Source organism: Paraburkholderia solisilvae (assembly GCF_902859875.1).
Lineage (GTDB): Bacteria > Pseudomonadota > Gammaproteobacteria > Burkholderiales > Burkholderiaceae > Paraburkholderia > Paraburkholderia solisilvae.
The window spans coordinates 1-57,529 of record NZ_CADIKF010000041.1; the positions used below are offsets into that span (position 1 = coordinate 1).

52 protein-coding genes and 2 pseudogenes (1 of these 54 cut by a window edge) are annotated in these 57,529 nt (G+C 61.5%); 24 read left to right on the plus strand and 30 right to left on the minus strand.

The window, feature by feature from the left end:
- Nucleotides 1-251: 251 nt before the first annotated feature.
- The gene (locus HV675_RS22615) at nt 252-1,211 is read right to left on the minus strand and encodes a helix-turn-helix domain-containing protein (protein ID WP_246270479.1); all 960 of its coding nucleotides are present in this window, start codon (nt 1,209-1,211) and stop codon (nt 252-254) included.
- Between the two features lie 153 nt (nt 1,212-1,364).
- A complete protein-coding gene (locus HV675_RS22620) occupies nt 1,365-1,742 on the minus strand; it encodes a GFA family protein (protein WP_175113364.1) in 378 nt (125 codons plus the stop codon).
- Nucleotides 1,743-2,561: 819 nt separating this feature from the next.
- On the opposite strand from HV675_RS22620, the pseudogene HV675_RS22625 reads away from it, so the two are divergent.
- A pseudogene (locus tag HV675_RS22625) lies at nt 2,562-3,731 on the plus strand (glycosyltransferase family 4 protein); the annotation flags it as partial.
- Between the two features lie 194 nt (nt 3,732-3,925).
- On the opposite strand, the gene cls reads toward HV675_RS22625, so the two are convergent.
- Nucleotides 3,926-5,197, minus strand: a complete 1,272-nt coding sequence (gene cls, locus HV675_RS22630; protein WP_175113368.1) for a cardiolipin synthase — start codon at nt 5,195-5,197, stop codon at nt 3,926-3,928.
- Between the two features lie 313 nt (nt 5,198-5,510).
- Here cls and HV675_RS22635 point away from each other — a divergent pair, with 313 nt between their 5' ends.
- The 3 genes from HV675_RS22635 to infA all read left to right on the plus strand — a co-directional run bounded on the left by HV675_RS22635 (nt 5,511) and on the right by infA (nt 6,511).
- Nucleotides 5,511-5,714: a cold-shock protein gene (locus HV675_RS22635; RefSeq protein WP_010109085.1), complete on the plus strand. Its 204-nt coding sequence runs from the start codon at nt 5,511-5,513 to the stop codon at nt 5,712-5,714.
- Nucleotides 5,715-5,860: 146 nt separating this feature from the next.
- Nucleotides 5,861-6,076 (plus strand): hypothetical protein, encoded by a 216-nt coding sequence (locus tag HV675_RS22640; RefSeq protein WP_175113361.1) that lies wholly within the window; start codon nt 5,861-5,863, stop codon nt 6,074-6,076.
- A 168-nt stretch (nt 6,077-6,244) separates the two neighbouring features.
- Nucleotides 6,245-6,511, plus strand: coding sequence for a translation initiation factor IF-1 (infA, locus tag HV675_RS22645; protein ID WP_175113370.1), 267 nt, complete (start codon nt 6,245-6,247; stop codon nt 6,509-6,511).
- Between the two features lie 326 nt (nt 6,512-6,837).
- Here the strand turns inward: infA and HV675_RS22650 are convergent, their stop codons facing one another.
- The 5 genes from HV675_RS22650 to HV675_RS22670 form a co-directional block, all read right to left on the minus strand.
- Complete coding sequence (locus HV675_RS22650; RefSeq protein ID WP_175113372.1) at nt 6,838-7,713, minus strand: PhzF family phenazine biosynthesis protein; 876 nt, start codon at nt 7,711-7,713, stop codon at nt 6,838-6,840.
- A gap of 57 nt (nt 7,714-7,770) precedes the next feature.
- Entirely contained in the window at nt 7,771-8,241 is a 471-nt protein-coding gene (locus HV675_RS22655) for a YaiI/YqxD family protein (protein WP_175113468.1), read from the minus strand.
- Between the two features lie 144 nt (nt 8,242-8,385).
- Nucleotides 8,386-8,865 (minus strand): VOC family protein, encoded by a 480-nt coding sequence (locus HV675_RS22660; protein ID WP_175113374.1) that lies wholly within the window; start codon nt 8,863-8,865, stop codon nt 8,386-8,388.
- Between the two features lie 321 nt (nt 8,866-9,186).
- A complete protein-coding gene (locus tag HV675_RS22665) occupies nt 9,187-9,834 on the minus strand; it encodes a cysteine hydrolase family protein (RefSeq protein ID WP_175113375.1) in 648 nt (215 codons plus the stop codon).
- A gap of 151 nt (nt 9,835-9,985) precedes the next feature.
- Nucleotides 9,986-11,083: a zinc-binding dehydrogenase gene (locus HV675_RS22670; RefSeq protein WP_217478219.1), complete on the minus strand. Its 1,098-nt coding sequence runs from the start codon at nt 11,081-11,083 to the stop codon at nt 9,986-9,988.
- Nucleotides 11,084-11,214: 131 nt separating this feature from the next.
- Between HV675_RS22670 and HV675_RS22675 the strand changes: the two genes are divergently transcribed.
- The 4 genes from HV675_RS22675 (at nt 11,215) to HV675_RS22690 (ending at nt 18,180) form a co-directional block, all read left to right on the plus strand.
- The gene (locus tag HV675_RS22675; RefSeq protein ID WP_175113471.1) at nt 11,215-12,162 is read left to right on the plus strand and encodes a LysR family transcriptional regulator; all 948 of its coding nucleotides are present in this window, start codon (nt 11,215-11,217) and stop codon (nt 12,160-12,162) included.
- A gap of 210 nt (nt 12,163-12,372) precedes the next feature.
- Nucleotides 12,373-13,566 carry an efflux RND transporter periplasmic adaptor subunit gene (locus HV675_RS22680; protein WP_377700737.1) on the plus strand — a complete coding sequence of 398 codons (1,194 nt, stop codon included), beginning with the start codon at nt 12,373-12,375 and terminating at the stop codon, nt 13,564-13,566.
- An 11-nt stretch (nt 13,567-13,577) separates the two neighbouring features.
- Nucleotides 13,578-16,757: an efflux RND transporter permease subunit gene (locus tag HV675_RS22685; RefSeq protein WP_175113474.1), complete on the plus strand. Its 3,180-nt coding sequence runs from the start codon at nt 13,578-13,580 to the stop codon at nt 16,755-16,757.
- Nucleotides 16,750-18,180 (plus strand): efflux transporter outer membrane subunit, encoded by a 1,431-nt coding sequence (locus tag HV675_RS22690; protein WP_175113377.1) that lies wholly within the window; start codon nt 16,750-16,752, stop codon nt 18,178-18,180. The genes HV675_RS22685 and HV675_RS22690 overlap by 8 nt, the downstream gene beginning before the upstream one ends.
- A gap of 174 nt (nt 18,181-18,354) precedes the next feature.
- On the opposite strand, the gene HV675_RS22695 is transcribed toward HV675_RS22690, so the two are convergent.
- Nucleotides 18,355-19,254 carry a LysR family transcriptional regulator gene (locus HV675_RS22695; protein WP_175113378.1) on the minus strand — a complete coding sequence of 300 codons (900 nt, stop codon included), beginning with the start codon at nt 19,252-19,254 and terminating at the stop codon, nt 18,355-18,357.
- 129 nt (nt 19,255-19,383) lie between these two features.
- Here HV675_RS22695 and HV675_RS22700 point away from each other — a divergent pair, with 129 nt between their 5' ends.
- The 3 genes from HV675_RS22700 to HV675_RS22710 all read left to right on the plus strand — a co-directional run bounded on the left by HV675_RS22700 (nt 19,384) and on the right by HV675_RS22710 (nt 22,190).
- Entirely contained in the window at nt 19,384-20,130 is a 747-nt protein-coding gene (locus tag HV675_RS22700; RefSeq protein WP_175113379.1) for an SDR family NAD(P)-dependent oxidoreductase, read from the plus strand.
- 234 nt (nt 20,131-20,364) lie between these two features.
- Nucleotides 20,365-20,577, plus strand: coding sequence for a hypothetical protein (locus HV675_RS22705; RefSeq protein ID WP_175113381.1), 213 nt, complete (start codon nt 20,365-20,367; stop codon nt 20,575-20,577).
- Between the two features lie 35 nt (nt 20,578-20,612).
- Complete coding sequence (locus HV675_RS22710; RefSeq protein WP_175113383.1) at nt 20,613-22,190, plus strand: phytoene desaturase family protein; 1,578 nt, start codon at nt 20,613-20,615, stop codon at nt 22,188-22,190.
- A 103-nt stretch (nt 22,191-22,293) separates the two neighbouring features.
- On the opposite strand, the gene HV675_RS22715 is transcribed toward HV675_RS22710, so the two are convergent.
- Together HV675_RS22715 and HV675_RS22720 are read right to left on the minus strand one after the other, a co-directional pair.
- Entirely contained in the window at nt 22,294-22,779 is a 486-nt protein-coding gene (locus HV675_RS22715) for an RNA polymerase sigma factor (protein ID WP_175113385.1), read from the minus strand.
- Between the two features lie 113 nt (nt 22,780-22,892).
- Entirely contained in the window at nt 22,893-23,813 is a 921-nt protein-coding gene (locus HV675_RS22720; protein WP_175113387.1) for a LysR family transcriptional regulator, read from the minus strand.
- 167 nt (nt 23,814-23,980) lie between these two features.
- On the opposite strand from HV675_RS22720, the gene HV675_RS22725 reads away from it, so the two are divergent.
- Nucleotides 23,981-24,178, plus strand: coding sequence for a hypothetical protein (locus tag HV675_RS22725; RefSeq protein WP_175113389.1), 198 nt, complete (start codon nt 23,981-23,983; stop codon nt 24,176-24,178).
- A 644-nt stretch (nt 24,179-24,822) separates the two neighbouring features.
- Here the strand turns inward: HV675_RS22725 and HV675_RS22730 are convergent.
- Nucleotides 24,823-25,578 (minus strand): SDR family oxidoreductase, encoded by a 756-nt coding sequence (locus HV675_RS22730; RefSeq protein ID WP_175113391.1) that lies wholly within the window; start codon nt 25,576-25,578, stop codon nt 24,823-24,825.
- 401 nt (nt 25,579-25,979) lie between these two features.
- Between HV675_RS22730 and HV675_RS22735 the strand changes: the two genes are divergently transcribed.
- From HV675_RS22735 to HV675_RS22750, 4 genes are read left to right on the plus strand one after another with little or no spacing between them, the layout of a single operon-like run.
- Nucleotides 25,980-26,312: an ArsR/SmtB family transcription factor gene (locus HV675_RS22735; protein WP_175113393.1), complete on the plus strand. Its 333-nt coding sequence runs from the start codon at nt 25,980-25,982 to the stop codon at nt 26,310-26,312.
- Between the two features lie 49 nt (nt 26,313-26,361).
- Nucleotides 26,362-26,883: an arsenate reductase ArsC gene (locus HV675_RS22740; RefSeq protein WP_175113395.1), complete on the plus strand. Its 522-nt coding sequence runs from the start codon at nt 26,362-26,364 to the stop codon at nt 26,881-26,883.
- Nucleotides 26,870-27,946 (plus strand): ACR3 family arsenite efflux transporter, encoded by a 1,077-nt coding sequence (arsB, locus tag HV675_RS22745; protein ID WP_246270480.1) that lies wholly within the window; start codon nt 26,870-26,872, stop codon nt 27,944-27,946. Before HV675_RS22740 ends, arsB begins: the two co-directional genes overlap by 14 nt.
- A 31-nt stretch (nt 27,947-27,977) precedes the next feature.
- Entirely contained in the window at nt 27,978-29,216 is a 1,239-nt protein-coding gene (locus tag HV675_RS22750) for an MFS transporter (protein ID WP_175113399.1), read from the plus strand.
- A 43-nt stretch (nt 29,217-29,259) separates the two neighbouring features.
- On the opposite strand, the gene HV675_RS22755 is transcribed toward HV675_RS22750, so the two are convergent.
- Nucleotides 29,260-32,178: an autotransporter family protein gene (locus HV675_RS22755; protein WP_175113401.1), complete on the minus strand. Its 2,919-nt coding sequence runs from the start codon at nt 32,176-32,178 to the stop codon at nt 29,260-29,262.
- A gap of 550 nt (nt 32,179-32,728) precedes the next feature.
- Here HV675_RS22755 and HV675_RS22760 point away from each other — a divergent pair.
- Both HV675_RS22760 and HV675_RS22765 read left to right on the plus strand, forming a co-directional pair.
- Entirely contained in the window at nt 32,729-33,925 is a 1,197-nt protein-coding gene (locus HV675_RS22760) for a cytochrome P450 (protein WP_175113403.1), read from the plus strand.
- Between the two features lie 114 nt (nt 33,926-34,039).
- Nucleotides 34,040-34,975 (plus strand): glycoside hydrolase family 16 protein, encoded by a 936-nt coding sequence (locus HV675_RS22765; protein ID WP_175113404.1) that lies wholly within the window; start codon nt 34,040-34,042, stop codon nt 34,973-34,975.
- 12 nt (nt 34,976-34,987) lie between these two features.
- Here the strand turns inward: HV675_RS22765 and HV675_RS22770 are convergent, their stop codons facing one another.
- A complete protein-coding gene (locus tag HV675_RS22770; RefSeq protein WP_175113405.1) occupies nt 34,988-35,950 on the minus strand; it encodes a GlxA family transcriptional regulator in 963 nt (320 codons plus the stop codon).
- A gap of 199 nt (nt 35,951-36,149) precedes the next feature.
- Here HV675_RS22770 and HV675_RS22775 point away from each other — a divergent pair, with 199 nt between their 5' ends.
- From HV675_RS22775 to HV675_RS22785, 3 genes are all read left to right on the plus strand, one after another.
- A complete protein-coding gene (locus HV675_RS22775; protein WP_175113407.1) occupies nt 36,150-36,557 on the plus strand; it encodes an MAPEG family protein in 408 nt (135 codons plus the stop codon).
- Between the two features lie 44 nt (nt 36,558-36,601).
- Nucleotides 36,602-37,540 carry a PLP-dependent cysteine synthase family protein gene (locus HV675_RS22780; RefSeq protein ID WP_175113409.1) on the plus strand — a complete coding sequence of 313 codons (939 nt, stop codon included), beginning with the start codon at nt 36,602-36,604 and terminating at the stop codon, nt 37,538-37,540.
- Nucleotides 37,541-37,608: 68 nt separating this feature from the next.
- Nucleotides 37,609-37,923, plus strand: coding sequence for a helix-turn-helix domain-containing protein (locus HV675_RS22785; protein WP_175113411.1), 315 nt, complete (start codon nt 37,609-37,611; stop codon nt 37,921-37,923).
- An 80-nt stretch (nt 37,924-38,003) separates the two neighbouring features.
- On the opposite strand, the pseudogene HV675_RS32615 reads toward HV675_RS22785, so the two are convergent.
- The 5 genes and pseudogenes from HV675_RS32615 to HV675_RS22805 all read right to left on the minus strand — a co-directional run.
- Nucleotides 38,004-38,150, minus strand: a pseudogene (locus HV675_RS32615) (epoxide hydrolase); the annotation flags it as partial.
- A 28-nt stretch (nt 38,151-38,178) separates the two neighbouring features.
- A complete protein-coding gene (locus HV675_RS22790; protein ID WP_175113412.1) occupies nt 38,179-38,982 on the minus strand; it encodes a lipid II flippase Amj family protein in 804 nt (267 codons plus the stop codon).
- A 172-nt stretch (nt 38,983-39,154) separates the two neighbouring features.
- On the minus strand, nt 39,155-40,636 hold the full coding sequence (locus tag HV675_RS22795; protein WP_175113415.1) for a carboxypeptidase M32: 1,482 nt from the start codon (nt 40,634-40,636) through the stop codon (nt 39,155-39,157).
- A gap of 330 nt (nt 40,637-40,966) precedes the next feature.
- Nucleotides 40,967-42,010 carry an alpha/beta fold hydrolase gene (locus HV675_RS22800; RefSeq protein WP_175113417.1) on the minus strand — a complete coding sequence of 348 codons (1,044 nt, stop codon included), beginning with the start codon at nt 42,008-42,010 and terminating at the stop codon, nt 40,967-40,969.
- 126 nt (nt 42,011-42,136) lie between these two features.
- Nucleotides 42,137-42,556, minus strand: coding sequence for a CrcB family protein (locus tag HV675_RS22805; protein ID WP_175113419.1), 420 nt, complete (start codon nt 42,554-42,556; stop codon nt 42,137-42,139).
- Nucleotides 42,557-42,790: 234 nt separating this feature from the next.
- Between HV675_RS22805 and HV675_RS22810 the strand changes: the two genes are divergently transcribed.
- A complete protein-coding gene (locus tag HV675_RS22810; RefSeq protein ID WP_175113423.1) occupies nt 42,791-43,369 on the plus strand; it encodes a TetR/AcrR family transcriptional regulator in 579 nt (192 codons plus the stop codon).
- 27 nt (nt 43,370-43,396) lie between these two features.
- On the opposite strand, the gene HV675_RS22815 is transcribed toward HV675_RS22810, so the two are convergent.
- Nucleotides 43,397-44,980 (minus strand): DHA2 family efflux MFS transporter permease subunit, encoded by a 1,584-nt coding sequence (locus HV675_RS22815; RefSeq protein WP_175113426.1) that lies wholly within the window; start codon nt 44,978-44,980, stop codon nt 43,397-43,399.
- Between the two features lie 324 nt (nt 44,981-45,304).
- On the opposite strand from HV675_RS22815, the gene HV675_RS22820 reads away from it, so the two are divergent.
- A complete protein-coding gene (locus tag HV675_RS22820) occupies nt 45,305-46,699 on the plus strand; it encodes an amidase (RefSeq protein WP_246270483.1) in 1,395 nt (464 codons plus the stop codon).
- A gap of 75 nt (nt 46,700-46,774) precedes the next feature.
- On the opposite strand, the gene HV675_RS22825 is transcribed toward HV675_RS22820, so the two are convergent.
- From HV675_RS22825 to HV675_RS22840, 4 genes are all read right to left on the minus strand, one after another.
- Complete coding sequence (locus tag HV675_RS22825; RefSeq protein ID WP_175113430.1) at nt 46,775-47,581, minus strand: hypothetical protein; 807 nt, start codon at nt 47,579-47,581, stop codon at nt 46,775-46,777.
- A 404-nt stretch (nt 47,582-47,985) separates the two neighbouring features.
- Complete coding sequence (locus tag HV675_RS22830) at nt 47,986-49,368, minus strand: DUF6513 domain-containing protein (protein WP_175113432.1); 1,383 nt, start codon at nt 49,366-49,368, stop codon at nt 47,986-47,988.
- A complete protein-coding gene (locus HV675_RS22835) occupies nt 49,347-49,946 on the minus strand; it encodes a flavoprotein (RefSeq protein WP_175113434.1) in 600 nt (199 codons plus the stop codon). The genes HV675_RS22830 and HV675_RS22835 overlap by 22 nt, the downstream gene beginning before the upstream one ends.
- Before the next feature lie 90 nt (nt 49,947-50,036).
- Nucleotides 50,037-52,115, minus strand: a complete 2,079-nt coding sequence (locus HV675_RS22840; protein ID WP_175113436.1) for a sigma-54-dependent Fis family transcriptional regulator — start codon at nt 52,113-52,115, stop codon at nt 50,037-50,039.
- A gap of 418 nt (nt 52,116-52,533) precedes the next feature.
- On the opposite strand from HV675_RS22840, the gene HV675_RS22845 reads away from it, so the two are divergent.
- The gene (locus tag HV675_RS22845; protein ID WP_246270484.1) at nt 52,534-53,001 is read left to right on the plus strand and encodes a dihydroneopterin aldolase; all 468 of its coding nucleotides are present in this window, start codon (nt 52,534-52,536) and stop codon (nt 52,999-53,001) included.
- Between the two features lie 14 nt (nt 53,002-53,015).
- Here the strand turns inward: HV675_RS22845 and HV675_RS22850 are convergent, their stop codons facing one another.
- From HV675_RS22850 to HV675_RS22875, 6 genes are all read right to left on the minus strand, one after another.
- The gene (locus tag HV675_RS22850; RefSeq protein WP_175113440.1) at nt 53,016-53,444 is read right to left on the minus strand and encodes a hypothetical protein; all 429 of its coding nucleotides are present in this window, start codon (nt 53,442-53,444) and stop codon (nt 53,016-53,018) included.
- 109 nt (nt 53,445-53,553) lie between these two features.
- Nucleotides 53,554-54,063, minus strand: coding sequence for a formaldehyde-activating enzyme (gene fae, locus HV675_RS22855; protein ID WP_175113442.1), 510 nt, complete (start codon nt 54,061-54,063; stop codon nt 53,554-53,556).
- A 120-nt stretch (nt 54,064-54,183) separates the two neighbouring features.
- Nucleotides 54,184-55,089 (minus strand): triphosphoribosyl-dephospho-CoA synthase, encoded by a 906-nt coding sequence (locus HV675_RS22860; RefSeq protein ID WP_175113445.1) that lies wholly within the window; start codon nt 55,087-55,089, stop codon nt 54,184-54,186.
- Nucleotides 55,076-56,104, minus strand: coding sequence for an ATP-grasp domain-containing protein (locus HV675_RS22865; protein WP_175113447.1), 1,029 nt, complete (start codon nt 56,102-56,104; stop codon nt 55,076-55,078). The genes HV675_RS22860 and HV675_RS22865 overlap by 14 nt, the downstream gene beginning before the upstream one ends.
- On the minus strand, nt 56,101-57,189 hold the full coding sequence (gene mch / locus HV675_RS22870; protein ID WP_175113449.1) for a methenyltetrahydromethanopterin cyclohydrolase: 1,089 nt from the start codon (nt 57,187-57,189) through the stop codon (nt 56,101-56,103). The genes HV675_RS22865 and mch overlap by 4 nt, the downstream gene beginning before the upstream one ends.
- A protein-coding gene (locus HV675_RS22875; protein ID WP_175113451.1) for an ATP-grasp domain-containing protein crosses the window boundary here: on the minus strand, nt 57,164-57,529 show its end. The gene runs 885 nt beyond the window's last position; only the last 366 of its 1,251 coding nucleotides appear in the window; the start codon falls outside the window, past its right edge — the gene reads right to left on this strand; it ends in the stop codon at nt 57,164-57,166. Before HV675_RS22875 ends, mch begins: the two co-directional genes overlap by 26 nt.

Genomic DNA, 57,529 nt, shown 5'->3' on the forward strand with positions numbered 1-57,529 from the left:
TGCTGTAATGCTGGCCCGGATCGGCCCCACAGGCGCCGAGGACCAGCAGAAGCGAGAGCGCGCCGCCGAGCCCGAGCGCGCGCAGAACGCGCGAGGCGTGCCGCGGCTCGTCCGGTGTAGCGTCAACCGGCGCAGACGCCGGTACATAAGCAGGATGTCCGATGTGAGTCATGTGTTTCGTAGCTGAACGACTGAACGCCGGCAGAGGTAATCCGCCGGATGAGCCACCTGTGGGGGAGGTCAATGACCGGTCAGGATGCAGCCTGGGCCTGGCGATTCTGTAAGCGATATTCGGTTGGCGAAACGAGCAGCCGTTTGCGGAAAATCTTCGCTAACCGGTCGCCGTTGGCCATGCCGTTGCGCCGTGCGATCTTGTCGACTGGCAGGTCGGTTTCGATCAGCAGGCGGCACACCATGTCGAGGCGTGCACGTAACAGATATTCGGACGGCGTAATGCCGATTTCATCTTTAAAGCGACGCAGATAGTTGCGCTCGCTCATCGCCGCGACCTGCGCGGCATCGGCCACCGAGATGGGCCGTTCGCAGTTGTCCTTGAGCCAGCGCGCGGACGCACGGACCTTGTCCTGCACACTGGTCGCGCCTGCTTCGGCCAGCATCAGGGCGAGCTTGGCGCCGGCGCCCGGCAGCAGCCGTTCGCCGACTTCGCGCGCGATGTCATGGCCGAGGTCGCACTTGACGAGCATCAACGCGCTCGCCATCGACGAAAAGCACTCTTCATCGCTGTCGGCTTCGCCGACGCCGCCGAAGCCGGACCGGTCGAATTCGCCCATCAGGCCCGACGAAGCGATGGCCGGGCGCGTCATCGACGTGCCGCGCAGCGGACCGTCGGCGTAGCCGAAGCGCATCCGGCCCAGCAACGTTTCTTCGAGCGCCGCATATTGCGGGCCCTTGCCGCCGCCGATGAACAGCGCGTCGAAGTTCTGGTACTGGCGCGCATCGAAGCGCTCGGTCCAGAGATGCACCGACGATGAGCACGCCACGCTGCCGCCGGTGGACGACAACATCTTGATCGTGTAGATCCAGTTCACCGCGCTTCCCGCGACGGCCAGCTGGTTCGCCTTGTTGAATACCTCGGCGATGATGCTGGCGCGCAGCAGCGAAAAACCTTCGAACAGGACGATACCGATCTGGCGTGCGGGACCCCGCGTCGCCGTCCACGAGTCGAGGCTATGGGCAGAGATCGTTTCCACTTCGTTTACGAGGCGGCGAACGATGCGGTCTGACTGGTCAAGGTGTGCAACATACGGCATTTGTTTCCTCAGAAACGTTGCCCCGAAATGTCGTCAGTTTTTTATTGTTGATTGTGCTGCCTGATACATGGCGAATTCGCCGCGGCACTCAACTTATTGATTAAGTGCCTTTGATTGTTCCTTGCTCGCGCTGCCGTAGGGCGCGGGTGTCAACTGCGCAGGATCGATGTCGTCAATACAACGCGCGTTGACGGCGACCATTTCCGCGCCATCGGGCATCTCGCTGTAAAAGTACGTCTCGACGCCGCAGACCGGGCAGACCTGGTGCTTGATCGCCCGCTTGTTGAACAGGTAGGCCTGGGCGCCGTCGCCGACAGCCAATTGAAAGCGCTCCGGCGGCGCGAACCAGAATATCCGGCCGCGCTTCCTGCAGTCCGAGCAGTTGCACGAGATCGTATGGTCCAGATCGAGATCTATGGTGAAGCGTACGGCGCCACAGTCGCAGCCGCCCGCGTAGTGTTGCCATGCCATTTCTCTCTCTCCCTCATTCGCGCAAACGCTCCCCAGGTCATAGGCGGTGCGGTGGCCGGCGGATGTCGCCGCAACCTCGGCCTCGACGCTTCTACAAAACAAAACAGGGCGCCGCCCATCTTGCGGCGCGCATTGCATGCTGCTATGTCGACCTCGTGGCCGCGTTATGCAAGGCGGTGCGTGCTCGCCGCATAAGGCTTCTAAGCCATAAGGAGTATCGGGAATAACTAATTGCACACGCAACAACACGCGAATTTACGCAATCAATTCCGAACCAAAATTTGCCACACCGAAGCCTCGCATGCCGTTCCAAATAAAAAAATCGATAATAAATCGTTAATATTTGCGTAGGAAATATTCAAAAATTTAACTTTCCCATATAGTTGCCATACTTTAGATTGAGCAACGTTACGTTGATGTGTCAATGAGTCACGTCGACGGCGAGGCCGCTTGCCGCATGTCGCGCCAACGGCTTCCTGTCAGCTTGCGATCGACGGCTGCAGACGGTCATCCCCGTGCTCAGGGCGGCGTGCCGAACAACTTGAGGTGAACGACTGCGCATGGATAAGGGCATTCCGAGGAAGGTGTTAGTCAGCGGGCGGACTGATGACGCTTACATTCTTGTCCAGCGATTCTTGACAACACTGCGCAACTTGCGTGCCTGCTCGCCGTGCCGCGACTGTCCAGCTTGCTGACGACGCCTTCGATGGCGGTCGCCGCGCTGGTGACCGGACTCGGCATACCCAATTCGGAGAAGGGTGCATGAGCGATGGGCGCATCGACACGGCCGCCTGGCGCGTGTCGCCGGGGCGCGGTGCGCGCGCGGCCATTCGCGCTGGCAAGACGGTGCGCGTCGCGATCGTTCACGACTGGCTCGTGACCTATGCGGGCGCCGAACGCGTGCTCGAGCAGATCGTCGCGTGCTTTCCGGACGCGGACCTGTTCGCGCTCGTCGATTTTCTCGAGGACCGTTCTTTCATTCGCGGCAAACCGGTGAAGACGACCTTTATCCAAAAGTTGCCACGCGCGCGTACGAAATACCGGGCCTATCTGCCGCTGATGCCGTTCGCGATCGAGCAGTTCGATCTGTCTGCCTACGACGTCGTGATCTCGAGCAGCATCGCAGTCGCGAAGGGCGTGCTGACCGGGCCGGACCAGGTGCACATCAGCTATGTGCATTCGCCGATCCGCGCCGCGTGGGACCTGCAGCACCCGCATCTGAACGAATCGAGGCGCAAGAGCGGACTCAAGTCCGCATTCGCGCGGCTCGTGCTGCACTATCTCCGTACCTGGGATATTCCCACCGTCAACTCGGTCGACTCATTCGTCGCCAACTCGACATCGACTGCGCGGCGCATCTGGAAGGCGTATCAGCGCGACGCGGCCGTTATTTTTCCGCCAGTCGATGTCGAAGGCTTCGCGCTGCATACGGAGAAAGACGATTTCTATCTGGCCGCATCGCGGCTTGTGCCGGAGCAGAAGCTCGACCTGATCGTCGACGCGTTTGCGAAGATGCCCGGGCGGCGTCTTGTTGTGATTGGCGACGGCCCGGAGCTGCGCAAGGTGCGCGCGAAGGCGACGCCGAACGTCGAGCTGATGGGGGACCAGCGCTTCCCGGTGCTGCTCGACCGGATGCGGCGCGCGAAGGCGTTCGTATTTGCCGCCCATGAGGACTTCGGCAGTTCCGTGGTCGAAGCGCAGGCGTGCGGCACGCCGGTCATCGCGTTCGGCAAGGGCGGTGCGCTCGAGACGGTACGCGATCTGTCCGATGCGCGCCCGAGCGGAATAGTATTCGGCGAGCAGACGGTGGAAGCGATTATGGCAGCCGTTGAAGATTTTGCCGCGCATGCGCAGTGCTTTACGCCCGCCGATTGCCGCGCGAATGCCGAGCGTTTCTCGGCTGCGCTGTTTCGCACGCGTTTCTTCGCACACGTGCGCGCGAGGGTTCCGGCGCTGCGAGATTCGACGCTGCCGCCGGTCGGAACGCCGCTGGCGGATGCGGCGGCGGCCTCGAAGTCCACATTGGGCTCCTGACCGGAAACCGGTGAACGTGAATTCGCCGTGTCATTCGTTTTTATTCGATCGTTATTCTTTATTTTTTATCTGCGCGGTATTCAGATACCGCTCGGCCGGCAATCCGGAATTCGATAACCCGAAGCGGAAATTGTCCGTTCGCTCGAACGTCAGAGTTGCGAATCGAGCAGCGCGACAGCGTGTTCAAGCAGTTTTTCGACGAGCGGACGGCGGCGCCAGTCGTCAAGCGTAATGCGTTTCGCGTTGCCAACGTCGCCGTCGAAAATCGCTGTCTGCCGGCGCGCAAAGTCGCGGTCGTAGATGTTGAGGTTGGCCTCGTCGTTGAGCTTGAACGAGCGGTTGTCGAAGTTCGTCGAGCCGACCGACACCAGATACTCGTCTACGATCATCAGCTTGCAGTGAAACATGGTCGGCTGATACTCGTGCATCTCGACACCCGCCGCGAGCAGGTCGCCCCAGCACGCCCGCGACGCCTCCCGCACCGTGTGGGTGTCGATGCGCTTGCCGGGCGTGATGACGCGCACCTTGACGCCGCGCTTCGCGGCCTCGACGAGCGCGTTGATGGTCAGCTTGTCCGGCACGAAGTACGCGCTCGACAAATGGATGGATTGCGTCGCGGCGGTGACCGCCATCAGGTACATCAGCTGCATGTCGTCGCTGCCGCCTGAAGGCGAGCTGCTGAACATGTGCGCAAAGCCGTCGCCCGCGGCGTCGATTTCCGGAAAGTATGGCGCGCCGTGCAGCACATTTCCGGTCGCCTTGACCCAGTTGTCCATGAAGACCGCCTGCATGTGCCCGACCACGGGGCCTTCGACGCGAAAATGCATGTCGCGCCAATGCTTCTCGTCCTGCGCGTGCCCGGTCCATTCGTCGGCGATGCCCACGCCGCCTGTGAAGCCGATATGTCCGTCGATCACGAGCAGCTTGCGGTGCGTGCGGTCATTCATGCGGCCGAGACCCGTCCAGTGCGGCTTGTGATACTGGATGACTTCCGCGCCGGCGTCGCGCAGCATCTTCAGATAGCGCTTGTCCATCTTCGACGAGCCGACCCAGTCGAGCAGCACATGCACCGCGATACCCGCACGCGCCTTTTCGGACAGCGCCCGCGCGATGTCTTCGCCGACCGTGCCGGACCAGTAAATGAAGGTTTCGAAGGTGATCGTATGCTGTGCCGAGCGGATGCCGTCCAGCATCGACGGAAAGATCTCGTCGCCGTTCACGAGCGCGTCGAAGCGGTTGCCCCCGATGACCGGCGGCCCGAGCAGCAGCCCCATCGAGCGGGTGAACTGCGGATTGCCGCTTCCATACAGCCGTTCGATCTTGTGCTCGATCTTCTTTTCGCCGCTCGTCAGGTTCGCGATGACCAGCACGATGACGAGCGTTACCACGACCGTCAGGATAATCAGAGCAATCGTCGGCATGCGCGCGGGCCTCGCGTAGCGGACATACATCCGGATACGATAGTGTACGGGTGTTCAGGACGGCGGACGGATTAAAGCCTGTTTCGGCGCTGTGCCGGCAGCCAGCCTTGCCGGGACGGGCCTTGCTCAACCGAAATAGCTTGACTGGACTGTGGGCAACGCGTACTGTGGACAGTTGAAGTCTTCAAGAAGCGCGATTGCTCATCATTGTCCGTCCCCCGCGGTATTCGTTGTCCTCTCCCTCCTTGATGCTTTTTTTCTCGCACCCGCATCCGGGCGCGAACACTCAACCGTTTTAAAAAAGGGAATTCTCATGGATACCGGTACCGTCAAGTGGTTCAACGACAGCAAAGGTTTTGGTTTCATCACGCCTGACAAGGGCGGCGACGACCTGTTCGCTCACTTCTCCGAAATTCGCGGCGATGGTTTCAAGACCCTCGCGGAAAATCAAAAAGTCAGCTACGAAACGAAGCGCGGCCCCAAGGGCCTGCAAGCATCGAACATCACGCCGCTGTAAGCCGTGTTAGCGTCGGGTCCCGTTCGCGGGACCCGACGCTGTACCGTGCAGCACTTGCCTCGGTTGCGCTCCCCGTTGGTCCGCCGTTGGTTCAGTTGGTTCTCCGGTGGGTCCATCGCGGTGGCTGTTTCGCTTCCGGACGTCCGGTGCTCATCTACGCGAACGTCCAGTCACACGATCCATCTATCGCGTTTTTCACGCGCGCGATGCACAAGGAGGCCGCCATGGCCAAGGGTCAATTGCGCAGCAACAAGGAAGCGAAGAAACCCAAGCAGGCGAAGGCAAAGCCGACTCCCGGCGTAGCCTTGAACTGGGCGTCACCGAAGGCGCCGCTACCTGCCAAATCGGGCGAAAAGAAGTAAACCCCCGAGACCTGATAGCGAACCGGGCGAATTGCCCGAATCGTGCAGACGACGCGCGCGTCACTTTTTTGTCGCGCGTTCGACATTGGGTCGTGATGCCAGCCTAACCCTTGCAGAGATCGGCATCCCGGTTTCTGGCGAGGTCAATCATTTTGTGGAGGAACCGGTTTGGCAAAAGAAGAATTGCTGGAATTAGACGGCGTTGTGGACGAGGTGCTGCCGGACAGCCGTTACCGCGTCACTTTGGAAAACGGCGCAGTCGTCGGTGCGTACGCATCGGGCCGCATGCGCAAGAACCATATTCGCATTCTCGCGGGCGACCGCGTCACGCTGGAGTTGTCGGTCTACGATTTGACGAAAGGCCGCATCAACTTCCGGCACAAGGACGAGCGCGCACCGGCGCGTCCTGCCCGAAATGGATTTACCCGCCGCTGACCTGCAGGAAAAGGGATCCGGCCGAGCGGCCAGATTCCCGATTGTGGGTTTCCGATAGCGGGTTCCCGATAGCGGGATGAGTTTTCCACAGCGGGCAAGCATCAACACGACGTATATGGACCACGAATCATCGCTCCGGGCCAACGACGCAACTGTCGGTGCGCCTCGCGCGAGGGTCCGTTGCCTGTGCACGGGCCGATGCCCGAAAGCCAGGTAAAGGGGCGAAAACTGCGGGGGCGAAAACTGCGGGGGCGAAAACTGCGGGGGCGAAAACTGCGGGAGCGAAAACTGCGGGAGCGAACTGCGGGCGCGAGCCGCGTGGCCCGTTAGAGCCTCAGCGAGCCCTCGGCGCAAGTGACGCAGGAACCGCCGACGCGTACATTCCCGCTCGCATCCACGTTCACCTTGATTCGTCCATCCCTACCGACACGGCGTCCCTGCGTCGCCACATAGTTTCCGCCGCCAACTGGCATCAGCCCGCGTTCCCACTGGAACGCCGCGATGCTGCCATTGCCGCTTCCACAGACGGGATCTTCGTCCACGCCGGATGACGGTGCGAAGCTACGCACCTCGATCGCCGCATCCGCGCGCTCGTGAGTACCGAAGACGGTCAGCCCCGTGACGCCGAGCCGGCGCTCGAAGGCCGCCAACCTCGCGAGGTCCGGCCGCAGATCGAGTACGGACGCCGCATCGTTCATCTGCGCGATGACCCAGATGACGCCGACATTCACGATGGCGGGCGCGGTCTTGATGTCGACTTTGCAGCCGAGAATGAGCTCGAGATCCGCAATATCCGCCGCGTGCAGCGGTTCGATTCTGGCGGGAGGGAGCCTGAAGGCCAGTTGTCGCTCGCCGCTGTGCTCTTCGATGGTCAACTCAACGAGGCCGACGCCGCATTGTTGAATCAATTGCCCGCCGGGCCGAGCCGTTACACGACCTGCTTCCAGAATGGCATGAGCACTGCCGAGTGTCGGATGCCCGGCAAAGGGGATCTCATTGCGTGGAGTGAAGATCCGCAACCCGTAGTCAGCCTCGTCTACAGTCGGCGGAAGGACGAATGTCGTTTCGGATAGATTGGTCCAGCGCGCGATGGCTTGCATTTCGTCCGTGGATAGACCCTGTGCGTCGAGCACCACGGCTACTGGATTGCCCAGAAGCGGTCGCGAGGTAAATACGTCAACCACTTTATATGATCGGTTCATACGCTTATCCACCTTGGATGGATGGGTTTCATACGTGCGTCGCGCTACCGCTTGCCGCTATTCATTCGTCTCGCGACGCGCCGTGCCGTGACGTGCGAGGAATCGATCGAGCTGGCCGGCAAAGGCCTTGCTGTCGCGCGTACTGAACGGGGCCGGTCCGCCGGTATCGATGCCTGCACTGCGCAGCTGATCCGATACGTCGCGCATGGTCAGGCGTTCCTGAATGTTTTCGCGGGTGAACCAGTTTCCGCGCGGATCGAGCGCATGTGCGGCTTTATCGAGTACCGCGGCGGCGAGCGGTATGTCTGCGGTAATCACCAGGTCGCCGGAGGTGACCAGTTCGACGATACGGGCATCGGCTGCGTCGAAACCGGCCGGCACCTGAATGGATTTGATAAAGGGGGACGGCGGCGTACGCAAATACTGGTTCGCAACCAGTGTCACCGTCATTCTGGTACGTTGCGCAGCCCGAAATAACATGTCTTTGATGACAGCGGGACAAGCGTCGGCATCGACGAACACTTGCATGAAGGCCATTCCGGTTCGTTAAAAGCCGATCATATCTCAAGGGCGGCGACGGTGTTCCGGTGCGGCGGAAGAGCGATGTCCGCAGTGCGTTGACCGATGCCGACGGCGCGGCAGATCACCTGTGCACCGGCCCGATTGCGAATATCAGCCCCGCCGAGCCGCCTCGATCGAAGCTATGTCGATTTTTCCCATTTCCATCATGGCATCGAACGCGCGCTTTGCGGCCGCCCGATCAGGATCGGCGATCGCTTCCATCAGGACGCGTGGCGTGATCTGCCAGGACAGTCCCCATTTGTCCTTGCACCAGCCGCACGCGCTTTCCTCGCCTCCGTTTCCGACAATCGCGTTCCACAAGCGGTCCGTTTCAGCCTGGTCATCCGTTGCGACCTGGAACGAAAAGGACTCGTTGTGCCTGAATTCCGGGCCTCCATTCAGGCCGAGGCAAGGGATGCCCATCACGGTGAACTCGACCGTCAGGACATCGCCGTGCTTGCCCGCAGGGTAGTCGCCTGGCGCGCGAAGGACAGCGCCCACGGCGCTGTCCGGGAAAGTGGCCGCGTAGAACTGCGCGGCGTCCAGCGCGGCGCCGTTGTACCAGAGACAAATCGTGTTCTTGCTGACCATCCTGGTTCTCCTGAATGTGGACAGATGCGCACATGCGTGCGCGTGTCCGGCGCGACGAGTCGCCACAAGCGCGACGAATCGCGACAATCGCGACAATCGCGACGAGCCCCCGTGAGTTGCGGGGACCGGAGGCCACGGGCGGCCAGACGTTACTCCGGCTGCTATGTCCGCGCCACTGTGTCGGGCGATCTTCCGACCCTACGCTGGCGAGTGACGCGTACCTTCACACCTGCGTGCAGGCACCCGTGGTTCGACGATTGTGCCTCATCGGCGCCCGCGTGACACGGTCTGCGACGCGCGTCGCGATGTGCCCGCACCGCGCTATTTCAGCGCGGCGACGACCTCATCGGTGGTCAACACCGCGTGCGCGAGGAACTGGTAGTTGACGAGGGCGGCCTGGTAGCCGTCTCCCCATGCCGGATGGCGCGGTCCCGCAGTCGCATCCTTGACGACCGCCACCTCGAAGCCCTGTTCGAGCAATTCGCGCAGATGAGATTCGACGCATATATTGGCCAGCATGCCGCCAAGGACGATCTTGTCCATACCCCGTTTGCGCAATTGCAAAACGAGGTCGTTGGTCTGCGGTCCCCATACCTTGTGCGGACTCGTCACAACCGTCTTGCCGTCTTCGATGTAGGGCTTGAACCGGTTCAGCCAGTCCGCTCCCGAACCGTCGAATCCATCGAGATTCAACGGCCCCTTTCTCGCGAAGCTGCGGGTCTCTACTTCGCCCTGCTCGAGCGGGCCGTTGAGTTTCCACGTGTAGTCGGTTGGATAGAAGTAGTGCGGCGAGATAAAGACTTCGTAGTGCTTCGCCTTCGCCGCCTTGAAGATGCGCTCCATGTTGTCGACCGTGCGATTCTCCGTCACGCTGGCCCCCACGGCGTCCCAGTTCACACCATGCTCGCTCAGCACATCGTTTTGAGGGTCGATGAATACGACTGCGGTGTCGCTGTTGCTCAGTTCCATGTCTACCTCCCGGTCAGGATGAAGCTTGGGTCAACCCGCTCTCGCAGGAAACCTAACCTATCAGGGGGACGCGCGGCACGTCTTCCGTGCCATTGGACTAATTTGCAGAATCGCACGGTCGATGTCGGCGGCATCGGTCGGGAAAGCAGTACTAGAAAGAGGTCAGCAAAACTGCGCCGTTCTTTCCTGCCTGTTTCGAATGCCTAACCGCTCGGGCCACGTCGGTCAGTTCATACGATGCGGCCACACGGAACAGCGCCGGCTCGTGTTGCGCGAGCGAGATTGCGGTGCGTAGGTCCTGATCGCGAATGTCGTTCGGCAAGTTTGCCCATCGGCCGATTGAGACACCATGAATGCGCAGATTGCGCACCGAAAACGATAGTGCCGTGGCGCGCAGCGGTTCGGCCGTCAGATCGCCATACGAAATGAACGTACCGCCGCTGTCCAGCATGACGAGCAGGTTGCTGGCGAGTTCTCCGCCGACGCAATCCAGCACGGCTCGAATCGGCCTGCCTTTGGCCGCGTCCCGAACACGATCTTGCCATCCGGGCTCGGCGGTGGAGATGACCGGCATGCCGCTTGGGCTCGTGTTCAGTTCCTTGACGCTCTCGTTGCTGCGGACCAGGCCGATCACGGCGAGGCCGCGCTCTCGCGCAAGCGCGGTCACAAACCGCGCAACGCTCGAAGCAGCGGCCGTGACCACAGCCACGCCCGCGTCATCCGTTGTCAGGCCGGCCGCTTCGGCGGCTCTTACCAGCATCGCCGCCGTCAACGGATTGACGTGCAGTTGCGCCGCGATATCGTCGGGCACATCGGCCGGTACAGGCGTCACAAAAGAGGCCGGCACGACGACCCGCTCACCCCAGGCCCAGCGGCCGGGGAAGAATGCCACCCGCAGGCCGACAGAAAGGCCTGCGGAGGGCTCGACGGCACTGCCGATCTCCTCGATGATTCCCATACCCTCAAAGCCGGGCCGATTGCCCTGCGGCGCGACGTTGGCGGTATCGCCGGGCGCGCGGTAGCGGCCTTCGACTCCGAGCAGATCGCCCGGATGGACCGGCCGGCTCATGACCCGGATCAGCACTTCGTTCGCCGCGGGAGCGGCGAGATCGGGCACGTCGGCAACTTCGAGTACGTCGGCGGGTTCGCCATAGCTTCGGTAAAGAATGGTACGCATGCGGTCGCTCCTGCCAGGGCACCTCGACAGACTCGATGCCGTCAGGCGCCAGGATAGTGATTGCTGATTCATCGGAAAATGGCTGCGCCATCGCGGGGACCTCAGCGCCCTCGTCGAAGGTCGATTCGGCCCCTGGTTACGATATCGACTTTGCCAGGTGCCGCAAATAGAATCGCTTGCAAACCATCATTGCAGGATTGACGATGTCGAGAATGCCGGACTTTGAAGGGTTGGCAATGTTCGCCAAGGTGGCCGAGGAACGATCGTTTGCCGCGGCAGCGCGAGCGATGGGCCTATCCGTCGCGACGGTTTCGCGCGGCGTGAGTCGATTGGAAGCGCGCCTGGGTGCGCGGCTATTGAACCGTACATCGCGGCAATTAGCGCTCACGGAGTTCGGTCTCACGGTTGCTGAAAGCGCAAGCCGGATCTATCGGGACGCGGAGGATACCGAGGGCGCGGCGCGAGACCTGTCCGGGCAACCGCGCGGTCTCGTCCGGTTAGCCATTCCAATGTCCTACGGGCTGCGCTGGGTCGCACCGATCTTGCCGGATTTCTTTCGGGCCTATCCCGAGGTGTCGATCGATCTTCATCTTTCAGACGCGACGGTCGATCTGGTCGGAGAAGGTTTCGATGCGGCGCTCAGGATCGCGGTATTGCCTGATTCGTCACTGGTCGCCCGGCGAATATGCGCCGCGTCCCCGTTCATTGTTGCCGCACCGAGCTATTTGCAACGGCGTGGCCGGCCCGCGCATCCCCACGACCTGATGCAGCATGATTGTCTTGGCTACGCGTATCGTGCGCGTCGCGACGTCTGGCGGTTCAGCAATGATGCGGGCGAGGAGCAGGCCATCATACCCACCGGGCCGCTGCGCGCCACCAATGCGGACGCCCTCGTCCCGACCGTGCTTGCTGGCCTCGCCATCGCCGAACTGCCGGAATTCATCGCCGCGGAATATCTGCGGGACGGGCGGATGGAGGCCATCCTCACCGATTGGACGTTGCCCAGGGGCAGCCTTTACTTCGTGACGCCTTCGGCGCGCACGCGTCCGGCCAAGGTCGATGCGTTGGCCGATTTTCTGGTTGAACGCCTTTGCGCGCCCGAATGGAGCTGGCCGCTAGCGCCTACGGTATCCCCATCAAAATCCCTTTGACTGTATCCGCAAGCGTCATGTCATGGTCTACGCGACCTCGTCTCCGGAGCGACATGACGCGCAGGACAATCCGATGAATTCCCGGGCCTCCTGAGCGCAGGCCATTCATGGTCCATAGCGATTCGTTTTTCATGGCTCTTCCTGGTTGATGCGAGACGGCTAACTATTGCATCTCCATCGCTGGCGTTGTCACGCAGGGAGAGTTCGGCCATGAGAAGTTCTGCGAGTCTTCGTGTATCCCGTCTTCTGGCCGGAGGTGTTCTCGCGCTGTCGATGCTCGTCGCCGGCTGGCAGCATGAATGCCGGGCGGCGACCGGCGCGCCTGCGGCGAAAGTCGATGTTGCTTCAGCGGTCTCGAGACGAGTGACGCTATGGGATGAGTTCAACGGGCGCATCCGCGCGATCGAATCGGTTGAAATCCGGCCGCGGATTAGCGGTTACATACAGCGCATCGCCTATAAGGAAGGGGAGGAAGTGCGCCGCGGCGATCTCCTCTTCGTGATCGACCAACGGCCGTATCGCGCCGCGCTAAACAGCGCGGCCGCCCGACTGGATCGCGCGCGCGCCACTGCCTCGCTGGCGCGCGCCCAGGACGTGCGCGCGCAGACCTTGCTGCAGGCCAGCGCCACATCCAGAGAAGAGGCGGAAACGCGCCATGCCAATGCTTTGCAGGGCGAAGCCGATGTGCGCGACGCCGAAGCAGCCGTAGCCGTTGCGAAGCTCAATCTCGAGTTTACCGAGGTGCGCGCGCCGATTGACGGGCGGGTGAGCCGGGCCATGCTGACCGTCGGCAATCTGGCGGTGGCCGATCAAACCTTGCTGACTTCAGTGGTGTCGCAAGACCCGGTCTACGTTTATTTCGACCCTGACGAACACAGCTACCTGCGCTACAACACGCAGGCACGCCAGCGCAAAGGCAGCGCGGCCGCGCTCAATGTGCGTGTCGGTCTTGCCGACGAGACCAATTTCTCACACGAAGGCACGGTCGATTTTATCGACAATCAGGTGAATCCGACGACCGGCACGATTCAGGCGCGCGCCCGGCTAAGCAACGCTGATCGCGCATTCACACCCGGTCTGTACGCGCGCGTGCAATTCGCGGGCGGACATGAAACCGACGTGATCCTGATCAACGACAAAGCGGTGTTGACGGACCAGAGCCGTCAGTACGTTTACGTGCTCGGACGCGACAACAAGGCGCTGCGCAAGGACGTTGAACTCGGGGGCATGAGCGACGGGCTGCGCGTCGTCCAGGCAGGCCTCGTCGCGGGAGATAAAGTGGTCGTCGCGGGTATGCAGCGGATCTTCTTCCCCGGCGCTCCGGTCACGCCGACGGAAGTGCCGATGAGCGCGTCGACCGGGAACGTGTCCGGTTCCGGCACTGAAGCGAAGGCCGCAAAATGAAAAAGCCCTCGATGGATTTCTCGAAGTTCTTCATCGATCGGCCGATCTTTGCGATCGTGCTGTCGATCGTCATCTTTGCCGTCGGCCTGATCGCGATGCCGCTGCTTCCGGTCAGCGAGTACCCGGAAGTGGTGCCGCCGAGTGTGGTGGTGCGCGCAACCTATCCGGGCGCCAATCCGAAGGAAATCGCCGAGTCGGTGGCGACGCCTTTGGAAGAGGCGATCAATGGTGTCGAAGGCATCATGTACATGAAGTCGGTTGCCAGCTCCGACGGCGGCCTTCGAGTGGTCGTCACGTTTGCCCCTGACGTCGATCCCGATGTCGCCGCGGTGCGCGTGCAGAATCGCGTCAGTCAGGCGCTGACGCGGCTGCCGGAAGCGGTGCGTCAATTCGGCGTGAGTACGCAAAAGCAGTCTGCCACGCCGCTCATGTATGTGGGTCTGTCTTCACCGGACAATCGCTATGACTCGATGTATCTGCGGAACTACCTGACCTTGCATGTCAAGGATGAACTGTCGCGTCTGAAAGGGATTGGGGATGTCGCGCTATACGGCTCGGGCGACTACGCGATGCGTATCTGGCTCGATCCGGACAAACTCGCGTCGCGCGGCCTGACCGCCACCGACGTGATCAACGCGGTGCGAGAACAGAACGTGCAGGTCTCGGCCGGGCAACTCGGCGCGGAGCCGTCGCCGAAGACCACCGACCTGCTGGTGTCGATCAATGTGCGCGGCCGTCTGCGCAGCGTGCAGGAATTCAGCGGCATTGTGCTCAAGAGCGGGACCGACGGCCAGGTCGTGCGTCTTGCCGACGTAGCCAGGGTCGAGCTGGGTGCCGGCGACTACACGATGCGTGTGTTTGAAGACAAGCAGAACGCGAGCATGGCCGGCATCTTTCTTTCACCCGGCGCCAACGAGCTGGAAGTGGCCGATGCGGTTTACGGCAAGCTGGACGAACTCTCCAGAAACTTCCCTCCCGGCATCGCATACCGCGCGGTATGGGACCCGACCGTGTTCGTGCGCGACTCGATCCGCGCGGTGGAGCACACGCTGATCGAGGCGGTCGTGCTGGTGGTGCTGGTGGTGATTCTGTTTCTGCAGACCTGGCGTGCTTCTCTTATTCCATTGATCTCGGTGCCGGTCTCCGTGATCGGCACGTTTGCTTTTCTGTACCTGCTAGGTTACTCGGTCAATACATTGACGCTGTTCGGTCTCGTGCTGGCCATCGGCATCGTGGTGGATGATGCGATTGTGGTGGTCGAAAATGTCGAGCGTTATATCGGGCGAGGCTTGAGCCCGCGCGACGCCGCGCATCATGCGATGCGTGAGGTGTCGGGTCCGATCATAGCGATCGCGCTCGTGCTGTGTGCGGTGTTTGTGCCGATGGCGTTTCTGACCGGCGTGACGGGCCAGTTCTACAAGCAGTTCGCGGTGACGATTGCGATTTCGACGGTGATCTCGGCAATCAACTCATTGACCTTGTCGCCCGCGCTGGCTGCGAAATTGCTCACGGCGCACGACGCGCCCAAGGATGCCCTCGCGCGTGCCATCGAACGTGGCTTCGGTTGGCTGTTCCGTCCATTCAACCGCTTTTTCCAGCGCGGTGCGGAGAATTATCAGGGTACCGTAGCGCGCAGCTTCAGCCGGCGCGGCCTGGTGTTGGCAGTCTATGCAGGTCTGCTGGCGGCGACTGCTTTGCTGTTCCATACGGTGCCGGGCGGTTTCATTCCGACACAAGACAAGCTTTATCTTTTCGGCGGTGCGAAGTTGCCCGAAGGCGCGTCGCTCGGCCGTACCGACGCGGTGACGCGCCAGGTGGGGGAAATTGCGCGCAGCGTCGACGGTGTCGATGTCGTGGCTGCCTACGCGGGCTTCAATGCTTTGCAATGGGTGAACACGCCCAACACGACGGCGAGCTATATCATCCTCAAGCCGTTCGACCAGCGCCGCCGCAGCGCGGCGGAGATCAACGACGAACTCAACGCGAAGTTCGCTGAGGTCAAGGACGGCTTTGCCTTTGCGTTGCTGCCGCCGCCTATCCAGGGTCTGGGCAACGGCTCCGGTTATTCGCTCTACCTGGAAGATCGCGCGGGACTCGGTTATGGCGCCTTGCAGGATGCGCTAAATGCGTTCCAGGCCGAGATCGCAAAAACGCCTGGCATGACCTATCCAGTCAGCGCCTACCAGGCCAACATCCCGCAACTCGAAGTGCAGGTCGATCGTGTCAAAGCCAAGGCGCAGGGCGTTGCGTTGACCGATCTGTTCGACACGATGCAAACATATCTGGGTTCGGTCTATATCAACGACTTCAATATGTTCGGGCGCGTGTATCGCGTCATGGCGCAAGCCGATACCTCGTTTCGCCAGCAAACGGCGGACATCGGCAAACTGCGCACCCGTAACGCGAGCGGCGAGATGGTGCCGATCGGCGCAATGGTGACAGTCGTGCCGAGCTTCGGCCCCGATCCGGTGATTCGCTACAACGGTTATCCGGCCGCCGATGTCATTGGCGATTCGGATCCGAAGGTGCTCTCGTCGGCGCAGGTGATCACCCGGCTGACGGAGATCGCTGACCGAGTGCTGCCCCCCGGCATCAAACTCGAATGGACCGATCTCAGTTATCAGCAGGTGACCCAAAGTCATGCGGCCGCGGTGGTGTTCCCGGTGGCCGTGATACTCGTCTTCCTCGTACTGGCCGCGCTGTACGAGAGCTGGATATTGCCGCTGGCCGTCATCCTGATTGTGCCGGTATGCATGTGCTCGGCGCTGCTCGGCGTGTGGCTTAGCGGCGGCGACAACAACGTGTTCGTGCAGGTCGGCCTGGTCGTGCTGATGGGCCTCGCGTGCAAGAACGCGATTCTGATCGTCGAATTTGCTCGTGAGCTGGAGATTCAGGGAAAAGGCACCGTCGATGCCGCGCTCGAAGCGTGCCGCCTTCGCCTGCGCCCGATCGTCATGACTTCGATCGCCTTTATCGCAGGTTCAGTGCCATTGTTGCTGGGACACGGCGCCGGCAGCGAGGTGCGCCACGCCACAGGCATCACGGTGTTCGCCGGTATGCTCGGCGTGACGCTGTTCGGCCTGTTCCTGACCCCGGTGTTCTATGTGATGCTGCGCAAACTGGCCACGCGCTACGATAAAAGAATGCCGGTGCCGCAAGAGCAGCGCAGACCGGAGTTCGAATATGAATAAGCGCGGACTCCTGACGGCCGTGCTGATCGCGAGCGCACTTTCCGCATGCGCGGTCGGCCCGGACTTTCAACAGCCGGCTATGTCGGCACGAATGCCCGAGCATTTCGTACGTGCTGAATCGAGCACGGGCAGTGGCGCTCCGGCTGAGCCGGCGGGAGATACCGAGTTCTGGCGCAGTTTTAACGATCCGCAACTGAGTGCGCTGGTCGAGCGCGCGCTCGCGACAAACAACGATTTGCGCGTGGCCCTCGCTCATTACGACAGCGACAATGCGTTGCTGCGCGAGGCGAAGTTCGACCGCTACCCCACGGTCACCGCTAGCGGCGAGGTTGGCCACCAACGCGTGAGTCAGGACCAGGCCTTCGGTTTCCCGCGCAGCGCCGACGTCTACAGCTTGAGCGCCAATGCGAGCTGGGAGTTCGATCTTTGGGGCAGGGTACGTCGCAACATCGAAGCGCAACGCGCGGAGACGGCGGCCGCATCCAGCGACCTGCAGGCACTGCAGATCAGCGTCGCCGGCGAGGTCGCGAACGTCTACGTTCATCTGCGCGGCGCGCAGGAGCGGCTGCGCATAGCCCGCGACAATGCCGGCAACCAGCGCGAAACGCTGCGTATCGTCAACGCCCGTTTGGACGCCGGCCGCGATGCCGATTTCGATACCTCGCGAGCGCAAGCTCAATTCGAAGCTACGGCGTCGCGCGTGCCGGCATTGGAGGCGCAGATCGCGGTGGACGAACACCGGCTTGCCGTGCTGACCGGGCGTACGCCGGGCGAACTGATCGCCGCGCTCGATACGCCAGGGCCATTGCCTGCGCGGCCGTCCCGAATCGATCCGGACACGCCTGGCAACCTGCTGCGCCGCCGCCCCGATGTCGCCGCGGCGGAGCAGCGTCTGCATGCGGCGACCGCACGCGTCGGTGTAGCGACAGCCGATTTATTTCCTCGCCTGACGCTGGAGGGCATGATCGGCAGTTTTGCCTTTGGCGGGATGTTCAATGTCGGGAGTGAAACTAACCTGGTCGCGCTGGGCATCGACTGGTCGTTTCTCGATGTCGGCCGGGTGCGGGCGCGCATCGCGGCGAGCAATGCGGATGCGTCGGGTTTGCTTGCGCAATACCAGCAGACGGTCCTGCTAGCGCTCGAAGATACGGAAAATGCCTTGGTGCGCTATTCGAACACACGCAGGGAAGACGAATACCTCGAACATGCGGCCACCAGTAGTACGCGGGCCGCGCAACTGGCAAGAACGCAATTTCAGGCCGGCACGATCGGGCTTTACGAAGTGCTCGACGCGCAACGCGTCCAGCTCCAGGCGCAGGACGCCTTTGCGGAAGTTCGCACGCGTAGCGCGGCAACCGCGATTGCGCTGTACAAGGCGCTGGCCGGCGGTTGGCCGCAACATATGCCGGTGCAGGAAGAATAACGTTCGTCGCAGGTCGGGTGGGCATCGCGTTTCATTCAGGCGGTTCGAATGGGAATTGGCCTGCCTGTTAACACAGCGGCTGATTTGGCCAACCCTGAAGTGCCAGCCATTCCACTTCAGAACGGCGCGGATGCCAGGCCGGCCTCAGGCTGGAGACGATGCTATAAGCCGTCGCTATTGCATCCCGGCTATGTACTCGCTGAACCAGTCGATAAAGACGCGAACCCGCCGATTGGCGTTGCGGTTCAGCGGATAGACCGCGTGGAACTCGTAAAGGTCGCGGCGCCAGTCGGTGAGGACAGGGATCAGTTCACCCGTCTGCAGGTACGGCTGGGCCGTATACGTGAATGTCTGGATGATGCCGATGCCCGCGACGCCTGCGGCGCAGTGAGCATTGCTTTCGTTGATGCTGATGGCGGATGCGCCGCTCAGGCTGATCTTTTCCGAGTTCCTGATGAACTCCGCCGGCAATATGCGGCCGGTCTGAGCCGAGCGGTAAGCGACAAAGCGGTGCCCCTTGAGCAACTCGTTGGGATGCCGGGGTATCCCGAACTGCTCGAGATAAGACGGCGCGGCGCAGGTGACCCAGGATACTTGCCCGACCAGCTTGGCGACCATGGAGTTTTCAGTAATCGGACCGCCGCGTATAACGCAGTCGATGTTCTCCCCAATGATGTCGAGGGACCGGTCGGTGACCCCCAGGTCGACTGCGATCTCCGGATAGCGCGCGAGGAAGGCAGGCAGTCCGGGAACCAGCACCATTCGCGCGAACGATCCGCCTGTGTCCACCCGGATGCGGCCGCGTGGAATGTGGGCGCCTGCGGCGAAACTGGTGTCGATATCTTGCAGCTCGCGTATGAGGGGTTCGGTACGGTCGTAGTACGCGAGACCGTCCGCGGTGATGGACAGCTTGCGTGTGGTCCTGTGCAGAAGCCGTACGCCAAGATGACTTTCCAGGTCGGCGATCAGCTTGCTTACCGTCGCTTTGGGCATGTCGAGCGAGTCGGCTGCCCGGGTAAATGAACTGGTTTCGACAACACGTGCAAACACCTGAATTGCGAGTAACTGATTCATTCCTGGTTGTGCCTTCAAGACTGTCCATTGTTGTAGACAGTCTAAACATAATTAGCCGTTTTTCTCTATGACTGATCTGCATACACTCAGATCCGCTGTCCGATCGGCGGACATAGACAGGAGGTCACGATGGATCGGGTATTTCAAGGAAAAGTCGCAATCGTCACCGGTGGTTCGCGTGGTATCGGTGCGGCAGTGGCTAAGGAGCTCGCCGAGCAGGGCGCTAACGTGGCGATCACGTATAGTCGGCAAGCCGATAAGGCAGCGCAGGTTGTTGCCGAGATGCAGGCAAAGGGTGTGAAGGCGCGTGCCTATCAGGCCGACCAGGCGGATGCCGGCGCCGTCACCGAAATGATGGAGTCTGTTGCGAAAGAATTCGGCGGCCTGGATATTCTGGTCAACAACGCTGGCGTGTTCGCCATAGGCACCATTCAGGACACCGTCGACATTCGTGCATTCGAACATCAACTGGCCGTGAACGTCAATGGCGTGCTGACAGCTATCCGCGTTGCCTCGCGCCTGATGAAAGAGGGCGGTCGAATAATCTCGATGTCCTCAGGTGTTACGACGCATGTCGGTGCACCCGGGATGGCCGACTACACGTCGTCAAAGGCGGCTGTGGAGGGATTCAGCAAAGGGGCCGCGCGTGATCTGGGAAAGAAGGGTATCACCGTCAACGTTGTCAGCCTGGGCGCCGTGAATACCGATATGAACCCGGAAAACGGTCCTTTCTCTGACTGGCTGAAGTCGACTAACGCCTTTGGCCGCTTTGGCCGCCCTGAAGAAATCGCAGCGGCCGTCGCGTTTCTCGCGAGCCCGCGAGCGAGCTTCATTACCGGCTCGGTGTTCGCGGTCGATGGCGGATTCGGCGCGTGAGCGAGATGAGCATCGTTTAATGAGCATGTCCTGGCGAATGCGCGAGCGCTACGCCAGGGCCGCCCTCGCGGAAAGTTGACGTCCACGTTATAGCCAACCCCTGCAGGCGGCAGCGGCCCATACGGGCTGTTTTTCAGGGGCGCATAAGGGCCTTCAAATTTTCTCAATTGAATAGCACGTCTCTCGCATGACGGGCGCGGCTGGACGATGATTCAAGGGTTAAGACGATTCGAAATGAAAGCGCAGATCAAACATACCTATGTGTCGATCGCGGGAGCATGGCATGGCGGCTGGGTATGGCAGGACGTCATGCCGGGATTGCGCAGGTCGGGGCACGCGGTGACGGCACCGACGCTCACCGGACTAGGAGAGCGTCGGCACGACGGCGATGGAAATACGGGTTTGACGACGCACATAGATGACGTCTTATTGCACATCGAGCTTTAAGCGGGTGGTCAGATTCTGAAACGGAGAGCATCGACATGCAACGGTATGATGCGGTGGTCATCGGCGGTGGTCACAACGGACTCGCCGCCGCACTTCATCTGCTGACGCAAGGCTGGCGCGTCGCGATCGTCGAGGCAAAGGACCGCTTTGGCGGCGCGGTTAAGACTGGCGAACTGACGGCGCCTGGTTTTCGCCATGACGTGGCAGCGATGAATCTCTCGATGTTCGCTGGTTCCCCATTCCTCGCCCGGCACCGGGAAATATTGACGGCCAATGGGCTTGCGTTCGTGGCTGCTCCCCGGTGCTTCGCCACGGTCTTCCCGGACGACACTTTCCTCGGTGTGGACGCCGATCCCGACAGCACCGTCGGCGGGATCGAAAGACTGTGCGCGCGCGATGCTCAGGCGTGGACGGACATGCTCCACATCTTTAAACGTGATGCACCCTTCATCTTCGCGCTTCTTAACAACCGGATGCCTTCGATAAAAACGGCCCGAATTATTTTTGGGGCGGTGCGAAGGCACGGCCTATCGTGGCTTGACGACCTTATGCGCCTGCTGGTTGCATCGCCACGCGATTTTCTCGACGCTCACTTCGAACACCATAAAGTCAAAACGATGATGGCCGCCTGGGGGTTGCATCTGGATTTCTCACCCGAGATCGCAGGGGGAGCTCTTTTCCCCTATCTCGAGAGCATGGCGAGTCAGGCATTTGGCATGGTTATCGGGCAGGGCGGCGCCGACACGATCATTATGGCGATGGTTGGCGCGATTCGTGAAAAAGGAGGAATGCTGATCTCCGGATCGCCAGTCGTCAACATCGAGATCGACAACGGCAGGGCCACAGGAGTCGTTCTGGCGGATGGTCGCATGCTTCACGCGTCGCGGGCCGTTGTGGCTAATGTTCACCCGAAGATTCTTGCTGAAAGACTGCTGCCTCGTCATCCGAAGTTTGCGGGCTTTGTCCGCCGCATGTCGCGCTTGCGTGCAGGACCGGGCACGATGATGATTCATCTCGCGATGCATGATCTGCCTGACTGGAAGGCGGGGGCACACGTCCGGGAATATGCGTACGTGCACGTGGCACCCAATCTGGCAATGATGTCACGCGTCTACGCAGAGGCGGGCGACGGCATGCTGCCGGAACTGCCGGTGCTTGTCGTTGGCCAGCCAACGACTATTGATCCGTCTCGCGCGCCGGCCGGCAAGCACGTACTTTGGATTCAGGTACGAACGCTTCCAGCGCAAATCAAAGGCGATGCTGCAGGCATCATCAGCACGCGGGATTGGGATCAAGCCAAAGAGCAATACGCCGACCGGGTTCTGGATATCCTTGAGCAATACGCTCCTGGCACGCGCGCAAAGATTATTCAGCGATGTGTTTTCTCGCCGGTCGACCTGGAGCGTGAGAATGCCAATCTCATCGGTGGGGATAGTCTGTCGGGAAGCCATCATCTGGACCAGTCCTTTTTTCTTCGTCCGGCGGCCGGATATTCGCGCTATGCGACCCCGGCAAAAGGTTTGTACATGTGTGGCGCTTCCACCTGGCCCGGCGCGGGAACCGGCGCCGCATCCGGCTTCATGCTTGCGCAGCATCTGGCTGCTGTTCGGTGAGTCGTGCCGCGCTTTGAACCAGGCGATCCGGCAATGTTCGAGCGCAGTCGATCGCCGTGAAACGCGGCCGGCAGCGTTCCAGAAGCAACGGCATGGTAAATATCTAATGCGCGGAAAGCACAATTCTTCCGATTGCAATACGCGCGCTCGCAATCAACTCCAAAACAGTGTTGACCGGCACATTGAGTATCGACGATGCCTGCTCATAGTCGAGGCCCATGCCAGCGGTAAGCAGCATCGCCACTCGTTCCCTGTCTGACAGAATGAGCAATTGACGCAACGCGGCGTCCGAAAGTTCACTCTCCTCAGAGTCGACAATATTCGGTTGATGAAAAAGCCCTTCTTTTAAGGACTGTTCTTTGCGGAACGAATGTTTATCGCTCATGCCAGTCCAGCATTGGTAAAGCGCGGAAAGCGCACGCATCAGCGATTGCTGTTCATCGTGGAACCGTCCACCGCTGTGTCGAAGTGCGATTTCGACTAAAAACTCTGCATCATTTTCGTCACCGGTCAGACAGTACGAAAATCTCCACAGATGCTCTAACAGCGAAGCACCTGCTTCGCTTGCACTCTGAACCGTAGATCGCATTTTGATAAGGTTCCTGGCCGCAGCGTTCTCTTTTTTATGTCACGCTAACTTGTTCGACGAACAACAGCAGGCTCAGAAATTTTCGCCCAAGAAAGTAAAATCCGTTCGATTACCTACAATGTTTCGTGCCGTTTATCGGAGTGCACTACTTCTCCTAAAATATCCAGGTTCCTGTGCAGGACGGTCGTCACACAATCGATCACAACCTTAACGACAGGATTTTCGCTGTCTTGACGGCGTGTCACCAACCAGAGATCGAGTGACGGAGGGCTCACATCGAAAGAGCAGGGCGTGAGCATCTCGTCTGCCCGGCCCAGGAAATGAGGTATTAGAGCTATCCCTGCGCCGGCACGTGCGGCGTCTGCCTGTAATCGTTGACTATTTGAGCGGAAGGCAACGCGGGCTGTGGGAAATTGCTCGTTGAACCATGCAGGACTTGGCATATGAGCGTAGCTTTCATTGTATCCAACAAAGATCGGGGGTTCGCCTTTACTGAGGCGCGTGCTCCACTCTTTGGAAGCGTAAAAACCGTAGCCGATTTTCGCTAGAGATTTGATGATCAAATTGCGTCCGTCGGGTCTGCTGAACCGCAAGGCGATGTCAGCTTCGTGCCTTTCCAGGCTCACCGGCCTGACATCAACAACTACCTCTATATCCAATGCCTCGTGACGCCTCGCGAGATCAGCGAGCGGATGAGCCAAGAAACATTGGATAAGAGTGGGCGTGGCATGGACACGAACCAGACCCTTAAGGGAAGTGTCCGCTCCGCCGCGTCTAAGCAATTCAGCCTGGTTTTCCATATTGTATGCAGCATCGACAATTCGCCGACCTGCGCATGTCAGCACATACCCATCCGGCCGGCGGTCGACAAGCTTCTCGCCCAATACTTTCTCGAGCGTCGATACGCGGCGTGACACCGTCGCATGGTTGACCGATAAGACGCGCGCAGCTGCGGACAAGCTGCGATGACGGGCTAGTACCGTGAAAAAGTGTATGTCTTCCCAATCCAGTTGTTTGCGAAAGCGGCTGGCCATTCTTTGCAGTTTCGATCGATGTTTAGTTTGAGCGGCATGGAGAAATTCACTCCTCGCTCTTTTTCTAGAGTTCCGCGATTTTTGCCAGCGATGTTCTCGCAAGGCAAAAACGGCGAAGCTTCCCGAGCCGACATTTTTCCGGTGCAGTAGTCAGCAACCGAGCTGACATGACGACGAGTCTGGTAGGCGAAACCGCAGCCATTCACCCTCGCCAGGCATTGACGGTGCCTGCCAGACCGACCCTCGATCCAGAACCGGGTCGAGGCAGTGATGCCTCACAGGATATGACAGATGTGTGCTTTTCGATGGCGCCCGACGATGTGTTGTCGTCCGGGCTGAAGCTATTATTCGATCAGCTGCTGTGAAAATTTTCTACTGCATCGGAGGCAAGACTCGACGGTCTTATGCAATGGAGCGCTTCACCATGTCAATGTTTTATTGGCTGTTCGGGACAAGCGGTTTGCGTTTTTAACGATGTGGCAGATCGAATTTGCACATGCTTTCCGGCAGAAATTTTCGGATCGAGCGCCTTAGTCGGCCGCCGACGCTGCCAAGGCGAGTATATGGCTACGTCGCCGGTTACTGCGTCTTCGATGATTTCGCTGAATGCGGTTAAGGGGCTGGCTATCTGCCTGTCTGCCTGTTTCGTGGTTAAACCACTCGCTGGCAGGCTCTTGCGGGCCGTGAGATGCGAGCCGAGCAGTAACCTTCGGGCTTTAGTCTTTCGATAGGGAATTCGAACGAAACGGCTTGTGGATGACGGTTGGCCGTATCGCGAGCCGCCTTCGGTATGACGCAGGCAGTGGCACGTAGCTTTAGCGCAAGCCATTCGGTGCCACTCCTAAGCTTCGCATGAGTTCGCCCACATTGCCGGACCTGTGCGAGCGTCGCCTGAATAGTCTTCTGGAGAACCGCTTTACAGCGCTTCGAGGCTACCATGTCGGATGCGACTGCTGCGCCGCGACCAGGCTATGGCGCCGGACCGTGCCCGGTTCGTTGCGTTGCAGAATCACCCCCCCGCCTTTGACCGTCGGACCCATTCATCCAGACCGACATGGCCGAGGCGCGCGTCGCCCAATGGCACCAGTGAATGTTCTTCGACGATTCCGCCAAAGTATCGTGCGTCGGGATCGCGCACAACCTGACGCGGGTCGCCGACTGCCTTCAGATAGCGGGCGATCAGTTCGTCAAACGGCGCGCGTTCCGGACCGGCAATCTCGACGATGCCATTGCGGGGCGCTGCGACTGCCACCTCCGCGACGCTGGCGGCAACGTCGTCGGCTGCGATGGGCTGGAACAGCCCGGGTGAGAGCCTCACGACGTTTTCTGCTGTGCACGAATCGGCGATGCCGCCGAGAAACTCCAGAAACTGGGTCGCGCGGACAAGGGTATAAGGGATGCCGGCCGCCTGGATCAGCTTCTCCTGCGCAACCTTGGCACGGAAATAACCATTCTCCGGTGTGCGCTCGATGCCGACGATCGACAACGCGACGTGGTGCTTCACGCCCACTGCTTTCTCCACCGCAAGAAGGTTGCGGGTGGAGGTTTCGAAGAACGCCAGAACCGCCTTGTCTTCGAAGGAGGGCGAATTGGCCAGGTCGACCACGACCTGAGCGCCGGTGAGGGCTGCCTCGAGTCCTTCGCCAGTCACGCTATTGATGCCGTTTCTGGGCGAGGCCGCGACGACCTCGTGTCCGTCCTGGAGCAGAATCGCGACAGTCTTCGAGCCGATCAGGCCGGTCCCACCGATGACGACGATCTTCATGTTTGATCCTCCATTCCGTTAGCGGCAACGCTCCGCACAAAGCATCATAGGTGTGCGCGGCGTGTCGCGGTAGGCGCGCGAAGAGGGCCACGGTGTTGTCTATAAGGCACCAGTGCAAGCGGATACGGTCAAGGGCGCTTTTGAATAAAGTCCGATATGGCAATCGCTTAAAGCCACGGACTCTGTACCGCATTCGTGTGACCGGCGCCGGTGACGACCATTCGTTTGTCGTGCGATCGACCGGACATGCATGCGGCTCGGCAACACTTTCAAACGACGCAGTCGATATGTGTCGGGTACTAAAAGCGCGACCATCGGTAACGGTCGGCGTTTGTGCCGGCATCTGCCGGTTCATTTCGATAATACTTGAAATATCGAAATGAACCGGGTATCGTGCCGCAATGGACTCGAATCTCGTCGTACGCGCGTTGGGCGCGCTCGCTCACGAATCACGCCTCGCGATTTTCCGCGCGCTTGTCGTCGCCGGCCCGGACGGGATGCCAGCCGGCGAAATCGCGCAGCAGCTCGGACTGGCTCCTTCAAGCCTGTCATTTCATCTGAAGGACCTGTCCCATGCGGAGTTGGTCAAACCAAGACAGGAAGGGCGCTTCATCATCTACACGGCCAATTTCGATGCGATGACTGGCGTCATTGCGTTCCTCACTGAGAACTGCTGCGCCGGCGCGCCATGCGCGGCAGGCGACCTGGCTTCCTGTTGCGCAGACAAATCATGAAGCGCATGCACCTTCACCTATCGGTCGTTGGCATCCTTCCGGGCCGCACGTGAACGATAAAACCTGGTCCATCCTCATTCTTTGCACCGGCAACAGCGCACGCAGCATCATCGCCGAAGCGCTGTTCAATGTGCTTGGCGAAGGCCGTTTTCACGCATACAGCGCGGGCAGTCACCCTACCGGCATCGTCAACCCGTTTGCAGTCGAGCGCTGCGAAGCGTTGGGTTACGACACGTCGCGTTTGCGCAGCAAGAGCTGGGATGAATTCGCGATGCCCGATGCGCCGCATATGGATTTCGTGATCACCGTCTGCGATCAGGCCGCGGGCGAAGTCTGCCCGATCTGGCCGGGCACACCGGTCACTGCGCACTGGGGCTTCGAAGACCCGGCCGCATTTGACGGCACTGACGATGAAAAGCGCAAAGAATTCGACAAGGTGTTCCGACAAATCTTGAACCGCGTCAGTCAATTCGTGAACCTGCCGCTGCATGTGCTCGACCACAGCGCAATCCAGCATGAAATGCGCGCGATCGGCGCGAAGCCTGCCGAGGAATCCAGTGAGCAACGCTGACGCCGCGGCGTGCACCGTGCGGCCGGCAATCGGCTTTTTCGAGCGCTATCTGACAGCTTGGGTCGCGCTGTGCATCGTGGCCGGCATCGCGGTCGGGCAAGCCCTCCCGCAAATCTTCCAGGCAATCGGCCGCATGGAGCTCGCACACGTGAACCTGCCGGTTGGCGTGCTGATCTGGGTGATGATCGTGCCGATGCTGATCAAGATCGATTTTTCGGCGATGGCGCAGGTCAGAAACCAATGGCGCGGCATCGGCGTCACGCTGTTTGTGAACTGGCTCGTCAAGCCGTTTTCGATGGCGCTGCTCGGCTGGGTCTTTGTGCGGCACGTGTTTGCGCCCTGGCTTCGGGCGGACCAGCTCGACAGCTATGTGGCCGGGCTGATTCTGCTTGCCGCCGCGCCTTGTACGGCGATGGTGTTCGTCTGGTCGCAACTATGCAAGGGCGATCCCTATTTCACGCTGTCGCAGGTCGCGCTCAACGACTCGATCATGATCATCGCGTTTGCGCCGCTGGTCGCGCTGCTGCTCGGCCTGTCGGCAATCGCGGTGCCGTGGGACACGCTGATCATCTCGGTCGCGCTTTATATCGTCGTTCCGGTCGCTATCGCGCAAGTCGTCCGACGCCGTTTGCTCGCGCGCGGCGACGCGCATTTCCGGCGAGCCGTCGCACGTCTCGGCCCGTATTCGATCTGCGCATTGCTCGCCACACTTGTACTGCTCTTTGCCTTTCAGGGGCAGGCGATCGTGCGGGAGCCGCTCGTGATTGCGATGCTCGCTGTGCCGATCCTCGTACAGGTGTTAGTCAATTCGGGGCTCGCGTATCTGCTTAACCGACGTCTCGGTGTCGCGCATTGCGTCGCGGGTCCGTCGAGCCTGATTGGCGCGAGTAACTTTTTCGAACTGGCCGTCGCAACGGCAATCAGTCTCTTCGGTTTTCACTCGGGGGCTGCGCTCGCGACGGTCGTTGGCGTGCTGATCGAAGTGCCGGTGATGCTGCTGGTCGTTGGTATCGTGAATCGTTCGCAGCCTTGGTACGAAGCCAGCCGGATTCCGCGCGCGTGAAGGTTGCCGCGCATTTTTGCTCGCAGGATTCATGACCGTACAAGCGAATAGCGGCAGCGCCGCAACGTGGGCGCTCGCGGCAGCACAACTCGTCGCGTGGGGCGCGATCTATTACGCGTTTTCCCTCTTTGTCGTCCCGATGGAAAGCGCGATGGGATGGAGCCGTACGGCAACCAACGCCGCGCTATCGGTCGGTCTGCTCGTATCGGGGTTAGCCGCGTGGCCGGTCGGCGTGTGGATCGATCGCGGGCACGGGCGGCAGATCATGACCTGGGGTTCGGTGCTGGCCACAGCGATGCTCGCGTTGTGGTCGCAAGCGCATAGTCTGACTACGCTGTTTATCGCGTGGATCGGCCTCGGCGTAGCGATGGCCGCGACCCTCTACGACCCGGTATTCGCGATTATCACGCGCAACTTTCCCGGCAGCTTCCGTAAGAGGATTACGCTGATCACACTGGTCGGCGGCTTCGCGAGTACGGTCTTTATCCCGCTTACACACGGCTTCGTCGACTCGCTCGGCTGGCGCGACGCTCTGCTCGCGCTTGCCGCGATCAATCTGGCGATCTGTGTGCCGCTCAATGGTCTCGCGATCGGCCGCCATACCGCTCACACCGATCGCACAGACCACAAGACCGCAATACGGCGCGACAACGCGGCCGGCACGCAGCGTGCGCTGCGAACGCCGACGTTCTGGGCGCTGGTCGTCTGCTTTACCGCCTACTACGCAACCTTCGCAGCGCTGACGTTTCACCTCGTCCCGCTATTGACTGAACGTAACGTAGCGCCGGCGGTTGTCATCGCAACGATGGCGGTCATTGGCCCGGCGCAGGTGCTCGCGCGCATTCTCTGGTTCACGATCGGCCGCAAGGTCCGGCCGTCGGCCATGGGTATGGTGATCACGACAGCGTTCCCGGCTTCTGTCGTGATTCTGATGCTCGCCGGCAAGTCGCCCGTTTTGCTGATTCTGTTTGCGATCGTGTATGGCGGCGCCAACGGGATGATGACGATTTTGCGCGGGACGATCGTGCAGGACGTGATGTGGACGGAAGGTTACGGCGCGGTGAGCGGCCTGCTTTCGATGCCGTCGAACGTCGCCAAAGGCATCGCACCGATTTCCGCGGCGGCGATCTGGTCGATCGGACGTGACTATGTTCCGGTCGAGTGCGCGGTGTTGCTTGTGTCGCTGGTGTCCGCCGCGGCGTTCGTGGTGGCGATGCGCCTAGCCGGCAACGAACGCCGTCGCTCCTTCGAGCAATCGGCTAGCGGCTGATGGTGGCCGTTCCGATTGTCTGATTTGACACAGTCGACAAACATCACCAGCTGAACCGGTAACCCGCCTGTGCGAACACGTTGCGCCGGTACTCGCCGCTGAAGTCATGCGCGTATTTCACGTTCGCGTACAGTTCAGCGCTTTTGCCGAAGCTGCCCGTGATTCCGACGCCGAGCTCGTACCACGTCTTGCCCAGCTCATTGTCGAGCGACGTGCTGGCAACCGTAGTTTGTCCCGGCGAGAAGAAGTCATGCAGCACGTCGGCGGTGAAATAAGGCGTGACGGCCGACGTCTTCGATTCATTGCTCAGATTGGCCCTGAAGAGCCGGAACCCGAGGCGGCCGCGCAACCCGTTCGTCGTATTCGCGCCGACCGGCGAGATGCCGTCGTCGAAATCGTTCAGGTGCAGGTATTGATACAACAGTTGGGCCTGCGGTTCGATCGCGACGGTGGTCGAACCGAGCAGGAAGGGCTTGCCGGCTTCTCCGGAAACGCCTGCGCCAAAGCCGTTCTGGCTGGCGCCGTCGCCGAGAATATCGCCGTACCGGTTGTGATAATGCGTCAGTTGCCCGACGCCGTCGAAGTAGGTGCCGTCAGGCAGGTACCGCGTCCAGTAGCCGCCAATCGATTGCGCCTGCGTTTCAACGGTGCCGGTCGAGTCCGGCAGCCCGACGGTGCTTCGCGCGCTGTCGCTGAATGACGCGGACGTGGACCCGATGGTCACCGTTGCGCCCGCATGCGTGCTGCCGCCGTCGGCGCCGCGCGCGAGCGTCCAGTCCTTGCCGAACTGTGCGAAGAAGGTACGCTCGTCGGCGGAGAAGCGGTTGCCGGCGTCCGCATCGAGGTTCTGTCCGCCGATGCGGCCCCAGACGCCGTTGTTGTTCGCAGGTTGCCCCGATTGCGCCGATGGTGCCGATTGTGCCGATTGCCCCGACTCGACGCTCGCCATGTCGCCGACGCGCTCCTGCAAGCGGCCGAGGATCGTATAGCCATAGTCGAAGTTGAGCAGCGGCGTGACGGAATAGCCGGCGACTGCCGGACGATATGCGACCGGCGCTGCCGCAGCCGCATTGTTGCTCGCTGGCGGCGTGGTGTTTGCGGAGGATGCCGGCGCCTCGAACTGCGATCGCAGATACCAGTCGTTCGCGCTTGCCGCACCACCCTGATACAGCAGGTACTGATATGCGCCGGCCTGAACCGGCGCCACGAGATGGAAACTGTTTGCTGCCGACGTGCCGTTGACCTGCACGAGTTGAATGCCGTCGCCGACGGTCAGCGCCCCTGAACCCGACCCATTGACCTTGATGCCCGTCGTGCCGCTGGCATTGCCGCCCACGACGAGCCGGTCGGATTGCGCTGCGGCACCGCCTGCGTTGAGCACCGTGTTCAGCGCGAGTTGCCCGTTCGTGCCTGCATAGTTGCCGGCGACGTTCAGCACGTTGCCGATCTGGCCGGATGCCGCTGCCAGATTGACGAGACCCGCGTTGTTTAAATTGCCGCCGATGTTGAACGAACCCGTGCTGCCCGATGCGAATGACGCGATCGCGTTCGCCGCCGCAACCGTGCCGCTATTGTTCACCGAACCCGACACCGTGCCGTAGCCGCCGAGCGTCGCGCTTGCCGCGACGCTTGTCAGGCCCGATCCGATCGTCGCGTTCGTATGCGCCGCATCGCCGACCGCCAGCGTGCCGGCCATCACATTGGTGCCGCCGGAGTAGCTGTTCGCGGCGGTCAGGATCGTTGTGCCCGTGCCGACCTGATTGACCGCGCCGGTGCCGCTGATCACGTTATCGAAAGTGAATGCATCGCTGCGGTTGAAGGCGAGGGTCGCGTCGTCGGTGACGTTGCCGATGATGCTGCCGCTCGTGCCGCCGTTGCCGATCTGCAGCGTGCCTTGCTGGATCGACCACGGCGTAGCAGTGGTGCCCGTGCCGGTCAAAGCCCAGGTGCTCGTGCCGGTCTTTTCGAAGACATTGAAGTTCTGGTACTGAGCGGTGGCGCCGATCGATGAGACGTCGAATACGTCGTTCGCGGCGCCGCCGAGGATCAGCGTGTTGTTGCCCGCTGCCGCTGCATTGGCCACGACGTTGCCCGTGATGGTGGATCCCGCTTGCAGCTCGAGCGACAGGGTGCCCGTATTCCCGGCGGTGAACTGGATCGCATTGGCCCCGCCGGTGCCGGCCTGCAGGGTGCCGCTGTTGGTCAGCGTCATGCTGCCGCTGTTCACCTGAATCGCAGCCGCCCCGTTGCCGCCGATGATCGTGCCGGTATTGACGATCGGCGCCGTGCCGAGGCGAAAACTCACACCTGCCGCGCCCACATGGGCGCCCGTCAGATCTGAGCCGCCGCGAATCGTGCCATGGTTGATCAATGTCGAGATAGCACCGGGGCCGCCCGCGAGCACGCCAAAGCCGGCCCCCGTGCCGCCATTGGTATTTCCTCCCTGAATCGTGCCGTTGTTGGTCAGCGTGGCGCCTCGCTGGATCTCGGCGCCGATTCCTCCCACGCCGGTGGACGACGAGCTTCCGCCGCTAATCGTGCCGTTGTTCGTGAGCGTCGCGTCTGTCATAAACACGCCAAGACCGCCGGTTTGCCCAGCGCCGGCGCTGCCCGCAGTTATCGCGCCGTTATTGATGACGGTCGTGGGTACGGTTGTACCGTTCAGCTGCGAGCCCGCTCCCCCTGTACTCCCGGCTCCATTGACTCCAGCCAGATTTCCATCGATGGTCAGCGTGCCTGACCATGAGGTGGCGCCCGTTAGCGTGAAGCTTCCGGTATCAATCGTGATGGCCTTGGTGGTGCCTGGTAGCGCGCCTGAGAGCTGGAAACTCCCGCTCAACTGGATGGTGGAACTGGCGTCGGTGGATGAGTTGGCAGTGTTGATTGCATCGACGAGGCTTTGCTGACTGTTCACGCCCGGGATGACCACTGCCAACGCCGGCCGCGGGAGCGTGCCGGCCATCGCCAGCGCGAGGCAGGAGAGGGCAAAGCGTTCGTATCGTCGTGTGTGCCGCTTCGACCGATCATTTGAAACTTTGTCCTGCCCGCGATCGCCAGGCCCAGAAGCCGTCGTGTCGTCAACGGCGACCACCCCACCCCGAATATTCTTGTAAGCAAACCGATTCGCGCGATTGTCCATTCTCGTTCTCTAACGTGTCCGGTACCGCGCGCACGTTAGCAGAGGCATTCGGGCAGGATTGTGAACGATTGTGAACTGCGGTGTCGCACGATAAATGGGCCGGGCACGGAACGCGTTCGAGCGCTTTTTCGGACTCAACCCGGTGACGAGGTTAAGAGAATGCGTGCGAGTTCTCCGGTATGGCGATCACTGATCGGCCGCCGAACGCGGCCGTGTATTCCTTCGGCCACGCCGTGATATTTCTTCGTATCTCACGCAGAGAACGATACCGAACCGTAGCGGTGGATGAGTCCAACCGGGCTGGGAATATAACGGCGATGCCACACGTTAATTTATTAACGTGCGTATGCACTTTAAACGGGAACGCAGCGACATGAATCTTGCCGACTTTCAGACCGACTCGTTTTTCCAGAACCCGTACCCGACTTATGCGGCCTTGCGCGCGCAGGGTCCGATCGTGCCGGTCGCGCCGAACCTGATGATGACAGGGCACTACGACGTCATCGATGCATTGCTTCACGATCGCCGCATGGGCAGGGCTTACCTGGAAAGCGTCCAGACGCGGTATGGCCATGCCGGCCCGGATCAGCCGATATTCCGGCGCATGAGCCAGACGATTCTCGCGATGAATGCGCCCGCTCATACGCCATTACGCAGTCTGATGATGAAGGCATTCAACGCGCGGCAAGTCGAGTCGATACGCGAGATTGCGCGCGCCACGGCGAACCGGCTCGTCGACGGGTTGACGAAGGCCGAAAGCGCGGACCTTGTCGCGAGCTATGCGCGGCCGTTGCCGGTTCAGACTCTCTGCCGCATGCTGGGCCTGCCGGTCGAAGACGCGGCCGCGCTCGCGGATGCGACCCGCGTGGTGGCACGTACGCTCGACGTGTCGCCGATACCGTTTGATGAACCCGGCGATCTGAACAAAGCCTGCGCGACGCTGGAGCGATATTTCACGGAAGTGATCGAGGCACGCCGCAAGCAGCCCGGCGACGATCTGATATCGCTGTTGCTGAGCGTCGAAGAAAGCGGCGTGATGCTGACCGAAGACGAAGTCATCGCGAATCTGATGCTGTTGTTCGCTGCGGGCCATGAGACATCGTCGAATATGATCGGCAATATGCTGGTTGCGTTGCATCGTCATCCGGAGCAGTTGCATTCTGTCAAACGGCACCGCGAACTGATTTCTCAGGCCGTACTCGAATGCGCGCGCTACGAGGGCGCGGCGCAATCGACGGTCCGCACTGCGCTGGAAGACATTCAGATTGCCGGCACGACCGTGCCGCGCAACACCGTCGTTCTGCTGGTGCTGGGTTCGGCGAATCGCGACCCTGCGAAATTCATCGATCCGGATCGGCTCGATATCGCGCGCGATGATGCACGGCAGTTATCGTTCGGCGCGGGCATTCACCATTGCCTTGGGTATCGGCTGGCGCTGCTGCAGCTCGAGACGTCGCTGAGCGTATTGCTCGAGCGTCTGCCGCGCCTGCGGCTGACGAACCTCGATGATCTGCAGTGGCATCAGCGCATCACCCAGCGCGGAGTGAATGCGTTGACAGGCTACTGGTAGGCGCAGTACACGCGTCGACTCGACTATCGACTTCGCCTGTACGCCGTCGCACAGAACTTTGTGAAGCACTCTGCGAAATTGATGCGACAGATGCGCATGGAGCGAGGGCAAGCGATGAGCCGTTTAAGCCAGGTGCTAATCGTGGCTTCGATATCAGTTCTGTCAATCCTGGTTGCCGCAGCGGATCCCGCATCGAATGCGGCTTCGACGTCGGCGCCTGTACCTGTACCTGCGCCGGCCTCGAGCGATGCTCCCCATGCGGGCGACATCGATTTGAGCGGATACACGCTGACCTTCGAAGACAATTTCGATCGTCTGAGCGTCGCGACCGGCTCGCCGAAAGGCAGTGCGACCTGGTTTCACATTCCGCCCTACGGACGGGCCGCAAACTACTCAGCTTCAAAGTGGGATAGCCGCGCGCTCAGCGTTTCCGGGGGCATCTTGTCCATCAAGGCATACAAGGACGCTGCCGGCGCCTGGCGTTCCGGCAACATCTCGTCGATGGACGAAGCCGGCCAGGGTTTTGCGCAACGCTACGGGTATTTTGAAGTGAGGGCGAAGATGCCGGAGTCCGGTACGGGATCCTGGCCGGCATTCTGGCTGATGAGTTCGACGTCCATCAATAACGCGTCGGGAAAACGGTTCTCGGAGATCGATATCTTCGAGTGGTACGGCAAGACGTACACGGATGATCGCGCCATTATTTCAGAAGCGTCGCACAACTGGGCGCCCGGCGGCGCGCGTGCTGAAGGGGCGGAATTTTTCTCGCCTGCCACGCCGATGCCGAACGGCGCAAAGCCCTGGAAGGGCTACCATATCTATGGTTGCCAGATCGACCCGGTGCACATCACCTGGTATATCGACGGCGTGCAGACCAATCAGATGCCGACCTCGAATGCCGCGGCCTATATGACAGGGCCTTATTACATGATGCTCGACTACGCGCTGGGCGGCGGTTGGCCGATAGACAAAGTTGTCAAAGATTCCACATTCGATATCGACTGGGTTCGCGTTTACGCGTTACCGGCGTCGGTCGGGCGGCCTGAATAACCGGCCGCGGCGCTATAGCATTTCCGCCCGAAGCTCTCTCACGCCATGCCCCAGCTTGCGGCGCAGCAACGTTCTTAATGTTGCCGAATCGGCGTAACCCACTTCACTCGCGATGGTCTCCAGGTCGCACCCTTCCGAAACAAGTTGCCGCGCGCGCTCGATCCGCAGATCCTGAAAGAATTCCAAAGGCGACTTGCCCAGCACCGCTTCTGTCCGGCGCTGCAGGGTTCGCGAATGAACCGCCAGGGCCTTTGCTGCGTCCGTCAGTGAAAAGCCATTGGACAGGTTATCCCGGGCCCATCTTTCGAACTTCGAGATTAGCGGATCGGCGTGGGCCAGATAGTCCGGAATGATGTAGTGCGCCTGGGACGAACGTTTGTCGATCAGCATGAAGCGGGCGACCAGAGCGGCCAGTTCCGGCGTCGCATGACGAACCAGCCAGAGCGCAAGATCGAGATGCCCCATGGCGGCGCCCGCCGTCACGATCCGGCCGGACTCGACAATCATCCGGGAATCGTCCAGTTTGACCGTCGGATAGCGCTGCCGGAAAAACGGCGCAAGCGACCACGTTGTCGTCGCCTCTGCGCCGTTCAGAATTCCTGATTCGGCGAGCACAAAGGTGCCGATGCATGCCGCCGCCACGTGAATCCCGGCGGCGTGCCAGGTCTGCAATTGGGGCAGCGCGTTCCGTATATCCGGACGTTGCAGGGTTTGCGCCAAACGTTCGGATTGCTTGGCGTTCAGCGCGGGAACGATGACCCAATCCGGCCGGCGAACCGCACTCAACGGCTCGACAGACACGGACAAACCCAGCGCCGTGCGTATGCGCTTGCGCGGGCCCACCAGGGTGACTTCGAAAGGCGGTGCGTCGAACCCTTGCGCCGCGGCCAGTTCGTTCGCTGTGGCAAATGTGTCGAGCAGCACCGTCATGCCGGTGTCGAACACTTCATCGAAGACGAGCAGGGTCAATCGCATATCGTGTGAATGTCGTGAATGTCGTGAATGTCGTGAATGTCGTGAATGTCGTGAATGTCGTGAATGTCGTGAATGTCGTGAATGTCGCTATTAATGTCGTTTGTGACTATAGTGCGCAACCGTCTCCGAGTCTAGACTGCGAAGCAATCCGGCGTCGACTTCGATCGCCGCAGCCCTCAGTCCGATGGAACACGCACCCATGAAATTCACGCCGGAACTTGATGTCCTGACGCTCACGGCGAGCGCGACGCTCCTGATGTGGATTCCGTACACGGCCGCCAGAATCATGACGCGCGGCTTGCCGGCGGTCTTGAACAATCCTGACCCCTCGTATCCGCGCGATCCGGCCTGGGCCGAACGCGCACGGCTCGCGCACGCGAATGCGATCGAGAATCTCGCGGTGTTCGCGACGCTCGTGCTGATCTGCGCGGCGATCGGGATAAGCACGCCGGCGACGGTCTTCGCGGCCAGGCTGTATTTGTTCGCGCGGCTGGTTCACTACGTTGTCTATGCGGCAGGTATTCCGATTGTGCGCACGGTCGCCTTTCTGGTCGGCTTCGCGGCGACGCTCGTGTTCGCAGTCGCGTTGCTCGGTCAGGCGAGCTAGTCGCGCGACGCGGCCTATTGTTCATCCTTATTGCGGGAATACCTATGAATTCTTCTCCCAGCACCATTCTCGACACGATTGGCAACACGCCGCTGTTGCCGTTGCGCCATGTCGTGCCGTCCAACGGCGCGCGGATTTTCATCAAGCTGGAAAGCCAGAATCCCACGGGGAGTATGAAGGACCGCATCGCGCTCGCGATGATCGAAGCGCCGGAACGCGATGGACGGCTCAAGCCCGGCGGCGCAGTGGTCGAATACACGGGCGGCAGTACAGGCGTTTCGTTGGCGCTGGTGTGTTCCGTCAAGCGACATCCGCTGCATCTTGTGTCATCCGATGCGTTCTCGAAAGAGAAGCTCGATCATATGCGTCTGCTGGGCGCGAAGCTGACGATTATCCCAAGCGACAATGGCAAGCAGACCGAGAAGCTGACAAAGGACATGATCCGCGAAGCGCATCGGATTGCGGACGATATGGGCGCGTACATTACCGCGCAGATGAAAAACACCGATCAGCTCGACGCGTACACCAGGATGGCCGACGAAATCTGGCGTCAAACCCGTGGTCGCATCGACGGCTTCGTCGGCAGCGTGGGCACGGCCGCGTCGATTCGCGGGCTCTCCACGCGTTTGCGCGAACACGATGCGCGGATTCGCGTGGTTGGTGTCGAACCCGCGGAGTCGGCGGTATTGTCGGGCGGCCCGACCGGCGCGCATAAGATCGACGGGATCGGCGCGGGTTATGTCGTGCCGCTTTGGCATGACAGGATTGCCGACGAACTCGGGCGTGTTTCCACCGACGAAGCGAGAGCCATGGCGTTTCGACTGGCGGCCGAGGAGGGACTGTTCTGCGGCACGTCCACGGGCGCAAACGTCACAGGCGCGTTGCGTCTTGCCGAACGTCTTGGCCCGAACGCCACGATTGTGACGATCATGTGCGATACCGGCATGAAGTACCTGAACTCGTTTGCGCAGTCGCTGGATTAACGGTTGCGCGATGCTTCGTAGCCGTTCGGCGTCGTGTCGAACGGCAGACTGTCTGCGCTTGAGTTTATTTGACCGATCGAGTCACGGCGCGCACCACGGCGGCACCCGTCTCATCCGCTTATTCGATCCGCTCGCGGCAACCGCGGATAGTTCGCCCGTTTGCGGGTCCACCTCTCGAATGTCTCGCGCACCACCTTAAGGCGTTCAACAATACGCCGCACGGTGCGATTCAGGAGGTCGCGTATCAGTGCGGCTTTACGAGTGCGGCGCACTTCAGCCGCGCGTTCAGGGAACGCTTTGGCCTGTCGCCGCGCGAGTATGCGGCGAGCCTGAAGACGATGAGCGTAGATGTGCTCGAAAGCGGATACGGGTCGCGCAATTGAGGTCGAGGCACGGCCAGGGAAAAACGAAAAGCAAACACGACACGGACGACGCGAATGCGGCGTTGTCTGTGTCGTCAAGTTCAGCGTATCGACTGGCAGCTCGCGCGCACCTCATCGGTGAAGGCTTGCGGCTGCTCCCATGCCCATGCGGCAAAGTGGCCGCCCTTCGGGAGGCGGTGGTCGTGGATCAGTTTTGGATACGCCTGCTCCGTCCAGCTGCGCGGCGCGTCAGCGGCGCTTGCTCGCGACGGCGGGCTAGATGAATTCAGCAACGCGGACAATCACAAATGCCGCCGGCACGAGCATCGCCTGTGCGCATAGCGTGCCGAGCACACGCGCGCCCGCAAGCGTCGTGATGGCCCGGCGGAAGCTGTTCTCCGAAACCCGGCCTTCGATGACATCGTCGGTCATGACGGAAACCTGCGGATCGATGATGACCGCCAATACGACGGTCGCGAACCTGTTGATGACCGACGACAGGTTCGCGCATGTTACGCGCAGCTCGGGCTTCAGATATCCGGCATACAACGACGCGAACACACCGACTGTCCAGATCGCCATGGCGACGACGTTCAATACGATGACCTTCCAGGACAATCCCGTGCTCGCGGCCAACTGCGTGACGTTGTGCCGCGAAGGAAGCCGCGCACCAATGCGGATATAGTCGACGCCCGCACGACTGAAGATACGCAGCAACAGACGGGGAATCGACCGGTTTGCCTGAAAGTGATCGACGGCGCGGCTGAAATAACGCTGGAACGTAGGAATCAGAAACGACCCGGCAATGCTTGCGACGGTGGCGGTGAGCAGGAATAGCCGAAAGTCGGCGAGCAACCCGCTACCCATGTGATGCGCGATATCCAGTTCGACCCGTTTCGCGATGAACGGCCCTTGAAGAGAATTGGCCGTCCGGGAAACCAGTGCAATGATCCCGAAAAGCGAAAACGATAAGGCTATGCGGCGCGTGCGAACGCCGGCGATCCGCACGGCATAGGCCAACGTCGCGATCACGTGGATGACGAATGTAAGCCCGCAAATCACATAAAGCTGACTGTCCATGGCATCACCGCGCGTATGGCAGGGACATGAGTGTACCTGAGCGAAGTTGCCGTACCGACCGTCGACGGCCGGAGCATTTCATCCTGACGATCCGGCCTGAGCCTGCGTAATCCGCCTGGGTGTGGTGGGCGAGAAATTCCCGCAATAAAGGCCGCCGCACGCCAGGCCCAGCTTACAGATAGCGGCGTTCCAGATGCGCGCGGAAGTGCTTCGTGTTGAGCGCTTCACCAGTGGCGTCGGTCATGAGTTTATCTGTGCGATGGAGACTGCCTTTGCTCCAGATATTCTCTTCGAGCCAGCCGGATAAGCCTTGCAGATTTTCCTCCGAAATTTCGCCGTTCAGCGACGGCAAAGCCCTGAGCGCGGCCTGGAACAACTGCGCCGCATACATCGCGCCCAGCGTGTACGTCGGGAAGTAGCCGAATGCCCCTTGAGTCCAGTGAATGTCCTGCATGCAGCCGTTCTGATAATTGCCTTCAGTGCCGATGCCCAGATAGTCCTGCATCTTCTGGTTCCACAAAGCGGGAATGTCATCGACCTCGATCTGACCTTCGATCAACGCCTTTTCAATCTCATAACGCAAGATGACATGCAACGGATAACTGATCTCGTCCGCGTCCACGCGGATCAATCCCGGTCTGGCCCGTTGAGCCAGCGCGATGAAATTGGCTTCAGTCAACGCAGGCGATTGACCAAACGCCGTTACGACGAGTGGATGCAGCATCTGAAGAAACGGCGTGCTACGCGCCACCTGCATTTCAAACATCAGGCTTTGTGATTCGTGAATGCCCATTGAGCGCGCGAGGCCGGCCGGTTGGTCACGCCATGCCTGAGGCAGATTCTGCTCATACCGCCCGTGGCCGGTTTCATGTATGGTGGCAAACAGCGCGGGCATGAAACTGGTTTCGTCGTAGCGCGTGGTGATACGCACATCTTGCGGCACGCCACCAGAAAACGGGTGCGCGCTCGAGTCCAGCCGACCGGCCGAAAAATTAAAGCCCAGAATACGCATCACCTTCAAGGCCAGTTCACGTTGCTTGCCTGGATCGAACGGGCCTTGCAAGGGCAGCGGCGGATTAGGCGCCTGTTTAGCCACGACCCGTCGCAGCAGGTCGGGCAGCCACGTTTTGAGGTCGCCAAAAATGCGATCCAATTCCTCACTTCGCATGCCCGGCTCGTACAAATCAAGTAGCGCATCGTATCGGGACACGCCGGTCGCCTCGGCACGGATTTTCGCTTCTTCGCGAGTCAGCTTCACCACTTCATGCAGATTCGACGCGAAGCCGACCCAGTCATTGGCAGGGCGCTGCGTGCGCCATGCGAAGCCGCACTTGCCGGTGGCCAGAGACCTCGCCTCGATCAATGCATCCGGCAACACAACGGCCCGGCGATAGGTGTTGCGCATTTCGGTCAGGTTAGCTTCATCCGCGCCCTCCAATGTTTCTTTCGAGGCGCTCTCCAGCAGCACGCCCACCTTCGGGTCGCACAGCAACTGATGACACAGCACGTCAATCTCGGCCAGTGCCTCAGACCGCGCCTGACTACCCTCGTGCGACATCATCGTTTGCATGTCCCAATGGGCGATTGCTGACAGATGGTTAAAGCGGCTGATGCGGGCAAAGATGCTGCGCAATTGCTGGTAAGCGGTGTTCATGGGGCTTCCACGTCTCGAAGTGAATGGTGTCACTGCCGGTTTGCAAGGCTTCCGATGCAGCATGCGGTGCTGAAAGTTTGCTGCACGCGTCACATGGCCGCTGCCGCATTCCACAGACTCAACGCATCAATATACAAGCCTATTCCATTTTCAAACCGTAAGGCCGCCGGCTGTCGCATGATTCACGCTGGCAAACCTTTGCCGCGCAAAACCGATGCCGGAGTCTGAAACGATGGACGACACGCTTAACGCATCGCGTTCACGAGGTGGTGTGTTCACGGCCAGCTGCGAATGGCGGGCAGGCCGCGGGTGCGCGTCGGAACCGCGCGGTCATAGTTTTACGACCTGCAGCACCGCGTCGGCAAATGCGTTGGGCGCTTCTTGCGGCAAGTTGTGACCGATGCCGCCGCTGATGTCACGATGCTGGTAACCGGCAGTAAACTGCTTCGCATAGGCAGCGGGTGGCTGATGCGGTGCGCCGTTCGCATCGCCTTCTAACGTAATGGTGGGCACGGAGATCTTCGGCGCCTGCGCCAGTCGTCTTTCCAGATCGTCGTACTCCGCTTCGCCCTGGGCCAATCCCAACCGCCAACGGTAGTTATGGATGACGATCGCTACATGGTCCGGATTGTCGAACGCCGCAGCCGTCCGCAGAAATGTGGCGTCGTCGAACTTGAATTGCGGTGAGGCATGCTGCCAGATCATCCTGTTGAAGTCGGCGCGATGCTCCGCATAACCTGTGGCGCCGCGCTCCGTCGCGAAGTAATACTGGAACCATGCCTGCAGTTCGGCCTGCGGCGCCTGCGGCTTCCGGTTGGCCTGCTGGCTGCCGATCAGATAGCCGCTCACCGATACCAGCGCGCGACAACGTTCGGGCCATAGCGCGGCGATGATATCGGCCGCGCGCCCTCCCCAGTCAAAGCCGGCAATCACTGCCTTATCGATTTTCAGCACATCCATCAGCGCAATGATGTCTACTGCGAATACGGACTGTTGTCCGTTGCGCGGCGTGTCCGCGCGAAGGATGCGTGTCGAACCGTAGCCTCTGAGGTACGGCACGATGACGCGGTAGCCCGCGGCCGCCAGGATGGGGGCGACGTCGACGAAACTGTGGATGTCGTGGGGCCAGCCGTGCAGCAGGATGGCAACCGGCCCATTGGCCGGTCCCGTCTCGGCGTAACCGACGCTCAGTTTGCCGGCCTCGACCTGGCGGATCGGGCCGAATGAGGTGGATGAAACCGTTCGCTGTGAGGCGGCGGTTTGTGGCGGCGCGCTGGCCTTGGCCACATTCGGCAGGTCCAGCATGGTAAGGCCAGCCAAAGCCGAGGTGCCGCTCAACAAGCGGCGGCGTCGCATGTTCACTGGATTCGACATGTCCGAATTTTCACGAGGGCACTTCCGGTTAGTTGACGCCGAGCAGTTCCTTTTCCGGATCCCGATCTTGTGGCGGGGCCGCTGACGGCTTGCGCCGCGGAGCTCGAATGCGCGCCGCGTGGCCGCCTACGCCGTCGCTGCGCGTGCCCCGATGCACACGGCGAGCGCATGACCCAACACCACCGCGACGATGCATAGCATCACCGCGGCCACGCACAAAACGACCGAACTCAGCACATTGCTTGCGAGCCCCGTCGACGCGCCGGCGCGCAGCAGTTCCAGCGTCTGGAGGCAGAACGAGACGGCAGCGAAACCGCCGCAGACACCGGCCATGACAAGCGTGCGCAGGTCGGCGCTTATGGCCGGCGCCCCATCAGGCAGCATGACGGCGGAGAAGAAGCCGATGAGGAAGCTGCCCGCGATGTTGATCAGTATCGTGCGCCAGGCGATTGATCCGCCCGGCGCGCGGGCCGCGAGGTGCTTGATCCAATAACGGCCGACACTGCCGACGACTCCGCCCACAGCAACGTAGAGATAGGGGTTCATGACCGAACTCACATGCTGGACAAGTCCGGGTGAAGACTCCGGACCGGGCTGACTGCTTCCAGCAGCGATGCGGCCGGCGGGACGGTGGACTTCGCCAGTTGAGATTTCATGACCTACCTCTGCGGATGATTGACAGGGGACGTACAAAGCCTGACAACGTTACTATCTAACGTTTGTTAGGGGGAATGCTAGGGGCTATAATATGGACCGTCAACTCCTTTTTAGAGCGAGCCCGTGAAAAACCGAGCAGAGACGAATTCGAGCGACAGGATCCTGGCGGCCGCTAGAGATATTGCACAGGCGCATGGTTACGGCGGGTTGAACGTCCGTAGCCTTGCGGAAGAGGTGGGTATCAAGGCCGCGAGCCTTTACCATCATTTTCCGAGCAAGGCCGACCTCGCGGCCGCGGTTGCGAGGCGCTACTGGGAGGACGCGGCCGCACTGCTGGAAGCGCTATCGGCCGAAGTGCGAGATCCCGTCGAACGCCTGCGCAGATACCCCGACGTGACGTTTCGCAAGTCGCTTGAAAACGGCAATCGCATGTGTCTTGCAAGCTTTATGACTGCCGAGTACGACGATCTGCCCGAGGTGGTGAAGACAGAGGTTCAAACCTTCGCTGATGTCAATACCGCATGGCTCGCCAAGACCTTGTCCGCAGCAGGCATCGTCGGGCCGAGAGAAGCGAAGAAGCGAGCGCGCTCCATCTTTTCTGCAGTCGTCGGCGCCCAGTTGATGGCGCGCGGCCGTTCCGATCTAGCGCTCTTTGATGCGCTGATCGAAGGCTACCGGGCGAGCGGACTCTTGCCGAAGTGAACGAAGCGCACGTACTGCCGTGCCCCCTCAGTGCGCGTCGGGCGGCGGCGCAGCATTGCCGATCGGCCGCGTAAAGAACGCGCAGATGAGCCCCACGCCGAAGCACAGCGCGACGGCAAGGAATGTGTCGGCGAATGTCAGCGTGAGCGCCTCGCGCATCACAAGGGACTGCAGCATGCCCATACTGGCGTTGGCGGCATTGAGCGCGTCGCCCGCTGCGTGCGAGAGCCGTTCAGCCTGCTGCTGCAGAAACGCCCCGACGACCGGTCGACCGACGCTGACGTGCTCCGCGAGAATTTCATAGTGGAAATTCAGGCGATCGTTCAGCATCGTGCTGACGACCGCGATACCTATCGCACCGCCGAGATTTCGCATCAGATTAAAAAGCCCGCTCGCCGCTCTGAGCCGCTCAGGCGGCAAAGACCCCAATGCGAGGATGACGATGGGCGGAATGGCAAATTGCTGACCGAATCCGCGCAGCGCCTGAGGAAGCAGCAACTGTTCCCAGCCCCAGTCGTTGGTCAACGGTACATAAAGGTAGCAGCCGATGCCGAACATCGCGAGACCGATCATCATGAGATGACGCATGCTGATGTATTTCGCGAGCAGCGTATACACCACCATGCCGAGCAACTGGAAGCATCCGACGGACAGTAACGCAATGCCGGTTTGAAGCGAATCGAAGCCTCGCACGCGCGTGAGAAACACGGGTGTCAGAAAGACCGTGCAGAAGATGCCGATACCGATGATGAACGACAGGAGGCTGCAGATTCCGAAGTTCCGGACAGCCAGCGCACGCAGGTCGACAATGGGTTCTTTGGCGGTGAATGCGTGCACGAGGAACAGGAAGCCGCATATGGCGCAGACCCACGTACACGTGAGAATCACATCGTCGCCGAGCCAGTTTTTGCGCGGCCCTTCTTCAAGCACATATTCAAGGCAACCGAGGCACCCGGACATCAGCAATACGCCCAGATAGTCGCCCTTTTTGAGCAGGGAAAGATCCGCGCGGTCAAAGTTGACATACCGGGGCACAACTGCGGCGACGATGATGCCCGGTACTACGTTCAGGTAGAACAACCAGTGCCACGACCACTCGGCCGTCACCCACCCCCCGATGACTGGCCCGATGGTCGGCGCGAGCGTCGAGAGCGCACCGATTGTGGTTGATGCGATGAGCCGCTGCTTCGGTGGGAAGATCACGAATACGGTTGTGTAGACGGTGGGTATCATGGCGGCGCCAAGCGCCCCTTGAAGACCGCGAAACAGGATCATCGAGTTGATGTCCCACGCGAGCCCACAGAGCATGCTGGTAATCGTGAACCCGAGTGCGGAAAATGCGAACACCCAGCGTGTCGAGAAGACTCGGGTTAGCCAGCCCGACATCGGAATGACGATGATTTCCGCAATCAGATAAGACGTTTGTACCCAAGACAGCTCGTCCTGGCTCGCAGAGAGTCCGCCGCCAATGTCGCGTAGCGACGACGCGACAATCTGTATATCGAGGGTCGCCATGAAGAAGCCAAGACACATGATGCCGAACGCAAAGAGTTTCGTGCTCGTTGGCAGGTCCATGGGATTCGGCAAAGGCGCGACGGTTGAAGTGCTCATGTCGTTCTACTGTGTATATACACAACAAATAAATGAATGAAAGCCATATATTTCCCGGAACTCGGTACGGCTGCTTTGAGAGCAAAGGCAAGCACGGTGAGTTCCGCTCTTTTTCGGGGATATCCTCTGAAAAACGGGAGTTGACGACTGGGATTATAAGGCCTAAAGTTTCACCTAACAAACGTTAGGTAACAACATCGGCGGCATGTCGATTGCAATGCGTTCGTCGTCTGCGAAGACTGGCTATCGTTCCTGAGGAAGCGGGCTGGGCCGCCAATCTGCTGGTTTATCAATCATCGGAATTCGACTATGAAGTCAGAGATCTTGTATCAGGATGCAACAGGGCTGGCTGAACTGATCCGCAAACGGGAGATTTCGCCGGTCGAGGTCATGCAGGCGCATCTCGATCGAATCGAAGCCGTCAATCCCAAAGTCAACGCCATCGTCACGGTCGCAGACGACGCGCTGAAGGCCGCGAAGACAGCGGAAGCCGCGGTGCTGCAAGGTCATGAGCTTGGGCCGCTGCATGGTGTGCCCTTTACCGTGAAGGACTCGATCGACACCGCGGGTGTGCCGACCCAACGCGGCTCGCTGGTTTTCAAGGGACGCATACCGGATGCCGACGCAACCAGCGTCGCCCGAATCAAAAAGGCCGGCGGTATTCTGCTCGCGAAGACAAACCTGCCTGAGTTTTCGTTCTCATTTGAAACCGACAATCTTCTCAGCGGCCGTTCGAACAATCCGTGGGACCTGCAGCGCACACCGGGCGGCTCGAGCGGCGGTGAATCGGCGGCCATAGCAGCCGGTATGTCGCCGCTCGGACTCGGCACGGATCTCGGCAACTCCGTGCGCGGACCCGCTGCGCAAACCGGGATCGTCGCGCTCAAGGCGACGCACGGGCGCGTGCCGATGACAGGAATCTGGCCGCGCGCACCGCGCCGCTTCTGGCATGTTGGCCCGATGGCTCGCAGTATTCGCGATCTCGCCCTCGCGTTTTCGCAGTTGTCGGGTCCCGACGGCCTGGACGCTTTCGCGACCAGCGCAGTTCCGTTTGACGCGGGAATGGGGCGCTCGCCGCATCGGCAGTTGCGCGTGGGCTGGATGGTGGGACCCGGCTTCGGGCCTGTCGATTCCGAAGTTGCCGCCACTGTTCAAGCGGCAGCGCAAGCGTTGCAGGACGTCGGATGCCTTGTCGAGCCGGTACGTATACCTGCGCTCGAGCGAGACTTCGCCAATGACGTGTTCAACCGTCTGCACGTCATGGAAATGAAGCGGGAATTCGCGGAAGCAACTGCCGGGCGCAGCCACGACGAACTGTACAGGACGACCCAACGCATGCTCACCCGGCCCGATGTGTCCATGCAGGACTATATCGATGCCGAACTGGCCGTAGAGCGGCTGCGCGACGGATACGCCGAATTCTTTGCGAAGTACGACGCGTTGATTACCCAGGTGTTGCCAATCCCGGCCCACAAACATGGCGTCGACGCACTCACCATCAACGGTCAGACGGTGGAGGTCTCTTATATCAGGAGCGCGGCCGTCCCGCTCAACGTCACGGGCTTGCCCGGCATCTCGATGCGGTTCGGTACAAGCGAGGAGGGGCTGCCGATCAATGTTCAGATTGTTGGCAGCTGGCAGGCCGAGTCGACCATCCTCCATCTCGCAACGATGCTCGAGTCGATCAGCCCGGTTCGTCATTTGCATCCTGATGTTTGAGCGACTGGAAGCGAGACATTCAACGGACGAACATCCGGTTGTTTCGCTACCCGCTCGCTCTACGCGAGACTTCGTCTAGGGCTTCGCCTCCTCCTGCTTTGAGCCCATCGCCAAAGCAAGACGGCTTTGTGTCGCGACGAGCTGGTCATCCGTGGTTGCTACCAGCCACAGACGGGCATGTTGCGCGATCCAGCGGTTGTGATCCTTCAATGGGCCCAACGTGGCGGCGGCCTTCCAGACCACCGGCGCGATTTTGCTTTTTCTGCCCGACGGCGCGCCGACCAGCAGACAGTAAGGTCCTAGCGGAAGCGAGACAAACGGAAGTGCCGGACTGGCGTGCGCGCGCCAGTCGATGAACGGCATCTCGCTGACCAACAGCGGCGTGGGCAAGCCGTAGAGCACACTGAAATCGTACAGCGCCAGTTGCTCCCGCATGCCGACGTAAATACGCCGGATGTCGTCGACAACCGCCGCCCGGATTTCGTCCTCGAACATGGGCTCCTGCGCGTAGCGGGCCAACGCGTCGCGCGCTTCCCGTTGATACGCGCTGAACAGGCCGAGTTCCAGGCAGTCCTGTACCGCGCGCTGGACCTCCGCGACAGAGCCGGCTTCCTGTGGCGCGCCCAGCTGCGCCGCCCGCAAAAAGCGGGCAAGTCCCGCTTCCTGGATTGCAGGACCCTCCGCGGCTATATCGTCGACTTCACGATCTTTCGCGAGCGGCACGTAAATATATTCTTCGGCTGCGAAACGCGATTTCTTGCCTTCATCAAACTTGATTTCGCCATCAACGCAGTCGAGAAAGCGAGTGCCGACTCGGCCATGCTCCCAGATCCAGTTTTTCAGGAGCGGACGTAGCGGATGCAGTCTGTCTTGATCGGTCATTGAAACCTCCAGGTGCCCCAGTATAGTTCCAGGTCACCCATCGCTTCGGGTTCTCGCCGGGCCGACCTGTTTCGCGGCGGCCACAAACGCGTCATTGCGGACACCGCACCCGTGCAATGGACGGCTCTCCACCGCTCGAAAGGTCGCTCGAAAGGTCTGGCGACGGCAGGTGCCGCAGCACTGGGTGCCGCGGCGGTGCGAGTAGACACGGGCGCCGGCGCCGATTTTGCACCGCATTGCGACAGCCGTGTGTTTAACACCGGCGGACGTCCGACGAAGAATGATGGTGCTGGCTGGTGGCTGGACAGGCGGTGGCGGTCATGCGACCGTCGTTTTCTTTCAACGTGGGTGAGCCATTCATCGGACGTCGAAGCGCGGGAATTCAACGCACAATTCGAGTCTCGTCAGCCTTTTTTCTTCGTGCTCCCCGGCAGATGCCAGGCGATGAGATCCTGCTCCGGCCGATCGACCGCGCAGCCCCAGTCGAGCGGTTCATCCTGATCGAAGCGTTTGCCAAGCTGCCACGCAATTTCTGCCCGCGCGAGTTGCACGCCCAGATAGAACGCATGCCCGCCATCGTTTTGGACCTTCAACTGCGGATAGAGCTCGAACGGATCGGAAGCCGTCAGATGACCATCGCGGTTGTACACGTGAATGCCGTCGCCCGATACTTGCACACGAAAATTCGGATCGCGCACACCGGCCGCGAATTGCGCGATTTCATCCGCGCTATACGGGAACGGACGCTTCGCATGCAGCGCGGCAAGGTCGCCTGAAATGCCTTTCGGCAGCACCTGCGCCTGTTGCGCCGCGTGCATGATGCGCCGCGCGACATCCGCTTCGCGCACCGCACGTCGCGCATGCAGGCTGACCGACGTGGTCAGCACCGCGGCGATATGCAACTCGGCCGCGACACCGAGCAGCAAGGCATTGATGCCGGTCGTATCCGCTTCGGTCAATTCGGTGACGTTGCCGATTCCAAGCATGATCGCGATCTGCGGATAGCGTTCGCGCAGCGCGACGTAACGTGCGACCGATGCCGCAAAGCCAAACGGAATCGGGTCGAGAATCGGATCCGCGAGAAACGGCTTGCCGCGTGCGAGCAGCGTATCGATCGCCTCATGCAGCGACGCGGTATCGCGCGGCTCGCGCGCGACGACGATCGGCGTGGCCGCCACCTCGTCCGCGATCCACAGCGTGTCGGCATTCAGGCTCATCAGATAGTCGGCGCCCGCACGGCCGCCGCGCAGCAGTTCGTCGCTGAGCATCGAATCGACGCTCACCCGATAGCCCGCATCCTTCAGCATGCGCACCGCGTCTTCGAGATGCGGAAACGGCGTGTCCGGCAGGCAGCCGACGTCGATCACATCGGCGCCTTCATCAGCGTAGTGTTTTGCGCGCGCGGCAATACCGTCGAGATCGAGCCGCGGCGCATCGACGATCTCCGCGAAAATGTCGGTCTCGTAGCGCGACAGGTCCAGCTTGCGGGCCTGCTGTCCGAAGAATTGCGGCAAGTCCTTGATCTCCTCCGGGCCGCGCTGCACCGGTACGCCGAAATGCGCGGTCAGCGCGTCCAGATCGCCGCGGCAGCGGCCGGGCACGATCAGGCGGTCCGCGTCGAGCGGCGCCGCCACGCGCCGGCGGATCAGATCGGCGGTCATCAGCCCGGCGACCTGCAGGCCGATTTCGCGCACCTCCCATGTGAACGGCGGATTCGCAAAATCTTCGAGCACCTGCACGACGCTTTTTTCCGCGAGCCTGCCAGTCAGGAAGACGATGTGTTCCATGCGAGCCCGAGAGTCGACAGCCGTTGCGTGAGCGCGGCGCGCAGTTCGTCGAGCGAGCGCGCGACGGTGGTGTGTTCGATGCGTGCGAGCCGCTCGACGTTCTCGAGTTCGATCGCGCGCGGCCGCAACTCGACCCAGTCGTGCGGACTCTGCGTAATCACGGTCGGCTCGGTATCGCATGCGAAAACGATGCCGGGCACGCATTGCTTGCCGGCTTGCGCATACAGATTGGTCGGCAGCGTATCGGAAATGCCGAACGCGCATTTCGCCACCGTATTGCTGGTTGCGGGCGCAATCACCACTGTGTGATAAAGGCCTTCGTACAGCATGCCGACCGGCACGCTGCTCGCGCTGTTGTCGCGCATCACGCGAAAGCGTTCGCGCAGCTTCGCGACTGGCCATCCATATAGCGGCAGCACTTCCTCGCCGGCCGCGGAAAGGAACATATCGACATCGGGCAGCTGTAGCGCGAGGTCGATCGATTCTTCGATCAGGTGACCGGAACCCGTCACGCACCAGGCAAAGCGCGCGTCGGGACGGAATTCGCCGGGGCGGCGGGCAGGCGACGGCGCGCTCATGGATGGTTCAGCCGCGAGTTGAGCTGCAAGTCGAGCCGCAAGTCGAGCCGCAAGTCGAGCCGCGAATCGGGCCGCGAGGTCAGCCGTACCTCACACATCGTCTAGCGGCGACGTGGACGGCGTGTCGTGCGACAGCCGGATATACAGTCTGTGCATCTTCCGGTACAACGTGTTGCGGCTGATGCCGAGCGTCTTCGCGACATTGCTGACGTTCCAGCGGTGCTCGTCGAGCATCGCCAGCACCGTTTCGCGTTCCTTGATCTGGATCGCGTTGAGCGACGAAACGTCGCAATCGTCCGGCAGCGCGAGCATATCCGGGATACCGCCAGGCGGTTCCGTTGCACGCGCAACGGTCGCCGGCGCGCCGTTGGCCTGCATGATTTCCGGCGGCAGATGCGCGCAGCGGATCTCCGGCCCGTCGCACAACGCAATCGCCATTTGCAGCACGTGCCGCAACTGGCGGATATTGCCAGGCCACGCATAGTTGAGCAGCGCCTGGCGCGCTTCGATGCTGAGCGGCGGCGCCTTGTCCGATTCGCTGTCCAGCAGATGCTCGATCAGCGCGCCGATATCCGCGCGCTCGCGCAGCGCGGGCAGATTGATTTCGATGCCGCTTAGCCGGTAATACAGGTCTTCGCGGAAGAGTCCGCGCTGCACGAGATCCATCAGGTTACGGTGGCTCGCGCTGATCAGCTGGAAATCGACCTTCGTCGTGGTCTCGGTGCCTAGCGGCGAGACCTCGTGTTCTTCGAGCACGCGCAGCAGGCGCGCTTGCAGCGCCATTGGCATATCGCCGATTTCATCGAGAAACAGCGTGCCGTTGTTCGCCTGCACGATCTTGCCGCGCCGTCCTTCGCGCTGCGCGCCGGTAAATGCGCCGGCGCGATAGCCGAACAGCTCGCTTTCGATCAGGTTTTCCGGCAGCGATGCGCAGTTCACCGCGACAAAGCTGCCGCCGCTGTTCGGGCTGATGCTGTGCAGCGCATTCGCGAAGACTTCCTTGCCGGTGCCGGTCTGGCCGCGCAGGATGATCGGAATCTTGCGCTGGATCGCGCGCGCCGCGAGCTGGATTTGCGAGGCCATCCGCGGGTCGCCGAATTCGAGTTGCGACAGCTTGTCGAGGCGCCCGCTTGCCGGTGCGCGCGTGTCCTTGCTCTTTGCCGTGCGCGCGCGCGGGGTGGCATCGCCGCCGGCCGCGCGCGTCGCGGGCAAGGTCGGGAAGGCGCTCGCAAAGGTGGTCGCATCGCGCGGCGTTTGCGCGACGAGGAAGAAGCGGTTGTTCGTATGCGCGCCGTAGACGGTTACCGGATGAAACGAACCGCGAATGCTGCGCGCGATCATGTCTTCGAGGCTCGCGTTGAACGCTTCTTCGATGCGCTTGCCGCACAACTGCTCCGGCGAACGCAGATCGAGCTGGAACAGCGCGCTGCGGCTCGCCGCGAGCACCACGCCTTCATCGTCGACCGCGAGCTTGCCCGCGTGCAGCGTGCCGACGAATTCGGGCCGGCTGTGGAAGTGGATCATGTTCGCGCGCCGGTAGCGCGAGTCGATCAGCCGGTTTTCGATCATCTGCCGCGACATGCCGACCAGCACCAGAGAATGCTGCTGCAGCAGTTTCGAGCGGCTCGTCACGTCGAGCACGCCGGCGACCGTGCCGCGATCGTCGAAGATCGGCGCGGCGGAGCAGGTCAGCGACGTATAGCGCGGATAGAAATGTTCGTGCTGATAGACGGCGAGGCACTCGCGCTCCGCCAGACAGGTGCCCATGCCGTTCGTGCCGGCGGTGCGCTCGCTCCACACCGCGCCGACGCGCAGGCCGTCCGCGGCGACAGCCTCGCCGAACGGCACCGACGACACCTGATGCACGATCACGCCGTCCGCATCGGTCAGCACGACCGCGAGACTCGGGTCGGCGAGCTGCTGATACAGCGTGGTCATTTCGAGCTTCGAGCATGCGATCAGATCGCTCGCGGCTTCACGGCGCGCGGCGAGCTCATGCTGCGTGAGCACCGGCGGCATGATGAAGCGGCCCGGATCGAGACCGAACTCGTTCAGGCAACGCGTCCACGATTGCGCGACCGAGTCGCTCGTATGACGCACGGGCGACTGGTTGTGAACCGTATTCAGAACATCACGGACATGCGAATTGATGTCAGCGAGCGATGACATGTTGGGGCGTCTCCATTGCGTTCGGCCTGTCCGCACCGTGCGAGCGGCGCGCCGACGCCTTTATATGTGTGTCTATTCCCCTGTGCGCCGCGCGATCTGTGCCGCGCGTCCGCCAAGCCACAGCAGACAGCAGACGATTGTAGGCACCTGCTTCATTGCCCGTTGCCGAACACTCTACAACCGATAGCGCCCGTCATCAATAAGTAGTCTTATAAGGACCTCATTGCGTGCGCGCTTTTTGCTTGGTGTCACAGACTGCTCTTTGCGCATCCTTCATATTTGATATGCATGGCGCAACGCGGGCGGTCAGGATCTGCACTCACATGATTCCAGCACCACAGGTAGCGGAGTGACCCATATGGAGCGTTTCGATGCAATTCGCGCGGCCCGGCAACCGATCGACGTACCGCTTGCCGATATGAACGGACGGTTCGCCGAAGGCGAGACGATGACCGAGACACTGGTCCGCGCTGCGCTGGACATCGTGTATATCGAAGGCTTCACCGGCCAGACGGTGATCGGCATCGATGCGCCAGAGCTGCACACCGCGCAGCCGGTGCGGCTCGATCTCGCGATCGGCGTGCCGAGGCTTCGCGCATGCGCTACCGATCGCATCACGGATACCGTCAACTATGCGGCGGTGCGCACCGAACTGCATACGCTTCTTGCAACGCACAAAGTGCAACTGCTGGAGGCACTGGCCGAGCAGATCGCGCAATTGATGATCAGCGCGTTCGGCGCGCACTGGGTTCGCGTGTCGCTCAGCAAACCCGCGAAGTTCGACGACGTCGCCGCGGTCGGCGTGCTGATCGAGCGCCGGCGCAGCGAAACGCGCAGCGTCTGGGGCGCATGCGCGTCGCTTGGCGAAGGGCTGATTCCCGATTGAGCGGCGCGGCGGCGCTATTTCGCCGCCGCGGACGATGCGGGTTTACCTAAGCCGCACTGATCGTACGCAGTCTGCTGCAAGGTGCGGAATTTCTTCGTCTGCGCGCGCGCCTTGTCCATGCGGAATTCGGCGCCGCCTTCGCCACCCATCGTCGCGTACTTCGAGAAGGTCGATTGCTCGACGTAATCGTCGTACGGCAGTTGCGCGGCGAGCTTGTCGATCGTGCATGAGCACTTGTAGACGTTCGCAAAATCGTGGCCGTTTTCGTCCATGCAGCCGAGCACGTATTCGACGCGTCCCTCGGTCGGATAGTTGTAGCCTTGCGCGGGCGCCTTGCTGGCGGAAGCGCCGGATGCCGGGCCGCCGGCCAGTGCGGCGAGCGGCAGGCACGCGGCGCAAGCGAGAGAAAGGAGCGCGAGCCGCGTGCGACAACGTGAAGTCATGCGAGGACCTCTTATCGAAACACCATGATGGTCAGCCGATGCCATGCGAGCCGCGCGCCGGACCGCTGTCGCCGCGCGGCTTTGCTGGACGGCATTCAGGCATCGACGTTCAGTTCGGCGCGAACGGGTGTGCAGCCGAACTCTTCTTCGACACCACTTCCGCTGCGCTCGGCTCGCCCGCTACCGCGCGTTGCAATGCCTCGCGTGTCGCCTTGTAGTTGAATTCCTGAATCTTCTTGTCGTCCTCGGCCTGCCAGTGGATGAACACGCCGACGCAAATAAAGAGGTCGTCCGCTTCATCCTTCGGAATCGTGCCGTCCTCGACGCAATCGGCGACCGCCAGCGCGACCGCATGCTGCGCGGGGCCGAACATCTGCACCGCCTGTTTGGCGCCCTTGATGGTCACCTTGTTGAACATCACCGTGTTCGGCTTGGTCATCAGGTTCGGAGCGACCACCGCGAGCAGCGAAGTGAAGCCGTCCTTGTTGTTGGTGAGTGCGTTGCAGAACGCGGTTTCGGCAGCCGACCCGCGCGGTCCGATCAGAAGATCGATGTGAGCGACCTCATTGCCGTCGCCGATGAGCGATTCGCCTACCAGGACGCGGTTTATCTTGGCCATGCTGTTCCTCCGATAAAGTTGGATCTGTCGACGCGGGGGTGGCTCGCGATGCACGGCGGTGTGCCGCGCAGGCGAGCGGAGAAAAACGCCATCACTTCGTCTAACAGGAAGCGTGCCAATTCACGGCCCTTCAGGTGCGGCCGCATCGCGCAGAAAGCGCTGCGGTGCAAGACAGATCGCGACAAACAGCGTGGCGACGGTCAGATCGGCGCTCGTGCCCGGATTGATGCCTTCCCGCTTTAATTCGGCATCCCACGCATCGAGCCGCGCCGCTTGCGGACCGTGCGGTGCAAGACGCCACTGTGCGTGCCGTTTGCCCGCTTCGCGCGTGACACTTTGCGCCACCGTCACACCCTGCTTGCGCACAATGTGCGAGTCGGGCCATCGGGCGAGGAACGTAAGAAACACATCGAGCGTGATGGTCTCGGGCGTCGCATCAGGGTTTATCTGTAGCAGGCCGGCGATCGCGTCGAGTCCGGTCGTGAACACGTCGGCGAAGCCGTTCTCGTATTGGCGCGCGATGCTGTCGCGTGTCGCCGCGAGCCGCATCGCGCTGCGCAGATCGATGGTCGGTTGCGCATGCACCGATTGTTCGGACGCGTCGCCGAGGCCGCCGGGGTTTGCCGCGCGGATTGCGAGGTAGGCGGCGCGTGCGTCGTCGACCGTGAGACCGGCGAGCACGCGTTGGTTCGCGTCGCGCCAGTGTGCGGCGCTGCGCAGGCTGCCGGGCTCTTCGAGCGCGGCGGCGAGCGGTGCGACCAGCAGCACGATGCCCAGGTTCGTGTTGCAGCCGGCCGCCTGCTGTGTGCGCATCACCGCGTCGAGCATGCGCGAGCCGACGGGGGTACGGTGCGCGAACAGCGCGGGCGCACTCGCGGCGGCGCTCGCGATGAACTGCTGCGCATCCATCTGGTGCCCGGCGCTATACGCGCTGACATTGCCCGGTTTGCGCGTTTCCACGTCGAGGCTGCACGCGCGCAAGAACGCATGACGTGCGAGCACGAGCGGATCGTCAGAGGCTTGCATGGCGCATCGGCGCGGTGGGCGGGATGGTGGCCGCGAGCCTGCGGTCGAGCAGATCGTCGACGAGCGCCGTGGCGATGTCGAACGGCGTGACTGTTTGCAGGCCGCGCCATGCGGCGACGCCGTTGACTTCGAGTACGAGCGGACTCGCGCCGGGTGCGTCTGGCGCGTCGGATGATACAGGTGGCGGAATCAGATCGACGCCCGCATAGTCGAGTCCAAGCGCATGTGTCGCGCGCACCGCGAGTTGCGCGAGGGTCTCGTCGAGCTCGGCCGGTTCGCAATGCGCGCCGCGCGCGACGTTGTGTATCCAGCCACGGCCGCCGCTGCGCCGCATCGCCGCGACCGCGCGCCCGCCGATCACCAGCACGCGCCAGTCGAACGCCGGGCCGGCCTCGCGCGCCGTTCGCGCTTGCGCCGAACGGCCGACGAAACGCTGCAAATACGCGACCTGCTGATAGCGCGCGAGCGACGGCAACGGCACCAGCGTGCCATCGCCGCGCGCACTCGCGCCGAGCCGTCGCAAGCCTTTGCCTTGCGAGCCGAATAGCGGCTTCAGCACGACCTGATGTCCGGCCGCGGTTTCGCGCATCAGCACGCGCTGCGCAAACGCGGCCGATTCGCCGGCCCATGTCGGCGGCGTCGGCACGCCGTTGCGGTGCAGCAGAAAACTCGTCATCGATTTGTCGACGCTGCGCTCGATCGCGCGCGCGTCGTTATAGACCGGTACGCCGCATTCGCGCAGCGCGTGCAGCACGCCGAGCCGGAGTGTCACCTGTTCGAATGTGCCGCCCGCAATGCCGCGCACGAATACGGCATCGGGCAGGGTGTGGCCGAAGCCGGGCAGCGCGAGGCCGTACGGTTGCCATGTCGTATCGATCCGGCAGGCGGCGAGGTCGATGCAACGTGCGTCGACGCCGCGCGCGCGGAACGCTTTTTTCAGGCGTGCGGTATGCCAGCCGGTTTCGTCGGTCATGATCGCGACGCGCAGGCCGGCGCCGAACACGGTCTCGCTCATGGCGTGCCCGCCGTGTCGCCTGAGTCGGCCGCAGCGGAGGGTGGCGCGCTCGACGCGAGCGGGTCCGCCGCGCCGTCCCACTGCCGATGCAGCAACGCGTCGTCGAGCCGTCCGCCGTAATAGGTCGCGCCGCTCTCGAGGCTGCTGATCCACGCCTCGGCCGGCGCGAACAGCGCAGGGTCGATCTGATAGAAATCGTGGTTGAACGACGCGAAGATATCGGCGAACGCGCGGCCGTAATCGCGCGAATTCCACGACGGCAGTTCCGCGGCAAGACGCCGTGCGAGCGCATCGCCGGTGACGGTCAGATGCACGCGGCCGCCGTACAGGATCGCATCGTTCGTGCGACCCATGGCGGCGAGCGCATCGGGCGCGGGCGGCGGCAGCGGCGCGATGCCGCTCGCCTCGACGATGTCGTCCAGCGGCGCGCCGATCACATGCGCCTTGTGCAGTGCGACTTCGACGACGCGCGCGACCACCTGCACGGTTCCCGCCAGAGATTGTGTCGGCGTGACGATGATCGTCAGACGCTCGGGCGCAAGGCCGCAGTCGTTCAGCACCTTGTCGATCACCGCTTGCGGCGGCAGTTGATGCACTTCCATCACGAGTACGCCGGCATCGTGCCGGTCGCGGTAGCCGAGTTCGTCGAATAGCGGTTCCTTGAACGCGAGCGCGCGCGCCGGGCCCGAACCGAGCGAGAAGAACTTCTTGCCGTTGTTCTGCTCCTTGCTGGCCGACAGGCTCCATCCCGCGTACTGGCTGCCGAGGCACGCGAGCACCGGCGTCGACGTATGCACTTCGATCATCGTCGGCCACAGCGGCTCGCGCTCGAGCGCAACACGCGGCGCGACGTGCCCGAGGCCGCCCATGCAGATGCGCGCGATCTGCACGCCGGCCGCGACGCTGCCGCGCACGGCGACGCCCGCGTCGACCATCGTCGTGCCGGATGCGGTGCGGGACACGTCGATGCGCAGCCGCGCCGCATCGGCGATCAGTTGCGCGACGAGCGGTTCGGCGAGCTGGTTGACGCTCAGCGTGTTGCTGCGCGCATGCGAAGGATCAGCCGGTTCGTTGGGTGAGGTCATCGTGGGACTCGTGGCAAGTGTCGATCAGTTCGATGAGACGCGTGTGTTGCCGCTCCAGTTCGCCGCAGAGCCGCGCGGGGGCCGCGGCGGTCGCGATCAGCGTGCAGACCGGTTCGCCGGCCGCGATGCGCATGCCAGGCTGCGGCACGTCGCGGCACGATGGCGCGGCGAACAGCGCGTCGCTCAGGCGCTGCGTGACGGTGAAGCTGAAGGGCGCGAATGCAACGCGCTGTGCGGCATAGCGGTCCGGCGCGCTGCGCGCCGGCTGCCGCGGCAAGCGGCCTTTGAGACAGGCGTCGAGATGCGCGGCGAGCAGTCCATGCGGCCACGCGGCGGGCGA

Coding starts and splice junctions, on each gene's coding strand:
- HV675_RS22620 (WP_175113364.1), bottom strand. CDS start 1,742: ATGGCATGGCAACACTACGCGGGCGGCTGCGACTGTGGCGCCGTACGC.
- cls (WP_175113368.1), bottom strand. CDS start 5,197: ATGCCGACGATTGCTCTGATTATCCTGACGGTCGTGGTAACGCTCGTC.
- HV675_RS22635 (WP_010109085.1), top strand. CDS start 5,511: ATGGATACCGGTACCGTCAAGTGGTTCAACGACAGCAAAGGTTTTGGT.
- HV675_RS22650 (WP_175113372.1), bottom strand. CDS start 7,713: ATGAACCGATCATATAAAGTGGTTGACGTATTTACCTCGCGACCGCTT.
- HV675_RS22655 (WP_175113468.1), bottom strand. CDS start 8,241: ATGCAAGTGTTCGTCGATGCCGACGCTTGTCCCGCTGTCATCAAAGAC.
- HV675_RS22660 (WP_175113374.1), bottom strand. CDS start 8,865: ATGGTCAGCAAGAACACGATTTGTCTCTGGTACAACGGCGCCGCGCTG.
- HV675_RS22665 (WP_175113375.1), bottom strand. CDS start 9,834: ATGGAACTGAGCAACAGCGACACCGCAGTCGTATTCATCGACCCTCAA.
- HV675_RS22670 (WP_217478219.1), bottom strand. CDS start 11,083: ATGAATCAGCAATCACTATCCTGGCGCCTGACGGCATCGAGTCTGTCG.
- HV675_RS22675 (WP_175113471.1), top strand. CDS start 11,215: ATGTCGAGAATGCCGGACTTTGAAGGGTTGGCAATGTTCGCCAAGGTG.
- HV675_RS22680 (WP_377700737.1), top strand. CDS start 12,373: ATGAGAAGTTCTGCGAGTCTTCGTGTATCCCGTCTTCTGGCCGGAGGT.
- HV675_RS22685 (WP_175113474.1), top strand. CDS start 13,578: ATGGATTTCTCGAAGTTCTTCATCGATCGGCCGATCTTTGCGATCGTG.
- HV675_RS22690 (WP_175113377.1), top strand. CDS start 16,750: ATGAATAAGCGCGGACTCCTGACGGCCGTGCTGATCGCGAGCGCACTT.
- HV675_RS22695 (WP_175113378.1), bottom strand. CDS start 19,254: ATGAATCAGTTACTCGCAATTCAGGTGTTTGCACGTGTTGTCGAAACC.
- HV675_RS22700 (WP_175113379.1), top strand. CDS start 19,384: ATGGATCGGGTATTTCAAGGAAAAGTCGCAATCGTCACCGGTGGTTCG.
- HV675_RS22705 (WP_175113381.1), top strand. CDS start 20,365: ATGAAAGCGCAGATCAAACATACCTATGTGTCGATCGCGGGAGCATGG.
- HV675_RS22710 (WP_175113383.1), top strand. CDS start 20,613: ATGCAACGGTATGATGCGGTGGTCATCGGCGGTGGTCACAACGGACTC.
- HV675_RS22715 (WP_175113385.1), bottom strand. CDS start 22,779: ATGCGATCTACGGTTCAGAGTGCAAGCGAAGCAGGTGCTTCGCTGTTA.
- HV675_RS22720 (WP_175113387.1), bottom strand. CDS start 23,813: ATGGCCAGCCGCTTTCGCAAACAACTGGATTGGGAAGACATACACTTT.
- HV675_RS22725 (WP_175113389.1), top strand. CDS start 23,981: ATGACGACGAGTCTGGTAGGCGAAACCGCAGCCATTCACCCTCGCCAG.
- HV675_RS22730 (WP_175113391.1), bottom strand. CDS start 25,578: ATGAAGATCGTCGTCATCGGTGGGACCGGCCTGATCGGCTCGAAGACT.
- HV675_RS22735 (WP_175113393.1), top strand. CDS start 25,980: ATGGACTCGAATCTCGTCGTACGCGCGTTGGGCGCGCTCGCTCACGAA.
- HV675_RS22750 (WP_175113399.1), top strand. CDS start 27,978: ATGACCGTACAAGCGAATAGCGGCAGCGCCGCAACGTGGGCGCTCGCG.
- HV675_RS22755 (WP_175113401.1), bottom strand. CDS start 32,178: ATGGCCGGCACGCTCCCGCGGCCGGCGTTGGCAGTGGTCATCCCGGGC.
- HV675_RS22760 (WP_175113403.1), top strand. CDS start 32,729: ATGAATCTTGCCGACTTTCAGACCGACTCGTTTTTCCAGAACCCGTAC.
- HV675_RS22765 (WP_175113404.1), top strand. CDS start 34,040: ATGAGCCGTTTAAGCCAGGTGCTAATCGTGGCTTCGATATCAGTTCTG.
- HV675_RS22770 (WP_175113405.1), bottom strand. CDS start 35,950: ATGCGATTGACCCTGCTCGTCTTCGATGAAGTGTTCGACACCGGCATG.
- HV675_RS22775 (WP_175113407.1), top strand. CDS start 36,150: ATGAAATTCACGCCGGAACTTGATGTCCTGACGCTCACGGCGAGCGCG.
- HV675_RS22780 (WP_175113409.1), top strand. CDS start 36,602: ATGAATTCTTCTCCCAGCACCATTCTCGACACGATTGGCAACACGCCG.
- HV675_RS22790 (WP_175113412.1), bottom strand. CDS start 38,982: ATGGACAGTCAGCTTTATGTGATTTGCGGGCTTACATTCGTCATCCAC.
- HV675_RS22795 (WP_175113415.1), bottom strand. CDS start 40,636: ATGAACACCGCTTACCAGCAATTGCGCAGCATCTTTGCCCGCATCAGC.
- HV675_RS22800 (WP_175113417.1), bottom strand. CDS start 42,010: ATGTCGAATCCAGTGAACATGCGACGCCGCCGCTTGTTGAGCGGCACC.
- HV675_RS22805 (WP_175113419.1), bottom strand. CDS start 42,556: ATGAACCCCTATCTCTACGTTGCTGTGGGCGGAGTCGTCGGCAGTGTC.
- HV675_RS22815 (WP_175113426.1), bottom strand. CDS start 44,980: ATGAGCACTTCAACCGTCGCGCCTTTGCCGAATCCCATGGACCTGCCA.
- HV675_RS22825 (WP_175113430.1), bottom strand. CDS start 47,581: ATGACCGATCAAGACAGACTGCATCCGCTACGTCCGCTCCTGAAAAAC.
- HV675_RS22830 (WP_175113432.1), bottom strand. CDS start 49,368: ATGGAACACATCGTCTTCCTGACTGGCAGGCTCGCGGAAAAAAGCGTC.
- HV675_RS22835 (WP_175113434.1), bottom strand. CDS start 49,946: ATGAGCGCGCCGTCGCCTGCCCGCCGCCCCGGCGAATTCCGTCCCGAC.
- HV675_RS22840 (WP_175113436.1), bottom strand. CDS start 52,115: ATGTCATCGCTCGCTGACATCAATTCGCATGTCCGTGATGTTCTGAAT.
- HV675_RS22845 (WP_246270484.1), top strand. CDS start 52,534: ATGAACGGACGGTTCGCCGAAGGCGAGACGATGACCGAGACACTGGTC.
- HV675_RS22850 (WP_175113440.1), bottom strand. CDS start 53,444: ATGACTTCACGTTGTCGCACGCGGCTCGCGCTCCTTTCTCTCGCTTGC.
- fae (WP_175113442.1), bottom strand. CDS start 54,063: ATGGCCAAGATAAACCGCGTCCTGGTAGGCGAATCGCTCATCGGCGAC.
- HV675_RS22860 (WP_175113445.1), bottom strand. CDS start 55,089: ATGCAAGCCTCTGACGATCCGCTCGTGCTCGCACGTCATGCGTTCTTG.
- HV675_RS22865 (WP_175113447.1), bottom strand. CDS start 56,104: ATGAGCGAGACCGTGTTCGGCGCCGGCCTGCGCGTCGCGATCATGACC.
- mch (WP_175113449.1), bottom strand. CDS start 57,189: ATGACCTCACCCAACGAACCGGCTGATCCTTCGCATGCGCGCAGCAAC.